The organism is Granulicella sp. L46, from assembly GCF_009765785.1.
In the GTDB taxonomy this organism is placed as follows: domain Bacteria; phylum Acidobacteriota; class Terriglobia; order Terriglobales; family Acidobacteriaceae; genus Granulicella.
Genome location: NZ_LMUT01000003.1, coordinates 528,256 through 585,926 on the forward strand (window position 1 = coordinate 528,256; position 57,671 = coordinate 585,926).

Annotated in this window: 47 protein-coding genes and 1 tRNA gene (2 of these 48 only partly in view); 30 read left to right on the plus strand and 18 right to left on the minus strand. The window is 60.6% G+C overall.

Features of this window, described 5'->3' with window-relative positions; all coding sequences use genetic code 11:
- On the minus strand, positions 1-1,339 hold the 5' portion of the coding sequence (locus GSQ80_RS03140; RefSeq protein WP_158786038.1) for a DHA2 family efflux MFS transporter permease subunit. 248 nt of this gene lie to the left of the window's left edge; 1,339 of the gene's 1,587 nt are visible here — the first part of the coding sequence; the start codon lies at positions 1,337-1,339; its stop codon lies off the left edge, out of view.
- Positions 1,340-1,374: 35 nt separating this feature from the next.
- Here GSQ80_RS03140 and GSQ80_RS03145 point away from each other — a divergent pair, with 35 nt between their 5' ends.
- A complete protein-coding gene (locus tag GSQ80_RS03145; protein ID WP_158786039.1) occupies positions 1,375-1,857 on the plus strand; it encodes a MarR family winged helix-turn-helix transcriptional regulator in 483 nt (160 codons plus the stop codon).
- 12 nt (positions 1,858-1,869) lie between these two features.
- Here the strand turns inward: GSQ80_RS03145 and GSQ80_RS03150 are convergent, their stop codons facing one another.
- Positions 1,870-3,570 (minus strand): beta-xylosidase, encoded by a 1,701-nt coding sequence (locus GSQ80_RS03150; protein ID WP_158786040.1) that lies wholly within the window; start codon positions 3,568-3,570, stop codon positions 1,870-1,872.
- Positions 3,571-3,947: 377 nt separating this feature from the next.
- On the opposite strand from GSQ80_RS03150, the gene GSQ80_RS03155 reads away from it, so the two are divergent.
- The 7 genes from GSQ80_RS03155 (at position 3,948) to GSQ80_RS03185 (ending at position 9,628) form a co-directional block, all read left to right on the plus strand.
- A complete protein-coding gene (locus tag GSQ80_RS03155) occupies positions 3,948-4,091 on the plus strand; it encodes a hypothetical protein (RefSeq protein WP_158786041.1) in 144 nt (47 codons plus the stop codon).
- The gene (locus GSQ80_RS03160) at positions 4,088-5,398 is read left to right on the plus strand and encodes an Nramp family divalent metal transporter (RefSeq protein ID WP_158786042.1); all 1,311 of its coding nucleotides are present in this window, start codon (positions 4,088-4,090) and stop codon (positions 5,396-5,398) included. Before GSQ80_RS03155 ends, GSQ80_RS03160 begins: the two co-directional genes overlap by 4 nt.
- A 17-nt stretch (positions 5,399-5,415) precedes the next feature.
- Positions 5,416-5,649, plus strand: a complete 234-nt coding sequence (locus GSQ80_RS03165; RefSeq protein ID WP_158786043.1) for a hypothetical protein — start codon at positions 5,416-5,418, stop codon at positions 5,647-5,649.
- A gap of 205 nt (positions 5,650-5,854) precedes the next feature.
- Positions 5,855-6,730: a hypothetical protein gene (locus tag GSQ80_RS03170; RefSeq protein ID WP_158786044.1), complete on the plus strand. Its 876-nt coding sequence runs from the start codon at positions 5,855-5,857 to the stop codon at positions 6,728-6,730.
- Between the two features lie 300 nt (positions 6,731-7,030).
- On the plus strand, positions 7,031-7,681 hold the full coding sequence (locus GSQ80_RS03175) for an FMN-binding negative transcriptional regulator (RefSeq protein WP_158786045.1): 651 nt from the start codon (positions 7,031-7,033) through the stop codon (positions 7,679-7,681).
- A gap of 9 nt (positions 7,682-7,690) precedes the next feature.
- Positions 7,691-8,740, plus strand: coding sequence for a YncE family protein (locus GSQ80_RS23605; protein WP_158786046.1), 1,050 nt, complete (start codon positions 7,691-7,693; stop codon positions 8,738-8,740).
- A gap of 39 nt (positions 8,741-8,779) precedes the next feature.
- Positions 8,780-9,628 (plus strand): CPBP family intramembrane glutamic endopeptidase, encoded by an 849-nt coding sequence (locus GSQ80_RS03185; RefSeq protein WP_158786047.1) that lies wholly within the window; start codon positions 8,780-8,782, stop codon positions 9,626-9,628.
- Positions 9,629-9,710: 82 nt separating this feature from the next.
- Here the strand turns inward: GSQ80_RS03185 and GSQ80_RS23610 are convergent, their stop codons facing one another.
- Positions 9,711-13,436 carry an Rne/Rng family ribonuclease gene (locus tag GSQ80_RS23610; RefSeq protein WP_158786048.1) on the minus strand — a complete coding sequence of 1,242 codons (3,726 nt, stop codon included), beginning with the start codon at positions 13,434-13,436 and terminating at the stop codon, positions 9,711-9,713.
- Between the two features lie 695 nt (positions 13,437-14,131).
- Between GSQ80_RS23610 and GSQ80_RS03195 the strand changes: the two genes are divergently transcribed.
- Complete coding sequence (locus tag GSQ80_RS03195; RefSeq protein ID WP_158786049.1) at positions 14,132-14,452, plus strand: VOC family protein; 321 nt, start codon at positions 14,132-14,134, stop codon at positions 14,450-14,452.
- A 54-nt stretch (positions 14,453-14,506) separates the two neighbouring features.
- Here GSQ80_RS03195 and rodA read toward each other — a convergent pair whose 3' ends face one another.
- The 4 genes from rodA to mreC form a co-directional block, all read right to left on the minus strand.
- Positions 14,507-15,610 carry a rod shape-determining protein RodA gene (rodA, locus tag GSQ80_RS03200; protein WP_158786050.1) on the minus strand — a complete coding sequence of 368 codons (1,104 nt, stop codon included), beginning with the start codon at positions 15,608-15,610 and terminating at the stop codon, positions 14,507-14,509.
- A 4-nt stretch (positions 15,611-15,614) separates the two neighbouring features.
- Positions 15,615-17,513: a penicillin-binding protein 2 gene (mrdA, locus tag GSQ80_RS03205; protein WP_158786051.1), complete on the minus strand. Its 1,899-nt coding sequence runs from the start codon at positions 17,511-17,513 to the stop codon at positions 15,615-15,617.
- 68 nt (positions 17,514-17,581) lie between these two features.
- Complete coding sequence (mreD, locus tag GSQ80_RS03210; protein WP_158786052.1) at positions 17,582-18,106, minus strand: rod shape-determining protein MreD; 525 nt, start codon at positions 18,104-18,106, stop codon at positions 17,582-17,584.
- Between the two features lie 15 nt (positions 18,107-18,121).
- Entirely contained in the window at positions 18,122-19,396 is a 1,275-nt protein-coding gene (gene mreC, locus GSQ80_RS03215; RefSeq protein WP_254059404.1) for a rod shape-determining protein MreC, read from the minus strand.
- 478 nt (positions 19,397-19,874) lie between these two features.
- Here mreC and GSQ80_RS23220 point away from each other — a divergent pair, with 478 nt between their 5' ends.
- Positions 19,875-22,988, plus strand: a complete 3,114-nt coding sequence (locus GSQ80_RS23220; protein ID WP_254059405.1) for an ATP-dependent DNA helicase RecG — start codon at positions 19,875-19,877, stop codon at positions 22,986-22,988.
- 370 nt (positions 22,989-23,358) lie between these two features.
- On the opposite strand, the gene GSQ80_RS03235 is transcribed toward GSQ80_RS23220, so the two are convergent.
- The gene (locus tag GSQ80_RS03235) at positions 23,359-23,799 is read right to left on the minus strand and encodes a response regulator (protein WP_158786053.1); all 441 of its coding nucleotides are present in this window, start codon (positions 23,797-23,799) and stop codon (positions 23,359-23,361) included.
- A gap of 678 nt (positions 23,800-24,477) precedes the next feature.
- Complete coding sequence (locus GSQ80_RS03240) at positions 24,478-25,386, minus strand: PhzF family phenazine biosynthesis protein (RefSeq protein ID WP_158786054.1); 909 nt, start codon at positions 25,384-25,386, stop codon at positions 24,478-24,480.
- 418 nt (positions 25,387-25,804) lie between these two features.
- Here GSQ80_RS03240 and GSQ80_RS03245 point away from each other — a divergent pair, with 418 nt between their 5' ends.
- From GSQ80_RS03245 to GSQ80_RS03265, 5 genes are all read left to right on the plus strand, one after another.
- Complete coding sequence (locus GSQ80_RS03245) at positions 25,805-26,461, plus strand: peroxiredoxin (protein ID WP_158786055.1); 657 nt, start codon at positions 25,805-25,807, stop codon at positions 26,459-26,461.
- 53 nt (positions 26,462-26,514) lie between these two features.
- Positions 26,515-26,590: transfer RNA gene (locus tag GSQ80_RS03250), tRNA-Cys, on the plus strand.
- Positions 26,591-26,809: 219 nt separating this feature from the next.
- Positions 26,810-29,989 (plus strand): efflux RND transporter permease subunit, encoded by a 3,180-nt coding sequence (locus tag GSQ80_RS03255; protein WP_158786056.1) that lies wholly within the window; start codon positions 26,810-26,812, stop codon positions 29,987-29,989.
- Positions 29,990-30,025: 36 nt separating this feature from the next.
- Positions 30,026-31,306, plus strand: coding sequence for an efflux RND transporter periplasmic adaptor subunit (locus GSQ80_RS03260; RefSeq protein WP_254059406.1), 1,281 nt, complete (start codon positions 30,026-30,028; stop codon positions 31,304-31,306).
- Positions 31,303-32,790 carry an efflux transporter outer membrane subunit gene (locus GSQ80_RS03265; protein WP_158786057.1) on the plus strand — a complete coding sequence of 496 codons (1,488 nt, stop codon included), beginning with the start codon at positions 31,303-31,305 and terminating at the stop codon, positions 32,788-32,790. Before GSQ80_RS03260 ends, GSQ80_RS03265 begins: the two co-directional genes overlap by 4 nt.
- Positions 32,791-32,879: 89 nt before the next feature.
- On the opposite strand, the gene GSQ80_RS03270 is transcribed toward GSQ80_RS03265, so the two are convergent.
- A complete protein-coding gene (locus GSQ80_RS03270; RefSeq protein WP_158786058.1) occupies positions 32,880-33,944 on the minus strand; it encodes a rod shape-determining protein in 1,065 nt (354 codons plus the stop codon).
- A gap of 192 nt (positions 33,945-34,136) precedes the next feature.
- Here GSQ80_RS03270 and ald point away from each other — a divergent pair, with 192 nt between their 5' ends.
- From ald to GSQ80_RS03290, 4 genes are all read left to right on the plus strand, one after another.
- Positions 34,137-35,252 carry an alanine dehydrogenase gene (gene ald / locus GSQ80_RS03275; protein ID WP_158786059.1) on the plus strand — a complete coding sequence of 372 codons (1,116 nt, stop codon included), beginning with the start codon at positions 34,137-34,139 and terminating at the stop codon, positions 35,250-35,252.
- A gap of 141 nt (positions 35,253-35,393) precedes the next feature.
- Positions 35,394-37,799 (plus strand): PAS domain-containing sensor histidine kinase, encoded by a 2,406-nt coding sequence (locus tag GSQ80_RS03280; RefSeq protein WP_158786060.1) that lies wholly within the window; start codon positions 35,394-35,396, stop codon positions 37,797-37,799.
- A 30-nt stretch (positions 37,800-37,829) separates the two neighbouring features.
- The gene (locus GSQ80_RS03285) at positions 37,830-39,248 is read left to right on the plus strand and encodes a sigma-54 dependent transcriptional regulator (RefSeq protein ID WP_158786061.1); all 1,419 of its coding nucleotides are present in this window, start codon (positions 37,830-37,832) and stop codon (positions 39,246-39,248) included.
- A 63-nt stretch (positions 39,249-39,311) separates the two neighbouring features.
- Entirely contained in the window at positions 39,312-40,634 is a 1,323-nt protein-coding gene (locus GSQ80_RS03290) for a M20 family metallopeptidase (RefSeq protein ID WP_158786062.1), read from the plus strand.
- Positions 40,635-40,648: 14 nt separating this feature from the next.
- On the opposite strand, the gene GSQ80_RS03295 is transcribed toward GSQ80_RS03290, so the two are convergent.
- The 7 genes from GSQ80_RS03295 to GSQ80_RS03325 form a co-directional block, all read right to left on the minus strand.
- Positions 40,649-41,224 (minus strand): GNAT family N-acetyltransferase, encoded by a 576-nt coding sequence (locus tag GSQ80_RS03295; RefSeq protein ID WP_158786063.1) that lies wholly within the window; start codon positions 41,222-41,224, stop codon positions 40,649-40,651.
- Positions 41,221-42,339, minus strand: a complete 1,119-nt coding sequence (gene era, locus GSQ80_RS03300) for a GTPase Era (RefSeq protein WP_158786064.1) — start codon at positions 42,337-42,339, stop codon at positions 41,221-41,223. The genes GSQ80_RS03295 and era overlap by 4 nt, the downstream gene beginning before the upstream one ends.
- Positions 42,340-42,452: 113 nt before the next feature.
- Positions 42,453-42,989 (minus strand): hypothetical protein, encoded by a 537-nt coding sequence (locus GSQ80_RS03305; RefSeq protein WP_158786065.1) that lies wholly within the window; start codon positions 42,987-42,989, stop codon positions 42,453-42,455.
- Between the two features lie 20 nt (positions 42,990-43,009).
- Positions 43,010-44,365: a hemolysin family protein gene (locus GSQ80_RS03310; protein WP_158786066.1), complete on the minus strand. Its 1,356-nt coding sequence runs from the start codon at positions 44,363-44,365 to the stop codon at positions 43,010-43,012.
- Positions 44,362-45,057 (minus strand): rRNA maturation RNase YbeY, encoded by a 696-nt coding sequence (gene ybeY, locus GSQ80_RS03315; RefSeq protein WP_158786067.1) that lies wholly within the window; start codon positions 45,055-45,057, stop codon positions 44,362-44,364. The genes GSQ80_RS03310 and ybeY overlap by 4 nt, the downstream gene beginning before the upstream one ends.
- 89 nt (positions 45,058-45,146) lie before the next feature.
- The gene (locus GSQ80_RS03320) at positions 45,147-45,455 is read right to left on the minus strand and encodes a hypothetical protein (RefSeq protein WP_158786068.1); all 309 of its coding nucleotides are present in this window, start codon (positions 45,453-45,455) and stop codon (positions 45,147-45,149) included.
- Between the two features lie 16 nt (positions 45,456-45,471).
- A complete protein-coding gene (locus GSQ80_RS03325; RefSeq protein WP_158786069.1) occupies positions 45,472-46,503 on the minus strand; it encodes a PhoH family protein in 1,032 nt (343 codons plus the stop codon).
- Between the two features lie 319 nt (positions 46,504-46,822).
- On the opposite strand from GSQ80_RS03325, the gene GSQ80_RS03330 reads away from it, so the two are divergent.
- From GSQ80_RS03330 to GSQ80_RS03345, 4 genes are all read left to right on the plus strand, one after another.
- Positions 46,823-47,059, plus strand: a complete 237-nt coding sequence (locus tag GSQ80_RS03330) for a hypothetical protein (protein WP_158786070.1) — start codon at positions 46,823-46,825, stop codon at positions 47,057-47,059.
- A 139-nt stretch (positions 47,060-47,198) separates the two neighbouring features.
- The gene (rpsT, locus tag GSQ80_RS03335; RefSeq protein ID WP_158786071.1) at positions 47,199-47,480 is read left to right on the plus strand and encodes a 30S ribosomal protein S20; all 282 of its coding nucleotides are present in this window, start codon (positions 47,199-47,201) and stop codon (positions 47,478-47,480) included.
- A gap of 220 nt (positions 47,481-47,700) precedes the next feature.
- Positions 47,701-49,812, plus strand: a complete 2,112-nt coding sequence (locus GSQ80_RS03340) for a M13 family metallopeptidase (protein WP_158786072.1) — start codon at positions 47,701-47,703, stop codon at positions 49,810-49,812.
- 616 nt (positions 49,813-50,428) lie between these two features.
- Positions 50,429-51,346, plus strand: coding sequence for a DMT family transporter (locus GSQ80_RS03345; protein WP_158786073.1), 918 nt, complete (start codon positions 50,429-50,431; stop codon positions 51,344-51,346).
- Here GSQ80_RS03345 and GSQ80_RS03350 read toward each other — a convergent pair whose 3' ends face one another.
- Positions 51,347-52,603, minus strand: a complete 1,257-nt coding sequence (locus GSQ80_RS03350; protein ID WP_158786074.1) for a threonine synthase — start codon at positions 52,601-52,603, stop codon at positions 51,347-51,349. It abuts the gene before it with no gap.
- A gap of 67 nt (positions 52,604-52,670) precedes the next feature.
- Here GSQ80_RS03350 and GSQ80_RS03355 point away from each other — a divergent pair, with 67 nt between their 5' ends.
- From GSQ80_RS03355 to asd, 7 genes are all read left to right on the plus strand, one after another.
- Positions 52,671-53,588, plus strand: coding sequence for an HAD-IIB family hydrolase (locus tag GSQ80_RS03355; protein WP_158786075.1), 918 nt, complete (start codon positions 52,671-52,673; stop codon positions 53,586-53,588).
- A 343-nt stretch (positions 53,589-53,931) separates the two neighbouring features.
- Entirely contained in the window at positions 53,932-54,702 is a 771-nt protein-coding gene (locus GSQ80_RS03360; RefSeq protein WP_254059407.1) for a lytic transglycosylase domain-containing protein, read from the plus strand.
- Complete coding sequence (locus tag GSQ80_RS03365) at positions 54,702-55,784, plus strand: lysylphosphatidylglycerol synthase transmembrane domain-containing protein (RefSeq protein ID WP_254059408.1); 1,083 nt, start codon at positions 54,702-54,704, stop codon at positions 55,782-55,784. The genes GSQ80_RS03360 and GSQ80_RS03365 overlap by 1 nt, the downstream gene beginning before the upstream one ends.
- A 62-nt stretch (positions 55,785-55,846) precedes the next feature.
- Entirely contained in the window at positions 55,847-56,332 is a 486-nt protein-coding gene (gene nrdR, locus GSQ80_RS03370; RefSeq protein WP_158786076.1) for a transcriptional regulator NrdR, read from the plus strand.
- Between the two features lie 30 nt (positions 56,333-56,362).
- Positions 56,363-57,136, plus strand: a complete 774-nt coding sequence (locus tag GSQ80_RS03375) for a carboxypeptidase regulatory-like domain-containing protein (protein ID WP_254059409.1) — start codon at positions 56,363-56,365, stop codon at positions 57,134-57,136.
- Positions 57,137-57,218: 82 nt separating this feature from the next.
- The gene (locus GSQ80_RS03380) at positions 57,219-57,530 is read left to right on the plus strand and encodes a hypothetical protein (protein WP_158786078.1); all 312 of its coding nucleotides are present in this window, start codon (positions 57,219-57,221) and stop codon (positions 57,528-57,530) included.
- 118 nt (positions 57,531-57,648) lie between these two features.
- Positions 57,649-57,671: the start of an aspartate-semialdehyde dehydrogenase gene (asd, locus tag GSQ80_RS03385; RefSeq protein WP_158786079.1), read on the plus strand. It continues 1,108 nt past the right edge of the window; 23 of the gene's 1,131 nt are visible here — the first part of the coding sequence; it begins with the start codon at positions 57,649-57,651; its stop codon lies off the right edge, out of view.

A 57,671-nucleotide genomic window follows, 5' to 3' on the forward strand; every position in this document is an offset into this window, starting at 1 on the left:
CGCTGCCGGCTCCGCTATGTGCGGCGAGCTGCATCTGATGCGTCTGCGCGGTACGCGCAAGGAACGTAGTCAGCAGAGCCGTACCCGCGCTGCCACCGAGATTACGCGCAAAGTTAGAGAGGCTCGAGATCTGATTCATCTTCGTCGTCGGCACCCCCACATAATTGAGCGTGCTGATAGGAATGAACACCAGCGGCAGCCCAATCACCTGGAACATGCGCCACTGCGTGATGGTCGCGAAGCTAGTGTCAAGCGACAGTCGCGTCAGGTTATAAAGCCCCACCGCAGTAATCACGTAGCCAATACAGACAAGCAATCGCGGATCCATTTTCCCAATGAGCCGGCCCGCAACAAACATCATGAACATCATTACGAATCCCGCAGGGCTCAACGCTTCGCCCGCAAGTTGCGCAGTAAACCCAAGCAGCGTCTGCAGGTATTGAGGGATCAGCACAGTGGACCCAAACAGCACCATGCCGAGCACCAACTGCAGGAAAACCGCCGTCCCGAAGTTCCGGTTCTTCAGCAGCTTGAGATCGACGATCGGATCCTCGTGGTTCCATTCCCAAAAAACAAACGTCACCAGCAACACCGCCGCAACGACAGCTGCCGTCGTAATGAGATCCGAGCCGAACCAGTCCTTTTCCTGTCCCTTATCGAGGAAGAACTCAAGCACGCCCACGCCCGACGCAACCAGCGCGAGCCCGGTGAAGTCAACCTTCCTTCCCACCGAAGCCTTGCGTCGCTCGATCAGCGCCGGCGGGTCCTCCACCATGCGCGAGCTCAGCCAGATCGAAAACAGCCCAATCGGAATGTTGATAAAAAAGATCCAGTGCCAATTGAAGTTGTCCGTGATCCATCCGCCCAGCGTAGGCCCAATAGCCGGAGCAACCACCACAGCCATGCCATACACCGCAAACGCCTGACCACGCTTCTCCACCGGAAACGTGTCCGCCAAAATTGCCTGTTCCGAAGGTGCCAGGCCGCCGCCGCCGAGTCCCTGCAGCACGCGAGCGACGATCAGAAACGGCAGCGTCGGCGCCAGCCCGCACAGCAGCGAGCATGCCGTGAACATAATCACGCACGTAATGTAAAACCGCTTGCGCCCAAACCGGTCCGACAACCACCCCGAAATGGGCAGGATCACCGCGCTCGCTACAAGGTAGCTGGTCAGCACCCACGTCGCCTCGTCCTGCGACGCGCCCAGCGAGCCGGCCATGTGCGGCAGCGCAACGTTCGCGATCGAGGTGTCCAGCACCTCCATGAACGTGGCGAGCGTCACCGTTAGGGCGATCGCCCATGGGTTGTATTTAGGTTTCCAGTTTGCGTCGTAGGCCATATCAGCTACCTGATATAGAATATCAGGTAGCTGATATGGATTCTTTAAAGACGAAAAAACAATCCGCGCGGAAGCCAGCCGAGCTATACATCAGCAAGCCGGTCCTGGAGCGCATCTCGAGGATGAAGGCCGTCCTGCAGGGATGCAGGGTGGTGCTCGACGAAGAGTTACAGCCCCTCGGCATTACGACATCCCAGCTCCGCATGCTGTGGTCCGTCGCCGAAAATCCCGGCATCTCCGGCGCAAAGATGGCGCGCCTATGCTCCGTGACGCCGCAGTCAGGTCAGGCGACGCTAGCCATGATGGAGGCCCAGGGATGGGTCCGGCGATCGCCCAGCCAAGCGACCCATCGCGTCCTGGTAGCCGAGTTAACCGGCAAGGGGCAGCAGATCCTTATCAAGGCGCGAAAGATTGCGCAAGCCCTGGACCGCAGACTCTGGAAAGGGATCGGCGAGCGCGACCTGGCCGGCCTCGATGCCGCACTTCGCAGTGCCGTCCAGACCCTGACAGTCAAGTAGGCATTCCCCGCCTCACCAACTCAACCGCATCAACTCCATCGACTCCCGCTCCAACTTCGTCTCCACCCTCACGCTCCCCGCATCCACGTCCACCCACCCCGGCGACCCCAACAACTCCAAACCACCCGCCCTCTTCAGCGCCGCCACCTGCTCCGCGCTCGGCGTCTGCGGCGACCCCATCGCCTTCCACGCGGTATACGCATTGCTATGCGTCTCATCCAGTCGATACCGCTGCACGAGCGCTCGCCGCACGCCCACCGGCAATCCCTTCACCCGCACCTCCACGGCCGCACCCCCACCACCCTCCGCCACATCGTGGTAATCCCACACCAGCACCGACGCGCTCCTCCCCTCCCGCGTAGCCAGCCCATTCACATCCGCATCGCCGCGCACGCCCGTGCTGATCATCGCCTCCATCGGCACCGCGCCCGAGCTCTCCACCGACACCCGCTCGCCCCCCATCATCCCCAGCATCCGAAACACATTCAGCACCGGCTTATCCACCCCATTTGTACTCAGATCACGAAACCCCTCAAAATAATCCCGCCCCTCAAACTCAAACGACCAGCTAAGCATCCCCAACAAATTCACCCGATGCTTCGCCGCCAGATCCAACAGCCGCGCATACGCCGCAGCCGTATACGCCGGATACAACGTTCCATTGCGATAGTTATTCGCCGGATTCACCTTCGACGAGCAAGCCGCACATCCCTCAGGATCAGCTTCACTCAACAAAATCGGCAGCTTCGCAAACTTCGAAAAGCTAGCCACCAACCCAAACCCGCGATCCACATCCTTCAGCTCGCGATCGATCCCCATCGTCACTTTGCCGCCCTCAATCACCGGCTGCCCCTTCGCATGAAAGCTGATGAAATCCAGCGGCACCACACCTCCCGTAGCCGCGCTCTTCCCCGAAGCCGCATGCTCCAAAAACTTCTGCAGGTATCCATACGCATGATCATTTCGAGGACTCGTAGTAGCAGGCCCACCCACCCGCGCACCCGGCAGCGCAGCCCGCACGCCCGCCACGGCATAGTCATACAGCTTCAGATACTCATCCTCGGTCCCATGAAAGTACTCAATGTCCGGCTCATTCCAAACCTCGAAGTACCACGACAGCACCGCCTCTTTCCCATACCTCTCCACCAAATGCGCCGTCACCACCCGCGCCAACTCCTCCCACTTTGCATAATCCTTCGGCGGATTATTCGAAGCCCCCGCCAGCGTGTCCTTCGGATACAAAATCTTGTACGGCTGGTCCGGCTTCCCCGGCAGCACCGCCGCCAAATCCTTCGGCATAAATCCCAACTCCACCACCGGTCTCACGCCCTCAGCCTTGTACGCGTCGAAGATTCCATCCATCAACCGAAAGTCATACACCGGCTTCCCACTCGCATCCTCGCTGTACACATTCGTCGAACTCCACTTCAACGCCGGCACCCCATCCCCCGACGTCAGCAAATGATGCGCCCGAATATAAACCGGCGCCGCACTCAAATCATGCAGCTGCCCCAGCAACTCCCTCCCCAGCACCGTAGTCGAGTAGTTCCCCTCGTCATACCCGAACCACGCATACGCCGGCTCCCACACCCCCACCGGCTTCGCAAGATCCACGTCCACCGTCACCGGCGCCTGCGCCCGCAACATCCCCAAGCACGCAATGCAACCGACTAACAGCGCCGCCATTCTCAACCCAAATCTCGCTCGCATCATCACAACACTCTTGTACGCGAAACTCCTGAGCGCCGCCACCACGCTTTCACAAAGGATCCCCACCTTGCATCCCGCATAAAACTCGTATACCGTAGGGGGGTATGCTTCTAATGCATACCAACCATCTTACTGGAGCACCTCATGACGAACTCAACCACAAAGGAACCTCCGAGTCCTCGGACGCCCTCCTGCGCTGCGTTCGCCAGGTGAGGTAGTACGGTAGTCTTCTTCCCAAGCTTCAAGACCTGAAGGCGTCACCCTCCCCTCCGCGCGCAGTGCCCAACCACGGCACACGCGACCCGAATCAACACGTGCCCACAAGCACGCCTTCGTCGTCGCCTCCACTCGCATGCAGCCGCATGCAGTCAGGAGGACCCATGTCCCTCAACATCACCACCTACATCGATACCCGCCGCCCCACGCTCATCCGCGTCTGGCGCACCGACGGCGCCCACCTCATCAGCACGTGGATGCCCACCCTCGCTCCCAACACCAACATCGAAGGAGGTCCGCGTCCATGACCCTCCTCCAACCTCAACTCGCACCCACCCACGCCATTCGCGTCCGTCGCCCCTGGCAGCGGACGTTGCTCAGCTTCCTCGTCGCCTTCGGCCCCGGCCTCATCGTCATGGAAGCCGACAACGACGCCGGCGCCGTCTCCACCTACATGCAGGCCGGAGGTCAATACGGCCTCCACCTGCTCTGGGTCCTCGTCCTTCTCCTCCCCATCTGCTACTTCGTGCAGGAGATGGTCGCACGCCTCGGCATCGCCACCGGCAAAGGCCACGCCGCCATGATCTACGAGCGCTTCGGCAAAGCCTGGGGCCGCTTCTCCCTGTTCGACCTACTAGCCGTCAACTTCCTCACCCTCATCACCGAATTCGCCGCGATCTCGCTCGCCATGCGCGGTCTCGGCGTAGCGCCCATCATCTCGGTGCCCATCGCGGCCCTCGCCCTCGTCGGCCTCATCGCCACCGGCAGCTACCGCCGCTGGGAGCGCATCGTCGTCATCCTCTGCCTCCTCGACATCACCTGGTTCATCGCCGCCGCACTCCTTCACCCCAACTGGTCCGCAGCCCTCCACAACACCTTCGTCCCCTCACTCCCTCACACCGGCAAAACCGGCGACCTCGTATTCCTCATCATCGCCATCGTCGGCACCACCATCGCTCCATGGCAACTCTTCTTCCAGCAGAGCTGCGTCGCTGAAAAGCGCCTCCGCTTCGCCGACCTCAAGTGGGCGCGCCTCGACACGCTCATCGGAGCCATCTTCACCGTCCTGGTAGCCGGCGCCATGATGCTCACCGGAGCCTTCGCCTACAACCACCACATCCCCTTCACCGACCCCGCACAACTAGCCCAATCCATCGCCATCATCCTCCCGCACCGCAGCGGCATCTTCATCCATCACGCGCTGCTTCTGCTCATGGTCAACGCCGCCGTCCTCGGCACAACGGCCATCTCTCTCGCCAGCGCCTGGGCCTATGGAGAAGTCGCCGGCTGGCAGCACTCCCTCCACAAAAAGCCCTCGGAAGCTCCCGGCTTCTACGCCGTCTACGCGATCTGCGTCTTCGCCGCCGCGGGCATCGTTCTCCTCCCACATCTACCGCTGCAACTGGTCATCGTCAGCGTGCAAGTCTTCGCCGGCCTCATCCTCCCCTCGGCCATCATCTTCCTCCAACTCCTCCTCAACGACCGCGCTCTGCTAGGTGATCGCTGGGTCAACCGCCCCTGGAACAACTGGATCAACTGGTCGATCATCATCGTCCTCTTCGCGCTCTCACTCATCCTCGCCGCGCAAGTCCTTCTACCCAACCTCTTCAACTAATCCCGAAAGGAGCCACCATGGCCGCCGCCGCAACCCAACCCACCCCGAATGAAACGCACCTCTACGTCATCCATCCACTCGACGACGTCCACGAGCAGAAGTGCACCTCCGAAGGCCTAGGCCTCATGCACCTCACGCCAACCGTGCGCTTCGCCCTCACCACCCTCCGTGTCTACCTCATCGCGATGACGCTCATCATCCTCTACCGCACCCTCACCCTCGCCCACTTCTTCGCCCCACACGCGCACTAACCCGCACCGCACACCCGAACCGCTTCCCCACATCGGTTCGGGCCCTCTCTCATCCCATTGATCGATAGCCAAGCCCTTCAAGTGACCGATGTTCAACCGCGCCTACATTCCCTACACTTGGCCGGTAACTCAAAACAGAAATCATCCGCATCCAGCGAGCGAACCTCATCTGCCGTATCCGAGCCCGCGTCGCGAGAAAGATTCCATGCACCAGAAAAACCGTCTCCCTTCGCTTCTTTTCTCCCTCTGCCTCATCGCGCTCAGCTCCACCGCCGCCTTCGCCCAGACCACCACCGCCCAAACCACCAACACCAACTTCTTCTCCGCCTGGGAGAGCCGCGTCCGCGCCACGCTCGCCCGGCAACCTTCCTATCCTATCCCCGTCATCGCACCCTCCGCGCAGATGGTCCAGCTCTTTCGCTTCGACTACGTCCACGAGTACACCCCCGCCCGCACCGCAACCGACATCTTCACCAACGGCAAGGGCCTCAACCTCATCCCCTGGGCCAACACCGAAATCGACATCGACCTTCCCCCCTACATCCAGCACCACAATCCCAAAGTCATCGACGGCGCCGGCGATTTCTCCTTCGTCGTCAAGTTCCGCCCCTTCGCCAGCCCCGACAAGCATCACGCCTACTCCATCGGCGGCCAGGTCGCCGTCTCCGTCCCCACCGGCAGCTATAAGAACGGCGCCCTCGTCTCCACCATCACGCCCACCGTCATGGGCGGCAAAGGCTTCGGACCATTCGCGATTCAATCCACCATCGGCGCCATCCTCCCCAAGAGCGACGCCTCCACTATCGGCCGCACCATCACCTGGAACACCACTCTCCAGGCCCGCGTCGCAAAAATCTTCTGGCCCGAAATCGAATTCAACTCGAACTACTACCATGAAGGTCCCAACAACGGAAAGAATCAGACCTTCGTCTCGCCCGGCTTCATGGTCAGCAAGATCAATTTCCGTCACACCCCCGGCAACCGCCTCGCCCTCATCTTCGGATCGGGCTTCCAGGTCGCCACCTCCACCTTCCACACCTACAACCACGCCTACGTCTTCACCTCGCGCTTCGCCTTCTAGAGTTAGTGTCCAACGAAACCACCATTTGCTTTTTGCCTACAAATTTTCGCTTCTAGGTAACCTCAAGGCTCTTGATTCCAAGCACCCAAGGCACTCGCTATAGCTATCAAGCCGCTCGCTTCTAGGTACCCCAAGGCTTCAGTCTTGGGTTTCATAGGCCCGCAAATGTGGTGGGCTTTAGCCCCCGGGTATGCCTTCTTATCCCCGGCCCCCCTTCACCAATACAATCGCAGCGTATCCCCAACCTCCGGCGGCGGCCAAGTATCATCGAGCCAACAGCCCAACCGCCGGAGCTACCTCATGTACACCCCCAAAGACTTCCTCGTCGACGACCTCCCCACCCTCCACGCCGACATGCAGCGCAACTCCTTCGCCGCACTCGTCACCCTCACCTCCTCCGGCCTCGTCGCCACGCACCTCCCCATCCTCCTCGACCCCGACCGCGGCACCTTCGGCACCATCCTCGGCCACGTCTCCCGCGCCAACCTCCAATGGCAGCACACCGACCCCGCCACCGAAGCCCTCCTCATCTTCAACGGCCCCGACACCTACGTCACCCCCAACTGGTATCCCGCCAAGCAGGAAACCCACCGCGTCGTTCCCACCTGGAACTACGCAGCCATCCACGCCTACGGCCCCATCACCTTCTTCGACGACCCCACCCGCCTCCGCGAAATCGTAACCCGCCTCACCGACCTCCACGAGTCCACCTTCCCCAGCCCGTGGAAAGTCACCGACGCCCCCGCCAACTACATCGACGGCCAGCTAAAAGCCATCGTCGGTTTCGAGCTCCCCATCTCCCGCGTCGAAGGCAAGCGCAAGTTCAATCAAAACCGTTCCGCCGCCGACCAAACCGGCGTAGTGCAAGGTCTCCGCTCCCTCAACGACCCCACCAAATCCCACGTAGCCGACTTCATGCAATCCCTCACCGAGAAATCCAAACCGGAGTAACCTCTCTCCATGCGACTCCCTCTCCGCACCGCAACCTCCCTCCTCGCCCTAACCCTCTCCACCACCGCGCTCGCGCAGACCACCCTCCTAGCCCTCTCCAAGCACGACCACACCCTCTCCGTCATCGACCCCACCACCCTCAAAGTCCTCTACACCCTCCCCGTCGGCCCCGACCCCCACGAGGTCATCGCCTCCACCGACGGCACCACCGCCTACGTCTCCAACTACGGAGGCGGCGCCTTCCACACCCTCGCCGTCCTCGACCTCATCCACCACACCGCCCTCGCCTCCATCGACCTCGGCCCCCTCAACGGCCCCCACGGCCTCACCTTCGTCGGAGGCAAACTCTACTTCACCGCCGAAGGCGCCAAGGTCATCGGCCGCTTCGATCCCGCCACTCAAAAAGTCGACTGGGTCCTCGGCACCGGCCAAAACCGCACCCACATGATCTACGTCTCGCCCGACCTCCAACACATCATCACCAGCAACGTAGCGTCCGCGACGGTCAGCCTCATCGACATGCAAACCCTCCCGCAACAAGGCCCACCCCCCGGAATGAAACCGCCCGCCGGTATGCACCCGCCGCCCGGCCCTCCACCCACCCGCAAAGACTGGAACGAAACCGTAGTCCCCGTAGGCCACGGCTCCGAAGGCTTTGACCTCTCCCCCGACAACAAAGAAATCTGGGTAGCCAACGCGCAAGACGGCACGATCTCCATCATCGACTACGCCGCCAAAAAAGTAATCGACACCCTCCACCCCGACGTCCGCAGCGCCAACCGCCTCAAATTCACCCCCGACGGCAAGCACGTTCTCGTCTCTCTCCTCGGCAATCCCGACCTGGTCATGCTCGACACCGCCACACGTAAAGCCATCAAGCGCCTCCCCATCGGCACCGGCGCAGCCGGCATCCTCATCGACCCCACCAACAACCGCGCCTTCGTAGCCAACACCCCCGACAACAAAATCACCATCATCGACCTCAACACCCTAACCATCACCGCCCACATCCCCAACATCGCCGAACCCGACGGCATGGCCTGGGCCACCCACCCCTAACCGCCCCCCTCAACCCACATCTCCGAACGAAGGAAACCCATGCGCGCTGATACCAAACACGCACTCAAACAATTCGGCCTCGGCTTCCTGAACTTCACCATCGCCATCGGGCTCCTGATTGCCTTACAGGTGCTCGCTCACGGCCACCTGCCCAATCGCATACTCAACCTCCTAGCCGTCGCGATCATGCTAGCTGCCTACCTCGGCGGAACTCGCCTCATCGAACGCGTGCACCTAACCGAGTTCGACAACACCGGAGGCTTCCGCGAATTCGCCGGCGGCCTCGTCCTCGGCTTCTGCCTCTTCTCCGCAACCATGCTTCTCCTCTGGGCCTTCTCCGTCTACCACCCAAACGGCTGGGGCTCTGCATCCAGGCTAGGCGCAGGCATTATCGCTGCTCTCTCGGCGGGCATCATCGAAGAGATCATGTTCCGAGGCTTTCTCTTTCGCCTGATCGCAGGACTAGCCGGCACCTGGTGGGCTCTCGCCATAACCTCAGCCCTCTTCGGCGCCGCTCACGCCTTCAATCCCGGCGCAACCATCGTCAGCTCCATCGCGATCGCCGTAGAAGCCGGCGTGCTTCTCGGCGCCGCCTACGCCCTCACCCGACGCCTCTGGTTTCCCATCGGTCTCCACGCTGCCTGGAACTTCACCGAAGGTAACGTATACGGCATGAGCGTCTCAGGAACCGGCGCCGCCAAAGGCTTCTTCACCGGAACCCTGCATGGCCCAAACATTCTGACCGGCGGACAATTCGGTCCCGAGGCCTCCCTAATCGCTGTCCTAGTCTGCCTCTCAGCCGCGTCCCTCATTCTCTGGCGCGTCGTTAGCCGCAACCGCGTCCAGCCCCCCATCTGGACCCGCATCCCGCCACCGACGAACTCCTGAACCCGCAAACAAAAGAGCGGCGACCGTAAGGTCGCCGCTCGTCTTTCTCTACGCTCTACACTCTACCCTCTACACCCTGCCTTTAGTGGATATCAAACTGCTCCGGATGCAGGCTAGGATCGCTCTTCACCAGGATCGTCTTGCCTGACATCTCTTCCATCTCCTGCAGCCACTTCGCTCCGCCGGTCTTCAACTGCTTCACAACTTCCGGATTCACGCGCAGCATAATGTCACCCTTCTCGATCAGCTTATGCATCTTCCGCATCTCGATATAGATGTCATTGCAAACAGTAACCGGCGACTTCACCATACCCGTGCCAGCGCAAATTCCGCAGGTCGTTGACAGTGTCCGTTCCAGCGACTGCTTCACGCGCTTCCGAGTAATCGCGACCAGTCCAAAATCATTGAACTGCAGCACCTTCGACGGAGCGCGATCCTTCTTCAGCTCGTCTTCCAGCGCAGCCATCACCTTGTTCCGATTCTTCCGCTCATCCATATCGATGAAGTCGATGATGATAATTCCACCTAAGTCGCGCAGCCGAATCTGCCGAACGATTTCAGGAATCGCATCCAAGTTCGTCTTCACGATCGTGTCCTCAAGCCGAGCCGTCTTGCCGACATACTTGCCCGTATTGATGTCGATCGCCACCAGCGCCTCCGTCTGGTTGATCACAATCGATCCGCCCGACTTCAGCCACACCTTCGACCGCAGCGCCGTATTAATCTCCTCGGTAATCCCGAACTGCTCAAACAGCGGCGTGTCCTTCGTATAAAGCTTCACGCGCCGAATCAAGCTAGGCTGGAACCTCTGCAGGAACCGCAGCACGCGCTCATATGCATCCTCTGTATCCACCCAGATCGCGGAGAAATTATCCGTAACCTGGTCACGCAGAATCCGCTCCACAAGATTCAAATCGTGATAAATCAACGCCGGGCTCTTCGATGACTCAGACCGCGTCTTGATATCCGCCCACAGGTTGAGCAGGAACCGTAGATCGCTCCGCAACTCCTCCTCGCTCGCTCCAGCCGCCGCCGTGCGCACAATAAAGCCGCCCTGCGCGTCACCCTTCTCGCTGAGCAGAATCTCCTTCAGCCGCCGCCGCTCGCCGTCCGACTCAATCTTCCGCGACACGCCCGTATGATTCACCGTCGGCATGAACACCAGGAACCGTCCCGGCAACGCAATGTGCGACGTAATGCGCGCACCCTTCTTCGCAATCGGCTCCTTGGCAATCTGCACCAGGACTTCTTGCCCCGGCTTCAGCAGGTCGCTGATCGCCGGCAGGTTCGTCGACTGCATCGACCGTCCGCCACGATCCCGTCCGCCGCCACGAGGCCGCGAGTTTGCCATGCCACGGCCATCGCGCGAACTACGCTCGCCACCGCGGTCGCTGCTGCTGCTGCGCTCGCCGCTTCCACTGCGTTCACGATCACGTCCCCCGCGACGTCCATCTCTACGCCCACGACGTCCACCCTCGCGTCCGCCTTCGCGACCACCCTCACGCTCGCCGTCACGCACTACCGGCTGACCTTCTACCGTGGCCGGGCGCGCATCGCCATTCTCATCAAAGCTCGAGGCCTCCGCAAACTCCTCTTCCTCGGCCTCGCTGATCTGGCTTCCCGAAACTTCCTCTTCGACGAAATCCTCTTCGCCATTCGACGCGAGCTCGTCTTCTTCGAAATCCTCTCCGTCGTCGTCGAAGTCCTCGTCCTCGTCGTCCTCTTCATCAATCTCAGCCGGCTCAAGACCCGTAATGTCATCGATCGTCATGTCGCGAATCATGCTGCCCAAATCGGCCGCACCCTCCAGCGTCTCTTCCTCGACGTCATCATCAAACGCGCCAGCATGCAGCGACCCAATCTCAGCGTCCTCTTCATCCAGCAGCTCTTCCTCAAGCTGCCCATCGCCCGGCGCAAATCCCTGCGCCGCGTCCTGCGCGTGCACTCGCTCGCCCTCAATCGACACCGGCGTCTCCGCCTCGGCCGCATGCACCGACTGCACTACCGCCTCATGCTCAATCGGAGCCGTAGGATCAGCATGCACAATCTCCGCATGCGCCACCTCCGAGATCAGCTCACCCGTAGGCTGCAGACTCGTAAACTCCGGCTCGTGGACAGTCTCCGCAACCGGCTCTTCCACCGTGCCGCTCTGCCGAAACTCCCGCGCACCCGCCGGGTCCACACGGAACGAAGCCGACGCATTCTCCTCCGGCTCATACTCCGCCGTCGTCTCATGAAACTCCGGCTCCGGGAGCTCAACAGCTTCCCGCAACTCGGCATCATGCACCGACGAAATCGCCTCTTCGAACTCCGCCTCATGCTCAGCCGCCGGCTCCAATGCCTCCACCGGTGCCAAATCCGTCTGCCCCGCATACTGAGGCTCATACTCACGCTCAGCCACATCATGCGCCGAGCTAACAGCCGGCATCACAGCCTCCGCCGGATCGATCCCGCGCGGCTCCGCACGATACTCCGTCCGCGGTGCGTCCTTGCGCTCGCCCCCGCGTCCCTTCTGCTCATCGCGTCCACGCCGGCGATCCCGTCCACGTCCACCACGGTCTCCACGATCATTACGATCACGATCTCCACCACGGCTCTCGCTCGACGACGACTCGCCGCGCGACTCACCACCCCGCGGCTCACGTGCCCGCAACGTCTCGCCCGGCAACACCGCTCCGCCATCCCAACCAACCAGCGGCGTAACTTCAGTTGAAGGCTTCGCAGCAATCGTTGAACCCGACGCCTTAGCAGGCTCCGCAGCCGCGCCATTCTCTCCCCGCCGATACTTCGACAGCGACTCGCCCGGCAGAATAAACGGCTCCGCCTGCGATCCCGCCGACGCACTCAGATCGACAAACTCATCGTCCGCCGAACCCGGCCGCGCACCACGCGGCGCAAACCGCTCCCGCACCGAATCCAGCCGCGAATCGCGTCCACCAGACTCACGCGCACCAGAAGCCTCACGCGCACCCTGGTCACGACCGCCACGATCACGGCCGCCGCGATCCCGTCCACCACGATCTCTACCACCACGATCACGGCCGCCGCGCTCACCACCCCGATCGCCGCCAACCTCACGCGACTCCGGCCGACGCTCAGCCGAACGCACCTCTTCTCGAGGAGCAACTTCACGAGGAGCAACCTCGCGCGGCGCAGCAGTCTCTACGCCAAACTCATCCGCCTCATTCCCAACTGGCGCCTCTGCCGAAGCCTCACCCGCAACCCCACGTCCCCGCCGCCGTCCACGACGTCCACGCCACCGGCGCTGACCATCCGCACCCGGAGCACCCTCACCAATCTCATCTTCTTCCCCAGCACGCGGCGCCGCATCCAGCACCTCATCCTCAACCGGAGCAAAACTCCGAGCCTCTTCAACCGGGCTCTCCGCGCCGCGATCCGCCGGCACCGCCTCACGGTTTCCACGATCCCGATCGCGCCCATCGCGCCGCCCGCGTCCACGGCCTTCGCCGCGACCCTCACTGCGTCCCTCCGTACGACCCTCACTCCGAGGCCGCTCACCCCGAGGCGCACGATCCCCACCACCCGACGCCGCGCCATCAAAGTCCGCAGCGTCTCCGGCCTCTTCCATAAAGTCCGTAATGTAAAGGAACGCATCGCGCTCGAGCCCAATATCCACAAAGCTCGACTGCATGCCCGGCAGAACGCGCGTCACACGCCCGTTGTAAATCGAGCCTGCAAGCGTGTACTCATTCTCGCGCTCGTAATAAATCTCTGTGAGTTCTTCTTTTTCGACAATCGCCAGCCGCGTCTCATGGGGCGTGCTGGATATATAAATTTCTTTCGACATTGCTCTGCTTTCTCCTCGCACCCGGCTCTCAAGCCGGCGTGCTCTGGCAGAACAAGCGAAGATCGCGCTGCACAAGCTCTAACGCACTGCGTTAGCTCCCTGCAGCAGCCTCCTGCGATACGGACAGAACTTGAGCCATGTAAACATGAGTCGCGGAGACTGGAGCTATTCCAAACCCGTGCGCGCCCGCTACAGCACGCCTTCCCGCACACAAAATCCTGCGCTCTTCGCGCATCCGCGTGCCGGAACCGGGAGAAAACTTTGCCAGTGTTGTACCGCCTGTCGTGGGCCCACTGTTTCTGCCCCTCGACACCATGCCGTCAACGGAGTTTGTGACCAACGCAACCTCAACCTGAGGCGGGGCCGTTAACCGTCCGTTTACGTTCATTCTCAAAACCTGTCCGGCCATCGGAAGTTGATCCGCGCCTGGCCGGCCTTCTCAAAATCTTGTTTCTAAAAGTCTTGTTGCTAAAACTTGTTAACCGCTGCAACGGGAAAAATCATCGCATCCGTGCCGCAGTCCCTGTAACCGATCAGCCCTATGGCAGATCGTCTGCTTCTAGTATGCACCAAAACTTGGCACTTTGCTTCTCCGCCCCTCAATTCCGTCTAAACCCTTGGCACCCAACAGTTCCCCATTGCTTTCCCGGTACCCCGCATCTACAGTTCTCCCATCCCCACCGGAGGCACCCTCCATGCCCGCTTCCCCCGAGATCATCCTTCAGGTCACCAACCTCCGCGCCGCCACCAGCTTCTATCAGCGCCACCTCGGCCTCACCATCTTCCTCCGCCGAGCCAACCTCATCGGCCTCGATGCCACCGCCTTCCGCCTCTACCTCGAGGAAGCCCCACCCCTCGGCCCCGTCCTCGAATTCTTCGTCGAAGACCTCGAACAATCCAAGCGCGACTTCCTCGCCGCCGGCTGCGAAATCATCGACGACAACCCCGCCATTCCCCGCTGCTACATCCGCGACCCCTACAACCTCGTCTTCAACCTGGCCGAGCGCAAACCCTAACCACGCCTCCGATTTCAATCCCTACGCTCTACACTCTACCTTCTACACTCTGCCTCAATTCACGAACCGCCGCATCCGTACATTCATCACGATCCCCAGCGCCAAAAACATATAGATAATCGACGACCCGCCATAGCTCATCAGCGGCAGCGGAATCCCCGTCACCGGCATCAGCCCCACGCACATCCCGATATTCACCGCGATCTGAAAGAGCAACACCCCCACAATCCCCATCACGATCAAACTTCCTGGCGGATCGGCCGCCGTCTGCGCATTCTGAATCAGCCGCACCAAAATCAAAAAGTAAAGCAGCAGCACCCCAATCGCCCCAATAAATCCATGCTCCTCGCAGAACGCAGCAAAAATAAAATCGGTATATGGAATCGGCAGAAAGTCTCCCTGCGTCTGCGTCCCTTTACTCTGCCCCTTGCCCCAAAGCCCACCCGACCCCACCGCAATCAGCGACTGCTTAATCTGGTATCCCGAAGCCATCGGATCGCTATCCGGATTCATAAACGCCGTCAGCCGCTGCCTCTGATACGGCTTCAGCAGCTTGCCCGACCACAGCCCCACTCCAACCACCAGCAACAACCCCAAAACCAAAATCCCGGCCTGCTTCCATTTGATCCCGCCCAGAAACAGCCCCACCACCAGCACCGGCAGATACGTCAGAGACGTCCCCAAATCCGGCTCCTTCAACACCAGCATCAGCGGCACGCCAATCAGCAGAAACGCCTTGCCAATATCCTTCCAACTCAAATCGCGCCCATTCTCCACAATGTCCCAGAAGAATCGCGCGGCCACCAATATCAACACCAGCCGCACCCACTCCGAAGGCTGAAAGTGAATCCCGCCGCCAAGATTAATCCATCGCCGAGCACCCAGCACCTTCGTCCCCACCACCTTCACCGCCAGCAGCGACACAATGCTGACCCCATACGCCCAGTATGAAATCTGAAGCAGCCGGTGATAATCCACCAGCGCAAAGACAAACATCCCCACCAGCCCCACGCCCAGAAACACAAGCTGTTTCTGCTGGAACCCATGGAACTTCGTCATCTCGGTAGCCGACCGAATCTCCAGCACACTCACCACCGACAGCACCATCACAATGCCCAGCAGCATCCAGTCGAAATCCCGAAACCGCGATCCAATCATTTCCTCACTCCGCGCTAGGCGCCGCCCCAACATCCCCCGCCGTCTTCGGCGCCTCGGTCTTCGGCACCGCCACCTCTTCCATCTTCAAATTCCCCGACCCCTTCCTCTGCTTCGTCACATACGTATCAATCACCTGCGCCGCCAGCATCGCCGAGTAATTCCCCCAATACCCGTGCTCCCACAACACCGCCACCACAATGTCAGGATTCCTCCGCGGCGTCATCCCCACAAACCACGAATGCGGCAGCGTGCTCTTGTCCGAGCTGTTCTTCTGACGCCCGGCCACGATGTCCGCCGTTCCCGTCTTTCCCGCAAGGTCAATGCCGTCCAGGTGCGCCGCCGCCGCCGTACCGATTGGGCTCAACACGTTCGCCATATCGTCCGTAATGATCTGCCAGTTCTCCGGCGTGATCGAAATATGTGCCACGCCCGAGCCCGGAAACTCCTGATCGATCGTGCTCTGTTCCTCGCTCGAAATCTGACCCGGCATCAGCACATGCGGCCTCACAAACACTCCGCCTGACGCGATCCCACTCAGCGCCCGAGCCAACTGTATCGGAGTCGCCTGGGTCGCCCCCTGTCCAATCCCCACTGAAATCGTCTCGCCCGCATACCACTTGTCATGCTGCGTCTTCAGCTTCCATTCCTGGCTTGGCACGACGCCTGCCTGCTCGTCCGGCAGATCAATCCCCGTCTTCTGTCCCAGCCCCACGCTGTGCGCATAGCTCGAAATCTTGTCGATCCCAAGCTTATTCGCCAGCGTGTAATAAAACGTGTCACACGAGTAAGGCAGCGCATTATGAATGTCCACAGACCCATGGTGCTTGTCGCATCCAAAGAAGTGCCCATAGAACGTAGCGCCGCCGTTGCACGCCACATGCAGATCCTGCGCCTCATTCTCCTGCAGCCCCGCCAGCGTCATCACCACCTTGAACGTCGACCCCGGAGGCAGCTGCGCCTGGATTGCCTTGTTCATCATCGGGTGGTTTTTGTCGTCCATAAGGCTCTTCCAATAAGCCGAAGTCAGCCGCACCGAAAACTGGTTCGGATCGAACGCCGGCCGTGACGCCATCGCCAAAATCTCTCCCGTATGCGGATCCATCGCGACAATCGAGCCGTTCTTCCCCTCCAGCGCTCGTTCCGCCGCGATTTGCAAATCCAGATCAATGGTCAAATGCAGGTCCTTGCCGGGCACCGCCAGCTCCTGCCCCATCTGCCCCACTTCTTTGCCGTGCGAGTTCACAATGATGTCGCGCGAACCATCGATCCCGCGCAGCGTCCCATCATACGTCTCTTCCACACCGAACTTACCCACCACATCGCCCGGCTGATACGCAGCGAATCGTTCATCATTTAGATCCGCTTCGCTCACCTCGCCCACATACCCAATCAAGTGCGCCGCAAACCCATCCTTCGGATAAAGTCGCCGCTCGGTATCCAGCGTCTCGAGCTCCGGCAGATCATCGCGATGCGCCGCAATAAACGCCTGCTCATCCGGCGTAATATCCTGCTTCAGCGGAATCGGCTGATACTTCGGCGCATATTGAAAGTGCCGCAGCGTCGCCTGAATCTGCTCCAGCGGAATATGCAGTCCCTCCGCAATCAACGGCAGATCCGTATCCAGCTGCTTCTGCTGTTCCCGCACCAAAAAGCAAGTCACCGACGGATAGTTATCCACCAAAATCCGTCCATACCGATCAAAGATCTTTCCCCGCGGCGCCAACACCGGAACCTTGCGCACCCGATTCTGTTCTGCCAGCACGCGATACTGGTCCGCCCCCAAAATCTGCAGCCGCCAAAGCCAGCAACCCAGCACCACCAGCACCGCCGCCACCACGTACTGCGACACATGCAGCTTCGTAGCCGACAACTTCTCCCGCCGATCGATGCCGCCCATATCCATCCGCTTCGCCGCTCCCTTTCTAAACCTTACGCTCGAACAACTGACAACTGAGAACTAACAACTGACAACTAGTCTCTTATGCGGAACCGATCCAGCACCGCAAACATCGGAATCGCCACCACACAATTCGCCGCCGCCGAAATCAGCTCCACCACCGGCAGAAACCGATACGACACATCGCCCAGCAGCCAATGCGCAATCACGTACAGCAATCCGCTCTGCGCCATACTCAGCGTAAACACCAGCCCAATGCGATTAATAATGTTGTCGACATCCACTGCAAACCCAATGCTAGCGGCCACATATCCCACAACGCCCTTAGCAATCCCATCCACCCCAAACGGATGATTCGTCAACCCATCCTGAAACAACCCAATCAGCGTGCCCGTCACCGTTCCGGCAATCGGGCTCCGTCGCGACACCGCAAAAAAAATCGTAGCAATCAGCGGCAAATCAATATGGATCAGCCAGGGAAACGTCTTAGGCAGCATAGCCTGCAGCAGAATGCAGACCAGCGGCGCCATCACAGTCACTCCCGGATGGAACCCGTACTGGTCCAGTTCTTCGCGGCTTGTATAACTACGCTCTGCCATCGCCCTCGCCCATCTCTACTGCTCTTGCGGTTTCTGCGGCGCCTGCTGCGACGCCGGAGCACCCGGCGTCAACTCCGTAGCCGGCGGCACCGTCCCCGGCGTAAATTTGTCCGGATGCACCGCAGGCTTCGGCCTCGGCAGCCCCGAATTGATATACCCCACAGCCCCGCCAACCTGGCTCTCCGGATCATCCGACACCGGCTTCCCATCAGCCCCCACAGCAGGCGTCCCCGCAGCTCCCGGTGCAGCATCCCCATCCGTATGCAAACCAGGCAGCTTCTCCGCAATCAAATCCGCAGCCCGCTGATTTGCATCCTGAGTCGCCTCCGCGGTCGCCGCATCCTGCGCAGCCGTCGGCGGCAACGTAGCCGACGTCCCTGTAATCACCAGCACCTCTTCCAGCCGATTCAAATTCGCCGCCGTCTTAATCACAATCGCGGTATACGGCTGATGCAGCGGGTCCGGCGCAATCGACTCAATCGTCCCCACCGGCAGCCCCCGCGGAAACACCAGATCTCCACCCGACGTCACCACCAACTCCCCCACCTTAATCCTTGAATCCGCCGTCAGATTATCAATCTCCACGCGCCCCGTAGCCGTGCCCTTCACAATCCCGCGTATCCGCGTCGACGCCAAAATCACCCCCGCGCCCGACGACGAATCGCTGATCAACAACAGCTGCGACGTATGCGGGAACACATCCCGAATCTTCCCCACCACACCATCCGGAGTAATCACCGCCATCTCCGGCTTCAGCCCATCCTCCGAACCTTTATCCAGATACAGCACATGCGACCGCTCCGACCCGCTAGTCCCAATCACCTGCGCCGCCACCGTGCTCGTCACATAGTGCTGTCTGAAATCCAGCAGCGTCTGCAACCTCCGCCCCTGCGCCGCGTCTTCGGCAAACGAAGCCTCTTCCACCCGCAGCCGCGCCACTTCCTGCTTCAACGCCGCATCCTGCTGCCGCGTATGCAGCAGGTCGACATAATTTCCCCACGCTCCCCGCACCTTCACACTCGACGAATGCACCGCCGTCTCCAGCGGCGTCATCGCCGTCACCGTCCACCGTCTCAGCAACGACACATGCTTTCCATCCGGAGCCGACCCTGCGTCCTCCATCGCACGCGCACTAACCGGCACATCCGCGTCCTTCCCCGGCCGCTGCACCTGCATCGCCAGCGCAATCACCTGCATCAGCACGATCGCAATCAACACCAGCGGATTTCGAAATCGGTAAAAGAATGAGTCCATCGTGACGCAGCAACCGCGCGCAGCGACTTCCCGCACGCTCCTCCATTATTTCATTAGCCGATCATTTCATCTGTGACCACCGCCCGCGCCACAACTCTGCCCCACCGTACCTCCGCAGCTACCACCCCGCCCAATCTGCTCCTGCCCTTGCACTGACCTTGCCTTGCCTTTGCCCTTGCCCTTGCCCTTGCCTTTGCATTTGCCTTTGCCTTTGCATTTGCCTTTGCCCTTGCCCTTGCCTTTGCCTTTGCCTTTCTTTGGACAATTTCTAAAAGAAATTGTCATTCCGAGCGGAGCGAGCGAACCTGCTGTCTCCCGTTCTTGCCCTTCCCCTCCTTTCTGTCATTCCCTCTGGGAATCTGCCTTTGTTTCTGCCCTTGCCTTTCTTTCTGTCATTCCCTCTGGGAATCTGCTGTTCGCTCGCTGCCCCCTCGCTGTGCCTTCTCCACGACCACCACCACCACCCGCCCACCCAACCTGTTTCGCAGAACCTCCGCTGCTACCATCAAACCCGATGCCGCTCCAGCTCTCCACGCCCGTAAAATTCGTCAAGCGCATCGGCGACCGCATCGCCGCCGGCCTAGCCGATCGAGGCATCCTCACCATCGAAGACCTCCTCTACCACCTCCCCTTCCGCTACGAAGACCGTCTCCACCCCAAGCCCCTCAGCCTCTACAACCCCGGCGACATGGCCTCCCTCATCGGCGAAGTCCGCGGCACCACCCTCCTCCGCACCCGCTCCGGCCCCATCTTCGAAATGACCGTAGGCATCACCCCGCCCGACCCCAACAGCGAAGCCGCCATGCAAGGCCTCCTCGCGCCTCCACCCTCGTTCGCCCCGGGCTCCTCCAACTCACCACAAATCGGCCAATCCCCTATCGCCTCACCACAAATCGGCCAATCCCCTATCGCCTCACCACAAATCGGGTACCCCGAGGCTTCAGCCTCGGGTCTCATATCCAGCAATAAAAATGGTGGGGCTTTAGCCCCGGGGCGGAGCCCCATCCTCGAAACCGTAAAGTGCATGTGGTTCCACGGCACCTATCTAAAAGACAAATTCCACGCCGGCCAAAAAATAGCCCTCTACGGCAAGTTAGAAGGAAGCCGCAGCGGTAACGCCCTCGGCGCCATCCCCGGCACCACCCGCTTCAAAATGATCCAGCCCACCTTCGAAATCCTGCCCGACGACAACGCCACCGGAGAAGACGCCGAATTCATCCTCCTCGAAATGGGCCGCATCGTCCCCGTCTACGAATCCCTGGGCGGCAAAACTCCCTGGGGCGCCAAACTAACCTCCCGCTGGACCCGCCGAATCCTCTGGACCATCTTCAAAGACCTGGCCGAATCCGAACCTCTCTCCCAAACCTCGTCATCTGCACCTGCACACGCCACCCAAACCTCGTCATCTAGACCCGCACCCGCTACCCAAACTTCGTCATCTCGACCGGAGGCCGCAGGCCGTAGTGGAGAGACCCCTGCATTTCGTTCGCATCACCCAAACTCTGTCATCCTGAGCGCAGCGCACAGCGCGCAGCCGAAGGACCCGCCAGCCCGCCAGCCTCAGCAGACAAGCCCGCCCCTTTCCACCACGCGAAGCCCCTCACCGTCCGCGCAGGACGAAACCCTCCCCACGTCCCTTCGCAACCGCCTAGCCTTCCCCACCCGCATGGAAGCCCTTCGCGACCTCCACTTTCCCCCCGCCGGCACCTCCATGACCGACCTCATGTCCGCCCGCACCCCCGCGCACCGCCGCCTCATCTTCGAAGAGTTCTTCTACCTCGAACTAGGCCTCGAACTAAAACGCCGCAAGCTTCACAACCGCCAGGGCACAGCCTTCGTCACCAACGATCAAGTCCGCGAAGCCCTAAAACAAATCCTCCCCTTCAAACCCACCGCCGCCCAAAAACGAGTTCTAGGCGAAATCGTCCACGACATGCGCCGCACCCAGCCCATGCGCCGCCTCCTGCAAGGAGACGTAGGCTCCGGCAAGACCATCGTCGCCTTTCAAGCAGCATTAATAGCGATCGAAAACGGCTACCAGGTAGCTCTCATGGCGCCAACAGAAATCCTGGCAACGCAACACTACCTCTCCGCGCGCAAACTGCTCAGCGAAAAAATCTCACCGCGCACAAAGCGCCCCTACCGCATCGGCCTTCTCACCGGCTCGCTCGACGACAAGACAAAGCGCGACACCCGCGCCCACATCTTCCGCGGCGAAATCGATCTAGCCATCGGCACCCACGCCCTCGTAGAAGAAAAAGTAGACTTCGCCAACCTCGGCCTCGTCATCGTCGACGAGCAACACCGCTTCGGCGTCCAACAGCGCTTCCAACTAATGCGCAAACCCAACACTGGCACCGCCACCACGCCCCTCCCAGAATCGGGTGCCCCAGGTCCCGCTCCTGGGACCCGGGTTTCCAGAGAATCCTTCGCAACCACCACTGCAAACACCACCACGCAAAGCCCCTCGCCGTCCGCGCAGGACTCTGTCATCCTGAGCGAAGCGCGCAGCGCGCAGCCGAAGGACCTGCCAGCCAGCCCGCACCAGCAAGCAAGCTCGCCCCTTTCCGCCACCCAAACCCCCGCACACGACACGTACAGCGAACCCGACGTATTAGTAATGACGGCAACCCCCATCCCTCGCACCTTGGCCCTCACGCTCTACGGCGACCTCGAAGCCTCCATCATCGACGAGCTCCCCCCGGGCCGCACCCCCATCCAAACCCGCCGCATGCCCGAAGAGCGCTCCGCCGAAGTCTGGGACTTCATCCGCAAGCAAGTAGCCGCCGGCCGCCAGGCCTACATCGTCTACCCCATCATCGAAGGCGCCACCGACGACCAACCCGAATTAGACTTCGCCAAGTTCGACGACTCCGAACCCTTAGCGCCAACGGCGCGGCCCCATACCAGCGAGGGGCAACGCTCCTCGAAATTGTCCCTCAAGAATCCCTTGAGGGCTGAAGGCCCGACCCAATCCGGATCGCCTAAACCCTCTAAATCCAAACGCGCGACCACCAAACTCCGCTCCGCCACCGACATGCACCACGACCTTCAATCCGGCCCCCTCGCCGGCCTCAAACTCGGCCTACTCCACGGCCGCATGTCCGCAGACGACAAAGAAGTCACCATGGCCCGCTTCAAGCGTGGCGAGCTAGACGTCCTCGTCTCCACCACCGTCATCGAAGTAGGCGTCGACGTCCCCAACGCCACCGTCATGGTCATCGAACACGCCGACCGCTTCGGCCTCGCGCAACTCCACCAACTCCGCGGACGAGTAGGCCGAGGCGCCGCTAAAAGCTTCTGCATCCTCATCACCGCCGCGACGGTAACCCCCGAAGCCGACCAACGCCTCAACGCCATGGTCCAAACCCAGGATGGTTTCGCGTTAGCCGAACTAGACCTCCAACAACGAGGCCCCGGAGAATTCTTCGGCACCAAGCAAGCCGGCCTCCCCGAATTCCGAGTAGCCAATCTAGCCCGCGACCGAGACCTCCTCGAACTAGCCCGCCAGGAAGCCGCCCACTTCGCAGAACAAGAAGACCCCACCATGCCCCGCCCCGAAATCGACGCAGTCTGGTCCCGCCTCAAGCAACAATGGCAACGCCGCTACGGCCTAGTCGAAGCCTAACCCCACCACGCTCAGGTACCCCGAGGGTTCAGCCTCGGGTTTCATACCTCCGCAGAGATCTGGGCTTTAGCCCTAAGGTTTGCCCTTGCTTTTCTTTCTGTCATTCCCTCCGGGAATCTGCTTCTTCTTTTGCCTTTGATCTTGCTTTTCTGGCTGTCATTCCGAACGCAGAGAGGAACCTGCTTCTCGCGCAAAGCGCGCCCGTTTTTCTCCACCCAGGCAGCAAGCGAGAGGGGGGTGGGTCAAATGACCCACCCCCACCCAAACCCACTCCCAAAACCCACAATACGTGTCCCGAAACCAGGCTAAACAAGTCGCTGCGTAACCCGAAACCGGGCTCAGTCATACACCAAATTCACAACTTCCGGGCTTAACTCGCCATCGCGACCTGCACCGGAGCCGCTTCCACACCAACCGATTGCACCTGCTTCTTCGGCCCCCGCTTCCGCGCCACCAGGATCCGAATCCTATCCAGCACTTCCGCCGGCGTGCACGCCCCCTTAGGCAGAAACGCGTCCGCCGCAGCCGCCCGGTCAAAGCTAGTCACCGTTCCCGAAACCAGCAGCGTCGGCAACGTAGGGTGAACCTGTTTCGCCTTTCGAATCAGCTCATTACCGTCCATCTGCGGCAATATCAGATCCGCCATCAAAAGGTCCACCGACCCCTGAGCCGCCCCCTGCAGATATTCCAAAGCCTCGGCCGCCGTACTCATCGCCAGCACCCGATATCCCCTCGTCTCCAGCAAAAACTTCCTCACCGAAAGCACCTGTTCGTTATCTTCCACACACAAAATCGTCTTGCGAGGTCTCATCGTTTCTCTCCATGCCGGTGGTCCCCGGCTTTTTAGTTGACTTAGTTCAAGTTAGGCGGCGCTCTTCAAATCAAATCAATGACTTACGAGGCGCAGTACTTCCGTTGCTGGGAGCCGAGCGGAATCGTTTGCGCCAAAAGGGCGCATCCATCCTCCGCTCGGATTGAGCGTTTCAATTTGCCGCGATACAGCCTTTTCCCCGCAAAAAGGCCACATCGATCGCGCCAAAGCGCTGACCGTGCGTCTGCTGTGGATAGTGTGGATTGCCGTGGAAAAGGCGCAAAAAGCCTCCCCACCGCTTCACAACCATCGTGAAAGCAGTGCCTCTTTACAGCTCAAGTTGGGATTCCCCCAAAGAACTGGTTCGTAGCTCGCAATAGCCCAGCCACCCTCAAGATTCTCTACAGCGCGCGGCCTTACGAAGGTTTCATCGCAGCGCAGAGAACGCCTGTTGGCGCTTTGCTATCACACAGATTGTCGGTAAATCAGGCGAAAAATTGCGTCTCGGAATCACTTGGTTCGTTGACGATTTGCTGAGCATACGGAGCCGCACCCCCCATGGCAACAGTGAATTTTTAGCGAAAATCCAGCTACTTTGGAGTGGCGCTTCCACCGCCGCGACGCATTGCTTGTCCCTGTTGGCGTTTGCGATTCTCCCCTTGTGGAAAACTCCCGTTTTCAGGGCAGGAAAAACCGTCCTTCTGCCACAGAAATGGTGCGTCCCGAAACTTCTACCGAGTGAACCCTCTCCCCCTCCAGCGTCGCCCGCACCCCAATCCGACTCGGCCGCTGCATCTCAATCCCCTGCTCAATCAATACTTCACGCCCAGATGAAACCAGTCCCGTCTTGACCAGCCACGCAATGCAGCAGCCCGCCGCCGATCCCGTTGCTGGATCCTCTCCTGAATAAAACTGCATGCGCGCATGCCAATCTGCCCCACCCGCCTCCTGCGCCAACGGCGCAATGCAATAGAAAAACTGCGCATCATTCCTCGCTGTCCATACCTGCGCCTCCTGTTGCACTAATTGCAATCGCTGCGAAACTTCAACCGACCGGAGCAACACAATGCAAAACGGCACACCCGTCGACACCGTCTGCGGCAGATACTCTACCGAGAGATCATCGGCATTCAATCCGATCGCGCGCGCAACCTCCGCTCGATCATGCGTCGCCCCAAACACAGGATCCTTCTGCGTCATCGTCGCGCGCACACCAACATCGCCTTCATCACATTGATCAAAGCGAACGGTAATCCTCCCCACATTCAATCGCAGCGTAATCATCTCCGCGCCACGCAGCGTCGGATGGTTCAAGTACAACCACGTAGCCGTACCCAACGTCGGATGTCCCGCGAACGGCAGCTCTTCCTGCGTGGTGAAGATGCGAACCCGCACACCTTCGCGCTGCTCCTTCTCCGCGTCACTCGGAAAAATGAACGTCGTCTCAGACAAATTCGTCTCGCGAGCGATCCGCTGCATCTCGTCATCGGACAACCCGCACGCATCATGAAACACAGCCAGTGCATTGCCCTCCAGCGGGCGCTCAGCGAAGACATCGAGGACGGAATATCCAAGCGTACGTGGCATGTTTCCATCCTATGTGACCCAGCTAAGTGCAGACGCCGCAAGCAACCACCTTTTGGAGTCCAGACCTGGGCCGGTCTTGACATCGATAACGCGCCGCCGTACCTTATCAACAACCGCAAGGGAAGCGAAACTGCTTCTACGCTGGCGCTAGGCGCCCGCGGCGGTACTAAGTTTAGAAGCACTCAACTCAATGACACTGACCGTCTCCAACTCGATGCTCTGCTGCTGTGGTTGCTGCTGTTGCTGCGGCCCCACACGGGTGAGCGGATGAGCGAATCGAGACGATAGCAAAGCGTCAAGAAACGAACATCAAGACCCACCCAAGGCTCAGCCGGGTGGGTTTTCTGCTTTTACCGACATTCCCCAAAACTGCTCTTCAAGCAAAGCTCAAACTTTATTCAGAAGGACGGAAAACACGATGTCACTCCGGATCAACGATATTGCTCCCGATTTCACCGCCGACACCACGCAGGGCACCATCCACTTCCATGAATGGATCGGCGACGGCTGGGCCGTTCTCTTCTCCCACCCCAAGGACTTCACCCCGGTCTGCACCACCGAACTCGGCGCCGTGGCTGGCCTCGAACGCCAATTCGCGCAGCGCGGCGCGAAAGTTATCGGCCTCTCCGTCGACCCCGTCGACAGCCACAGCAAGTGGACCCAGGATATCGAAGACGTCGGCGGCCACAAGGTCAACTACCCGCTCATCGGCGACCCCACCCTTACCATCGCGAAGCTCTACGACATGTTGCCCGCCGACGCCGGTGAGACCAGCGAAGGCCGCACTCCCGCCAACAACGCACCCGTTCGCACCGTCTTCGTCATTGGCCCCGACAAGCGCATCAAGCTCCAAATCGCTTACCCCATGACCACCGGCCGTAACTTCGACGAAGTCATCCGCGTGCTCGACTCCATCCAACTGACCGCGAAGCATAAAGTCGCAACGCCAGCCAACTGGAAGCAGGGTGAGGACGTCATCATCACCGGCGCCGTTTCCAACGAAGATGCCGACAAGATCTTCCCCGGCTACAAAACCGTGAAGCCTTACCTGCGTACGACAGCGCAGCCGCAGTAGTTTCTTACAGAACCTTCTGCCGTGTATCGTCAACATGCGCGGCAGAATCATGAGCACCGGTGGCGAAGTGGCTAACGCGCTGGTCTGCAAAACCAGTATTCGCGGGTTCAATTCCCGCCCGGTGCTCCATCATTCTTTCGCCTCGAGTTGTTGACCAAACCAAAGTGCGTGATCGATCGTCACTAAGCTCCAAGCGAGTAGGTCTTGGCGAGCTCCGCACCATCTCAAACATGACTGCCAGCCTTTGCGCTTTTCGCACACGCCGTGCGACTATCGGCCACTCGCCGAGTCTTTCGTTACTCCGTTACAGTCATACAAGGGGGATCCCTCACCCCTGGAGAGCGCTTCATGTGGATTGTCCGGCTTGCGCTTAACCGGCCGTATACCTTCGTCGTCCTCGCGATTCTCATCCTGATCGCAGCGCCGGTGCTCATCCTGCGGACCCCCACCGATATCTTCCCCAACATTAATATCCCCGTCGTCTCCGTTGCGTGGCAGTACACGGGCCTCAGCCCCGAAGAGGTCGAGGGTCGCATCACCGGCCCCTACGAGCGCTCCCTCACCACCCTCGTCGATAACATCCAGCACACCGAATCGACCAGCCTCAACGGCCAGGCCATCGTCAAGATCTACCTGCAGCCCGGCGCCTCCCTCGATACCGCCAATGCTCAGGTCTCTGCCGCCGCCGAGGGCCAGCTCAAGTCGCTCCCTCCCGGCATTCTCCCTCCCCAGATCATCAATTTCTCAGCCTCGAGCGTTCCCATCCTTCAGCTCGGCCTCTCCGGCAAAGGCCTCAACGAACAGCAGCTCAACGACTACGGCCTCAACATCATAAGACCGCAGTTGGTCACCATCCCCGGAGCCGTTGTCCCCGCCGTCTACGGTGGCAAGCAACGCTCCATCATGCTGAACCTCGACCCCAAGAAGATGCAGGCGGTCGGCGTCTCCCCAGGCGAGGTCCTTGCCGTCTTCGGCAATCAGAACATCGTCGAACCCGGTGGCACCGCTAAGATCGGACCCTCCGAATACGATGTCCGTTTCAACAGCACGCCCAGCACGCTCGAGGGCCTGGGAAATATCCCCCTCAAACAAGTCAATGGCGCGACCGTCTATCTCAAGGACGTCGCCACCGTCAGCGACGGCTCCATTCCCCAGACCAACATCGTTCGCCAGGACGGACACCGCGCCGTCCTCATTACCATCCTCAAATCCGGCTCCGCCTCCACACTCAGCGTCGTCGAGGGCATCAAGAATCTTCTCCCCCGCGTAGCCGCCACCGTCCCCAAAGAGCTTAAGATCCAGCCCATCGGCGACCAGTCCATCTTCGTCCGCTCCTCCATCGACGGCGTCATCCGCGAAGGCGTCATCGCCGCCACCCTCACCGGCCTGATGATCCTCCTCTTCCTCGGCTCCTGGCGCTCGACGCTCATCATCGCGGTGTCCATTCCCCTCTCTATCCTTGTCTCCATCATCGTCCTCAGTCTCATCGGTCAGACCATCAACATCATGACCCTCGGAGGCCTCGCACTCGCCGTCGGCATCCTCGTCGACGACGCCACCGTTGAAATCGAAAACACCAACCGCTACCTCGAAGAAGGCCACCAACTCCGCGAAGCCATCCTCGAAGGCGCCGCCCAGATTGCCGTTCCCGCCCTCGTCTCGACCCTCTCCATCTGCATCGTCTTTCTCCCCATGTTCTTCCTCTCCGGCGTCACCGGCTACCTCTTTCAGCCGCTCGCCGAAGCCGTCGTCTTCGCCATGCTGGCTTCGTACTTCTTGTCCAGAACCCTCGTGCCCACCATGGCCATGTATCTGCTCAAGCCCATCGACCACCACGCACCGCTCTCCCAGGGTTTCTTCTCCCGCTTCCAGCGCGCCTTCGAGCGCGGCTTCGAAAGCGTTCGCTCCGCCTACGAATCCCTTCTCACCCAGCTCGTCAAAGCCCGCGTTCTCTTCATCCCCCTCTTCCTGCTTGCCTGCCTGATCTGCATGCTGCTCATCCCCCTGCTCGGCCAGAACTTCTTCCCCAATAACGACAACGGCTCGTTCATCCTGCACGTGCGCGCCAAGACCGGTACCCGCATCGAAGAAACCGCTCGGCTCTGCGATCTCATCGAGCAGTCCATTCGCTCCACCGTGCCGCAGAATCAGATGGACAACATCCTCGACAACATCGGCCTTCCCTACTCCACCCTCAACACCCAGCACGCCACCAGCGGCCTCTTCGGAGCTGCCGACGCCGACATCATGGTCTCCCTCAAGAAGGATCACTCCCCCACCGCCGACTATGTCCGCACCCTGCGCGAGCGCCTGCCCCGCGAGTTCCCCGGTGCTACCTTCTACTTCCTTCCTTCCGACATCGTTACCCAGATCCTCAACTTCGGCCTTCCCGCACCCATCGATATCCAGATCGAAGGGGCCGACGATCCCGGCAACCGCATCGTCGCCGCCAGGATGATGCAGCAGCTCGGCCAGGTCCCCGGGCTCGTCGATCTCCGTCTCGAACAACCCAATGACGGGCCCGTGCTCAACGTCGCCGTCGACCGCACCAAGGCTCTGCAGGGCGGCTACACCCAGAGCGACATTGGCACCTCCGCAGTCAATATTCTTTCTGGCTCGGCGCAGCTCCAGCCGCAGTTCTTCCTCAACGGCAAGAACCACGTCGCGTACAGCATCATCGCGGAGACGCCGCAGTATCAGATCCAATCTCTGCGCGACCTCGAAAATATCCCCCTCGCCTCGCCCACCGCCAAGACACCGGAAATCCTCGCCGACGTAGCCGCCATCTCGCGTTCCACCGAGCCTCCCATCATCAGCCACGTCAACACCCGCCGCACCCTCGACATCTACGCCAATGTTCAGGATCGCGACCTCGGCTCTGTCGCCCGCCAAGTCAAACGCATCGTCGATAGCAATCGCCCGTCTCTCGCCCGCGGCAACTTCGTTCGCATCAGCGGCCAGGTCGACACCATGCAGACCTCCTACATCAGCCTGCTCTTCGGCCTCGTCTTCTCCATCGTTCTCGTCTACCTGCTCATCGTGGTCAACTTCCAATCCTGGCTTGACCCCTTCATCATCATCACCGCTCTACCTGCGGCCATCGCCGGCATCGTCGTCTTTCTCTTCCTCACGCACACCACGCTCTCCGTCCCCGCTCTTATGGGTTCGATCATGTGCATGGGCGTTGCCACCGCAAACTCTATCCTCGTCGTCTCCTTCGCCAAAGATCGTCTGCGCATCAGTGGCGACGCCTTGCTCGCTGCTGTCGAAGCCGGCACCACTCGCTTCCGTCCCGTCTGCATGACGGCCCTAGCCATGATCATCGGCATGGTTCCCATGGCGCTCGGTCTGGGCGACGGTGGCCAGCAGAACGCTCCGCTCGGCCGTGCCGTCATCGGTGGACTTTCGCTCGCTACGGTCGCCACCCTCATCTTTGTACCCGCGGTCTTCGCACTTCTGCATGGCCGCGAGCGACGTTCCGATACCATGCCAGCATCATCCCCACAGGAAACCGTAGCGATCGGGTAGCCCGTCCGCACCAAGCACCCACTGGAGATCAGGACCATGCCCATCCACAACACCGACGTCCAAACCGACATCAATACCGACATGACGACACCCTCTGCTGATTACGCTCCATCGGAGCACCCGATCCCAGCTCACCCCGATCCCGCCCGTGCGCTCCCCTCCCCGCAGCGGCTGCCCAGTGCTGTCATCGTCACCCTCATCGTGATCGCATTGCTCCTGCTTGCCGGCATCGTCTATCGTTTCATCGGCGGTGCAGCCGATGAGCGTCACCTCGCGAAGCAGACCAAGCTCGACGCAATCCCAACCGTGGACGTCATCTCCCCCATCGTCTCGGGCGCAACCTCTGAAATCGCGTTGCCCGGCAACACCCAGGCCTTCGACGACACGCCCATCTACGCGCGCACCAGCGGCTACCTCAAACAGTGGTTCGTCGACATCGGCCAGCACGTCAGCAAGGGTGAGCTCATGGCCACCATCGAAACACCCGAGCTCGACGAGCAGCTGCAGGTAGCCCAGGCCGATCTCAAAAGCGCGCAGGCCGATCTCAACCTCGCTATCACCACCTCCAACCGCTTTACGAATCTCCTCAAGCTCGACTCCGTCTCCCAGCAGGAGACCGACGTTGCCGTCTCAGGCGCGGCCGCCAAACGTGCTGCCGTAGAAGCTGCAGAAGCCAACGTCCGGCGCCTCTCGCAACTCCAGTCTTTCGAGAAGATCTACGCTCCCTACTCCGGCATCGTAACGCAGCGCAATACCGACATTGGCGACCTCATCAATGCAGGCTCCGCCACAACCACCAACACCGCCAAAGAGCTCTTCCATATCGCCTCGGTTAATCAGTTGCGCGTCTTCGTCGCCGTACCCGAGGTCTACGCCCCAGACATTCATAACGGAGATACGGCAACCCTTACTCTCGATGAATATCCTGACCAGGTCTTCACCGGCATCGTCACCCGCAACTCCGGTTCCATCGATCCAAGCTCTCGAACGCTCAACGTTGAGGTCGACGTAAACAACCGCAACGGCAAGCTGCTCCCCGGTGCCTACGTCTTCGTCCACTTCAAGATTCCATTCCAAAGCCGTGAACTCTCCATACCTTCCGACGCCCTCATCTTCCGCGCCCAGGGCCTGCAGGTGGGTGTTGTGCGCGACGGTCATGTGCACTTGCAGACCATCACCATCGGCAAGGACAACGGCAAGACCGTAGAGGTTGCCACCGGACTCTCTCCGACCGACAAGGTCATCCTCTCTCCCTCCGATTCGCTGGCCGAAGGTCAGCCGGTGAACATCGCCACGCAACCGGCGGTGATGCAATGAAGCCTCGATCGCCGCTTCAATACGCGTCGCTCAGCGCAGCCTCCCTGGCCACCCTCGCGCTCGCAGGATGCATGGTCGGTCCTAAATACAAGACACCCTCTGTTCCAACCGCGCCCTCCTTCAAAGAGATCAGCCCCAGCGCCGACTCCAGCGCCTTCAAAGACAACGCAGACTGGCAAACCGCCAAGCCGCAGGACACCATCCCCCGCGGCAACTGGTGGACTATCTTCCACGACGACGGGCTCAACGCACTAGAACCGCAGGTCGCCGACGCCAATCAAACCCTGAAGATCGCAGATGCCAATCTTCGTGGCGCACGCGCCAACCTTCGCGTGCAGAATGCGACCAAATATCCGACGGTTGGCCTCAATCCTTTCCTGGGCGGCGTACGCGACTCCGCCAACCAACCCTACTTCAATGTGGCATCCTCCAACAGCGGAGAAGGTGACCTCGAACTGCCCTTGCAACTGAGCTATGAAGTCGACCTTTGGGGAGCAGTCCGGCGCAACATCACCGCGGCCCGCGAGCAGTCACAAGCCACCGCAGCCGACCTCCAAACCGCCCTCCTGTCTCTCCAGGCAGAAGTAGCAATGGATTATTTCGAGCTCCGTGCAGCCGACGCGCAGCAAAAACTTCTCAACGACACCGTCTCGCAATACGCAGAAGCCGTTCGCATCACCAACGACCGCTACCTCGGCGGCGTCGCCGTAAAGTCCGACCTCACCCAGGCAAAAACCCAGCTTCAGGATGCCGAGGTGCAGGCCTCCGATGTTGCCATCGCACGCTCCCAATTCGAGCACGCCATCGCCATCCTCATCGGCAAGCCTCCCGCGTCCTTCAGCCTGCCGCCGTCCCCGCTCCCACTCTCAGATGCGCCGCCGGTCATTCCTCCCGGCCTCCCCTCGCAGCTCCTCGAGCGCCGTCCCGACATTGCTGCCGCTGAGCGCCGCACCGCCGCTGCCAACGAGCAGATCGGCATCGCACGCGCCGCCTACTTCCCTTCGCTCAACATTGGCGCGACCGCCGGGCAGGAGAGCACCAGCTTTACCTCGCTGTTTGAATCCTCCAGCTTCATCTACGCGCTCGGTCCCACCATTGGCCAAACGTTCTTCGACGGCGGCCGCCGCCGCGGCATCTCCGAAGAAGCCCTCGCCAACTACGACAGCACCACCGCCAGCTATCGCCAGACCGTCCTCACCGCCTATCAGCAGGTCGAGGACAACCTCGTCGCGCTCCGCGTTCTCTCCCACGAGCAGGATCAACAGCGTGAAGCCACCGCCTCCGCCGTCGAATCAGAACGCATCTTCAACAACCGCTACGTCGGAGGCGTCGATACCTATCTGCAAGTCATCACGGCCCAGACCTCGGCGCTCATAAACCAACGCAACGACATCGACATCCTGCGCCGCCGCATGGACGCCAGCGTTCTCCTGATAAAAGTCCTCGGCGGCGGCTGGAACCGCACCCAACTCCCCACCCATTAAACACGCACCTTACATCACGCAGAAAGGCCGCTCACCCGAGCGGCCTTTGTCTTCTCTACACTCTATCCTCTACACCCTATCCCCTGTACTTAATCGATCGAGATCTTCCGCAGCAGCCGGAAATCCGACAACATCTTTCCGGTTCCCAGCACGACGCTAGCCAGCGGATCATCCGCAATCGTCACGGGAAGTCCCGTCTCCTCGCGAATGCGCTTATCCAGATTCTTGATCAGCGCGCCGCCGCCGGTCAGCACAATCCCGCGATCCGAAATATCCGCCGACAGCTCAGGCGGTGTGCGTTCCAGCGCCACGCGAATTGCATTCAGGATCGTCGCAATGCATTCAGCCAGCGCCTCGCGAATCTCCGTGTCGTCGATCGTAATGGTCTTCGGCACGCCCTCAATCAGGTTGCGCCCCTTGATCTCCATCGACAGCGGCCGATCCAACGGATACGCCGAACCGATATCGATCTTGATCTGCTCTGCCGTGCGCTCGCCGATCAGCAAGTTGTACTTCCGCTTCAGATACGTCATCACGGCTTCGTCCATCTGGTTGCCGGCCATGCGCACCGACCGCGAGTACACAATGCCCGCCAGCGAAATCACCGCAATGTCTGTCGTCCCGCCACCGATATCGACAACCATGTTGCCGCCCGGCTCAGTGATCGGCAAGCCCGCACCAATCGCCGCCACCATCGCCTGCTCCACCAGGTGCACTTCGCTCGCCTTCGCGCGATACGCAGAGTCCATAACCGCGCGCTTCTCCACCTGCGTAATCTCGCTCGGCACGCCAATCACGATGCGCGGATGAACCATCATCTTCCGGTTGTGCGCCTTCTGGATGAAGTAGTTCAACATCTTCTCGGTCTGCTTGAAGTCGGCAATCACGCCATCCTTCATTGGCTTGATGGCAATGATGTTGCCCGGCGTTCGGCCAAGCATCTCCTTGGCCTCCTTGCCCACAGCCTCAACTTCGCCCGTCACGCGATTGACAGCAATAATCGAGGGCTCATTCACAATGATGCCCTTGCCATGAGCAAAGACAAGAGTATTAGCCGTCCCCAAATCGATCGCGAGATCGCTCGAGAACAGCGAAAAAATGGATCGCATGTTGCTCACACGCGAGGTCCGCATCTGAAAGTTTTTCGAGGACATGAGACCGATCGGTTTCCTAAGATAAAAAGATAGAAAAAGTTATGTGAAACAAACAGAAAAGTTGGGGTTTAGCTGACCCGGCACAACCATTGTACGGCCTGAGGAGCAGTCTACTGCCTCAGGGCACAGGCGACTATACTCAAGAGGTTTGCAAGTTTGGCTCACAGTACCACCTTCAGGAGAGATTCAGGCATGATCATCGGCGTCCCCAGGGAAGTAAAAGACCACGAAAGCCGCGTCGGCGTCACCCCAGCCGGTGCCAAAGCCCTTGTCGACGCCGGCCATAAAGTGCTCATCGAACGCAACGCTGGCGCCCTGTCCTCCTTCCCGGACGAAGAATATCTCGCCGTCGGCGCCGAAATCGTGCCCGACGCTGCCAGCGTCTGGAACCCAGCCAACATGGTCGTCAAGGTCAAGGAACCGGTGGAAAAGGAGTACCCCTATTTCCGCCCCGGCCTGGTGCTTTTCACGTACCTCCACCTCGCCCCGCTCCGCGCCCTCACCGACGCCCTCATCGCTCAAAAAGTCACCGGAATCGCCTACGAAACCGTTCGCGACCAAGCCGGATCCCTGCCCCTCCTCACCCCCATGTCCGAAGTCGCCGGGCGCCTTTCCGTGCAAGTCGGTGCCGCCTACCTCGAGAAGGAGCATGGCGGCCGTGGCGTTCTCCTCGGCGGCGTCCCGGGCGTTCCTCCCGGCAACGTCTGCATCATCGGCGGCGGCATCGTCGGCATCAACGCCGCCAAGGTCGCGCTCGGCATGGGCGCGCGCGTCACCCTCGTTGACCTCAACCTGAATCGCCTCCGCGAACTCGACGACATCTTCTCCGGCCGCCTCTATACCCTCTACTCAAACGCCTACAACGTCGAGCGCGCTGTCTGCGAAGCCGACCTCGTCATTGGTGGCGTCCTCATCCCAGGAGCCGCCGCCCCCAAGATCGTCACCAAATCCATGGTCTCCAAGATGCGCAAGGGCGCCGTCATCGTCGACGTCGCCATCGACCAGGGCGGCTGCATCGAAACCGCCCGCCCCACCACCCACTCCGACCCCAGCTATGTCGTCGACGGCGTGGTCCACTACTGCGTCACCAACATGCCCGCCGCAGTCCCCAATACCAGCACCCTCGCGCTCACCAATGCCACCTTCCCCTACGTGATGAAGCTTGCCAAGCTAGGCGCCAACGCCGCCATCCAGTCCGATCCTGGCATTGCCGAGGGCGTGAACACCTACAACGGCTCCCTGACCTACAAGGCCGTAGCCACGGCGCAGAGCCGCGACTTCACCCCCGTCGCCCAATTGTTGCCCTGATACCCAACTCCCATACAGAGTTCCCCATTCACGGCAGGCTCGTGTCAGGGCCGGGGTAGAGAATTCCCAAACCCGCAGAAAGTCCAACTCTCGCCGTCCGCGCAGGACCAGCGCAGGACCAAAGCGAGTAAACTTGCTCGCATGGGAGCTGGTACATTTCGCCGCAGAGCCTTCGTCATCGCGCTCGGCGTGTGCCTCTTGGTGCTCTTTCTTTCTCTCGCAGCGCTCAACGCTTTCAACCCAAAGTTCCTCAATCCAAACTCCCCCCTCCAGACCCTGGTGTTCGTCAGCCTATCCGTCATTGGATTCCTCCTCTTCGTCGGCGTCCTGGTCCTGCTCGTTCGCAACGTCCTCAAGCTCTACGCCGACCAGCGCAGCCGCGTCCTCGGCACGCAACTGCGCACCCGCATGTTGTGGGGAGCAGTCCTGGTCTCCCTCGTTCCCCTCGTTTTCATGTTTGCTTTTAGCTATTTGCTCATGAATCGCGCAGTCGATCGCTGGTTCTCCCAGCCCGTTACGCAGATGCGCGATGACGCCAACACCATGGCTCTCGAGCTCTACCAGTATGCCGATGCCAACGACCGATCCGAAGCCGACAGCATCGCCGTCGACCTTTCCAACCTGCCCCTCTCAGACACGCAGCCACTCCCCCCCGACTCCATCGCCGCAATTACTCGCATCTTCCAGCGCCACGAGGTTACCCTCCAGGGCGGCTTCGTCATCCTCTATCGCGACCGTCAAGCCATTGCCTCGCTCCATGTCCCGAGATCCCCCACCGGTAAATCAGAGCTGCGCTCCATCCAGCCCTCCGAGCCTTCCACCGACGAGAACTCCGACCCACGACCCGCCACGCTCGCAACACCGCTCGAAGGCCCCACCGAACAGGCAATTCTCCAAGCCGCTCAGCGTACCGACGAGCCCTTCTATTCCCTCTCCGGAATTGACTACACCCTCGCCGCCGCCGGCCTTCCCAACGGCGATCTGGTCGTCTCAGGCATTCCGATCCCTGCGGGAATCTCCGCTACATCGCTTCGTCTCCGTAAGTCTGCTGACAAATACTGGATGCTCTACCGCGAACGTCGAGAAGTTCGCAGCCTGTACACCGGCTTCCTGCTCCTGACCACCGCGTTGGCACTCTTCGCCTGCTGCTGGCTCGCCCTCAATCTCAGCAAGCAGGTAACGCGCCCGGTAGAGTCCCTCGCCGACGCGATGGAGGCCATCGCCGCCGGCGACTACGCCCACCGCGTCGGTCAATCCTCCACCGAAGAGCTCGGCGAACTCGTCGACAGATTCAACGTAATGGCCGCCGATCTCGAGAGCGCCCACGCCATCGCAGAGCGATCCACCGCTCAACTCTCAGACCTGAACCACGCGCTCCAGGCCCGCCGCACCGAGCTCGAAACCATCATCGAGACCATACCCTCCGGCGTCGTCACCCTCTCCGCCGATCGCCGCATCCTGCTCGCCAACCGCGCCTTCTCCGAAATGCTCGACCCCGGCGGCCAGCGCCAGTTCATCGGCCTGTCTCTCTCCTCCGTGCTTCCCGGAGACATCATCGATGCGCTGGATCATCTCCTCCGCCGAGCGCACCGCATGGGATCCGCTTCCGCCGAAATGCAGATGCAATCCAACGCGGGCATTCTTCACCTCGCCGCCACGGTCGCCCTCCTCGAAGGCCGTCTTGCCAACGGCCCCGGTTCCCTTGGCTTCGAGGACATCAGCCGTGAACATCGCGGCTATGTCCTTGTCCTCGAAGACGCAACCGAGTTGCTGCGCGCCCAGAAACAAAGTGCCTGGAAAGAGGTAGCCCGCCGCGTAGCCCACGAGATCAAGAACCCTCTCACCCCGATCTCTCTCAACGCCGAGCTCATCCAGCGACACATCGGCCGCCTCAGTTCCCTACTCAACGAGCGCAGCCTCGAATCTCCCTCCCCCGCCATCATCCAGCGCTCCGTGGAAGTCATCTCATCGTCCGTTGAGACGATGAGATCGTTGGTAGATCAGTTCTCCTCGCTTGCCGAATTCCCCAGCGCTCGCCCCCACCCCTCCGACCTCAACACCATCGTCGAAAACTCGCTCGCCCTCTTCGCCGGCCGCCTTGGCAACATTCGCGTACGCAAAAATCTGGCCCCGAACCTGCCGCTGGTCCTCGCCGATCCCGAAGCCCTCAAGCGCGCTCTCTCCAACCTCATCGATAACGCCGCCGAGGCTATGCAGCAAAGCCTCCTCTGTGAGCTTCACCTCTCCACACGCGCACTCCCCTCCGGCATGGTCGAGCTCATCATCGCCGACACCGGCCCCGGCCTTACCGACGAGATGCGTGAGAGCCTCTTCCTCCCCTACTTCTCCACCAAGCAGCGCGGCACCGGCCTCGGCCTCTCCATCGCCGCAAAAATCCTCCAGGAACACCACGGCTCCATTCGCGCCGAAAGAAATATCCCCACCGGCGCCCGCTTCATCCTCGAACTCCGTCCAGCCACCGACTCCACCGACGCCCCTGGTCCGACTACCGAAAACGCCCTCCATACCGAAGAAGAGCTCGCCTAACCACCACTCCAACCCCTATCCCCTGCCCCTATGAATCACGTTCTCATCGTCGACGACGAAGCCGACATCCGCGAATCCCTCGAAGCCATCCTCAACGAGGAAGACTACGTCATCACAACGGCAGGTACCGCCGCTGAGGCCCTCGAACTGATTCGCGATGCCGACTACCAGGCCGTCCTCCTCGACATCTGGCTACCCGACGGCGACGGCCTCGACGTCCTCGCCGCCATCCGCGGCGACGCTTCCCATACACCGCGCCCCGGCGCTCCCGAAGTCATCATGATCTCCGGCCACGGCACCATCGAAGCTGCCGTCCGCGCCACCAAGCTCGGCGCGTACGACTTCCTCGAAAAACCTCTCTCCATGGACCGCACCCTGCTCGTCCTTCGCAACGCCATCCAGGCCCATCACCTCCGCGAAGACAACCAGGAGTTCGCGCGCCAGCTCACCAAGGGCTCCATCACCGGCGAATCCATCTCCGTCAAAGCCCTTCGTCAGCAGATCAAACTCATGGCGCCCACCAACGGCCGCGTGCTCATCTACGGAGAATCCGGTGCCGGTAAAGAACTCGTCGCCCGCTCCATGCACGCCGAGTCCCTCCGCCGCGATCGCGTCTTCGTCGAGCTCAACTGCGCCGCAATCCCCGAAGACTTCATCGAGACCGAACTCTTCGGCTATCGGCACGGCGCCGGCCCCGGTGGTCCCAATCAACCCACAGAAAAACGCGGCACCTTCGAGCGCGCCGACGGTGGCACCCTCTTCCTCGACGAAGTAGGCGACATGAGCCTGAAGACTCAAGCGAAAGTCCTCCGCACTTTAGACGAGCAGCGCTTCTACCCAGTCGGCGCCAGCACTCCCGTCCACGTCGACACTCGCGTCATCGCCGCCACTAACAAGGACCTCGAAGAAGAGATCGCCCGCGGCAACTTCCGCGAAGACCTCTTCTATCGCCTCAACGTCATCCCCTTCTTCGTTCCTCCTCTGCGCGACCGCAAGGAAGACATCCCTCTCCTCGCCCGCGAATTCCTCTCCGAGTTCGGCCAGCAGTACGGCCGACCCCACGTAGAGATCTCAGACCCCGCCCTCGCCGCGCTAAAGCAATATCACTGGCCCGGAAACGTCCGCGAGCTCCGCAACGTCATCGAGCGCGTCCTCATCCTGAATCCCAAGGTCCAGCGCATCGAATCCAAGCACCTCCCCATGCTCGTGCAACGAACGGAGGGTGTATCTCAACGCACCGAAGGCAGCGTTCCCACCCGCTCCAGCAACGGCAATCGCGAAGAGTTCTCCACCCTCCTGCAAGCCCGCGAAGCCTACGAACGCGACTACATCCTGAAAGAATTAGACCGCTGCCACGGCAACGTCTCCCGCGCCGCCGAATCCCTCGGCCTGGAGCGCTCCCACCTCTATCGCAAGATGAAAGCCCTGGGCATCAGCACCCACGATTAGTCGTCCAGCAACTCCGCCAACCAAACTGATACGCTAGCCAAACATCAGCACACCGAGGTCCCTTTGCGCCTTCGCACTCTTTCGCCCGCCCTCGTCTTCATAACACTCGTCCTGGCCACCACCGCTAGCGCCCAGACCCCGCTCCCCGAGACCCCGCTTATTGCTATCTACAAAGACCTCCACACCCACCCCGAACTCTCCCACCAAGAAGAGCGCACCTCCGCCATCCTCGCCCAGGCTCTCCGCGAAGCCGGCTACACCGTCACCGATCACATCGGCCTCTACCCCGACGGCTCGCACGCCTTCGGTGTCGTAGCCATCCTCAAGAACGGCCCCGGCCCAACCCTCCTCATCCGCGCCGACATGGACGCCCTCCCCATCGTCGAAGAAACCGGCCTCCCCTATGCCAGCCACGTCACGGTCACCAACGCCGCCGGCCAGAAAGTCGGGGTCATGCATGCCTGCGGTCACGACATCCACACCACCGTCCTCATCGGCACCGCGCGCGCCATGGCCGCCAACAAATCGCAATGGCACGGAACCCTCATGCTCATCGGCCAACCCTCCGAAGAATCTATCGACGGCGCGAAAGCCCTACTCGCCGACCACCTCTACGAACGCTTCGGCCGCCCCGACAAAATCATCGGTCTCCACGACATCAACACCCTCGCCGCAGGCCAGGTAGGCATCCTCGCCGGCCCCGCAATGGCCAGCTCCACCTCCATCGACGTAGTCATCCACGGCATCGGCGGCCACGGCTCCGCACCCCAGCTAGGCCGCGATCCCATCACCCTCGCCGCCCTTTACATCATGCAAATCCAAACCATCGTCAGCCGCGAAGAAGATCCCCAGGACCCCTCCGTCGTCACCGTCGGCGACATCCACGGTGGCACCCGCCGCAACATCATCCCCGACTCCGTCAAGCTCGAGCTCACCACCCGCGCCTTCACCCCGCACGCCCGCCAGGTCATCATCACCGGTCTCCAGCAGATGGCCGCCGGCCTCACCAACTCCGCCGGCCTGCCGCCAGACAAAGCAGTAACCGTAACCGTCCTCGATGACGAATCCGCCCCCGTCCAGATCAATGACCCCACCCTCACCGCCAACGTCCAGGCCACGCTCATCAAGACCCTCGGCGCCCCCAACGTGATTACCGTGCAGAAGATGATGGGCAGCGAAGACGTCGGCGTCCTCTCCCTCAACCAGCAAATCCCGCTCGTCTATCTCCGCCTCGGTGCCATGGATCCCGCCAAACTCGCCGCCGCCGAAGCCCAGGGCAAAACCCTTCCCGGCCTCCACACCAGCCGCTTCGAGCCGCTCCCCGAACCCACCATCGCCACCGGCGTCAAAACCATGACCGCCGTAGCCACATCCCTGCTGCAATAAACACGCCGCAATAGCTAACGCGTTCTTCGGTACCGCACCGTCCCCGAATCATCACCCTCGCCCACGTAGCTCATCCCGCAGCGCTCCATCACCTTAATCGACTCCGGCAGCCGCGGATACGTCTGCGCGCTCACCGACTGCACGCCCTCCACCGTCAGCAGCCAGTCCACCAGCGTTCTCGCCGATGCCGTCGCATACCCTCTCCGCTGAAACCCCGGCAGCGTCGAATACCCAATCTCCACATCCCCCTGCGCCCGCGGAAATCCCCCAATCGCCCCCACCAACGTCCTCGCTTTCCCAAATCCCCCGTCCAGCACCACATACCGATGCCACCCGAAGCTCGCCGGCCATTCGTCATACTGCTTCTGAATAATCCGATACACATGCGGCTCCCAATCCACCGGAGGCCACTCGCTCGTAAGCTTTGCCCGCAGCAGACTCCCCAGCCCCACCGCGTCGCCACTATGTTCCGCCGTCAGCATCTCGGACGTGATCGCCACCAGGCGCAGGCTGCCAACCTTCAACTCCGGTACACGGGCAGTTCGGGGTTGCAAGCCGAGCACGGCTCCCCACTGCAAAAAATCAATCACTCAGCATCCTCCGCCGTTTTCGTTCGGCTTTCAGCAAGCTTCTGATTCCTGTGCTGCGTCTCTGCCAACTGCTCTAACTGCCTGCGCCAATCCAATTCCTCGACAAACCCGCGCGAGCTTCTCCACTCATCCTGCACCTTCACAAACAGCTCCAGGAACACCCGCGTCCCCAGCAGACCTTCAATATCCTTACGAGCCGTCGTGCCAATCTGTTTCAGCATCGCGCCCTGTTTGCCAATCAAAATCGCTTTTTGGCCCTCGCGTTCGCAAAAAATTGCCGCTGTAATTTTCGTCACCGGCAGCCGCCCTGCCTTATCTTTCTTAAGATTCTCCGGCTCCTCCCAACGCTCAATCACCACCGCCGTCGCATAAGGAACCTCTTCGCCAGTCAACAGCAAAATCTTCTCACGAATAATCTCCGCCGCCAGGAATCTTTCCGGCTGATCCGTCAATTGATTCTTCGGGAAATACCTCTGCCCCTCCGGCAGCTGCGCCACCACCTTATCCAACAGCAGCTCCAACCCTTCCTTTTTCTTCGCCGAGATCGGAATCACATCCGCAAACGTATGGAGCGACGTCCAGTGCGCAATCAAGGGCAGCAGCGCACTCTTCGGCAGCGCGTCAATTTTATTCAGCACCAGAATCACCGGACAATCCAGCTTCTTCACCAACTGCAGCGAAAAATCATCCTCCGCCTTCGACAGCAGCCGCCGATGCTGCCCCAGCGTCCGCACCCTGCGCGCCTCCGCAAACTCCTCACTCGTCCGCGGCTTCTCCGCCACCGGCAGTCGATGCGTCACGTCCACCAAAAAAATCACCGCATCCCGCGTCTCCAGCGCATCATGCACCTCCTGCATCATGCGTTTATCCAACTGCGTCTCGGGCTTATGCACTCCCGGCGTATCGACCAGCACAACCTGCGCCTGCGACCTCCCGGGATCCCCCTTCGCCTTCTTCCGCACCGGCAACTCCAGCACCCCTTGGATACGCGTCCGCGTCGTCTGCGGCTTATGCGTGACGATGGCCAGCTTCTGCCCCAGCAACGCATTCAATAGCGTAGATTTCCCTGCATTCGGGCGGCCAATAATCGAGACGAAACCAGTACGTAATGCCATCTCTATATGATGACACCGATTCAAATCTCAACCCTCAGGAATCTGCTCTCGACGTCAGCCCGCTCCCACCCGCGCGCACCCGGGAAACGCGCAAATGGATAGCTGCGGCCCTTCTAATGAGCCATTAAATGGCCAAGTACTGTGCCAACGATCACCTGCGCAAGCACGACGACGAGTATCACCGACCGGATGATCCAATGAAGTCTTCGAGCAGACTTCGACTCGGCAGTTTGGCTGGTCCACAGTACGCCGAAAAGCACCCCACGCTGATGCCACAAGAGTAAGAGCATGCACCCCAGGATGAAGGCGGAATTACACTCTGCGCCCACGCTAATGGAATAGAAGATATTGATCAGCAGAATGTTGGCCATAACAGGTGTCATCATCACGGCCGCGAGCAGGGCCGACTTGCGAAACAGCAACAGCGACGCGCCTATGACCTGGGTCAGTCCGAGAATGTCTTTATAGAGGTGCGAGTAGCTGTAGTAATACCAGGTCAGCCAGTACCCGCTCAGCGAACCAATCGGTTGCTGCGCCATTTCAGCAGGAACCGTGAGCTGATGCCCGCTAAGCTTGGCCATCCCATAGAAGTACAGCAGGCAGGCACAGATATAGCGCAGCCAGTCGAAATATCTGGGATACGGCTTCATGCGGTCACCTTCCTTGAAACTTACGCCGCGTCACCGCCAGCCGGAAATCCCATCAAGCCCACCCGCACCCGCTCCACCCGTCGATCCGTCGAAGCAATCACCTCCAGCCGCAGCGGCCCATCCTCCACCACCTCGCCCGGCAGCGGGATATGTCCCGCCATCTCGCTCACCAACCCTCCCACCGTCGACGCCTCGTACTTCCGCAGCAACTCCGCCAGGCTCTCTTCCTCATCCCCCCCATCGATCTCATCCTCCCCAAAACTCTCCCCCACATCCGCGCCCTCACCCGACTCCTCCAGCAACTCCCGCAGCCGATCCACCTCAAAGTTTCCCTGCACCACCCAAGTCCCCTCAGGCTCTGCAACCGGAGCGTCCCCATCCGCGTCCGTATCGTGCTCGTCCTCAATCTCTCCCACGATCGCCTCGATCAAATCCTCAATCGTCACCAGCCCCGCAACCCCCCCATACTCATCAATCACGATGCCCATATGCTGCTTCTGCCGCTGCATCTCCCGCAGCAGCTCATTCACCTTCTTGGTCTCCGGAATAAACAAAGCCGGCCGCTGCAACTGCGCGACCGTCCGCGTCGCAGCGTCCGTATCCTTTACCGCCAACAGATCTCGTGCAAACGCAATCCCCGTAATGTGATCCAGCGATTCTCCATACACCGGAACCCGCGAGAAATTATGCGCATTCACCTCCGCCGTGAATTTCTCCAGCGAAGTTTTTCCCGCCACCGCGAACATCTCTGGTCGTGGAGTCATCACGTCGCGCACCACCTTGTCACCGAACTCCACAACGCTCCGCACCAGCTCGCGGTCCTCCTCGTCCAGGACGCCTTCTTCTTCTCCCGCCTCCAGCAGCGCATCCATCGCCTCCCCCGGATGCTCAAGCTGCTGCGTCTCCGGCTCTGCTAATCCCGCGATGGACAGCAGTAGCCCAATCGTCAACGTGAGCGGAAGCACCAGATAAAACAGCACCCGAACTAGAAACGAGATCCGCGCAATCCACTCGCCCCTCGTCTTCGTAAAAAATATCTGCGGCAGCAGCCGATCGAATACCAGCATTGCTAACAGCAATTCAAATACGGTCCGCCCAATCTCAACCGGACTCTCTCCCACCTTCCCCTGCAGATGAATCGCCAGCAGGAAGATCAGCGCCCCCAGCGCAATCTGCCGCAACACCGAAGCAGCCATCGCGGACGACTGCCGGCTCAACCGCAACTTCGGCTCAACATGCGTCTCCCAAGCGTCGATATTCTCCGTGTACTCGCGCGAAAGAAACTTCCCCATCTCAAAATAAATCCGGTCAACATAAGCCGCCAACGCCAGCAGGCAAAGCAGCAGAGACACCGTTACGTCATAACCCGTAATCATGCCCGTACCCCGCTCCACCGCTGTACTCCGCGCCCTTCGCGTTTAAACTTCGCGCCCTTTGCGTCAAGAGTCGTTGCCTTTGCTCCAGCCTTGGCTCTAGTCTTTGCGCCCGCTTTTGCCCTTGCTGTTGCCGTTGCCCGTCTTTCGCCGTCATCCCGAGCGGAGCGAGGGACCCCCGCATTGGCCTTTGCTGTTGCCCGTCCTTCCACCCGCGCAATCAACCCACTCGACAGCCGCAGCCTCGCCCGCAACTCCCCCTCGCGCTCCGCCATCTCCCCACGATCAGCCTCGTGATCCATCCCCGAAAGATGCAGCAACCCATGCAACAGCAGCACCCTCACTTCATCCCTCAACGTATGCCCGTGCTCCTCAGCCTGCCGCTTCGCCGTATCCAACGAAATCGCCAAATCCCCACCATGCGAACCCGCAAGCTCTTCCGCCGCAGGAAAGCTCAGCACATCCGTAGCCTTGTCCTTCCCCCGATACTCTCGATTCAACCGCCGCAGCGTCCGATCTCCAGCTAGCAGCACGTCCACCTCGCCCTCAAGCCCCACCACCGCCTGCGCCACACTCAGAAAACGACTAAGCCCCGACCGCGACAATCCCCACGCACGCCAAACCTCGGCATCCGGAACCTGCCCAAGCTTCCCAGCATTCCCACTCAGCGTTCGCGGAGGTTCCATGGTCATCATGCTTGCTCTGATGCTACCGCAACCAAGCCCCATAGCAAGCGATACCCATCACAATCCAACGCGATTTCAACCTCTTAGAAACAAGTCGTTTACGACTTGCCCCCGCGTACCTTCCCGAAATGCAGCGCCAGCTGAATCGAGATCGCCAGCGCCCCCGCACCCAGCGCCACCCACCCGGCAGCACCCCACGGCCAGAAATAATGCAACAGCACGAACCCCACCACCAGGTTCCCAAATCCCCACAACACATTACTCAGCGCCGACGACTCGCCCACTCCCGGCGGCTTCGCAAACGGCGACTGGAACGGTGCCCCGCTAACTCCATGCACGAAGTGCGGGACACCATTCGCCAGAAACATTCCACTCAAAAATTCAAGCAAGTAAAAATACCAAGGCATTCAGAACTCCAGCACACTACTGCGGATGCAGCATCCGTTTCCGCGTCTCATCTTCCTGGATCGTCAGCGGAACGCCATCCACAGCCAGCGGCAGCTGCTCTGCCCGCTGATAGGTGTCATACGCCCGCACAATCCTCTGAACCAGTAGGTGCCTGACAACGTCTACATCTTCGAAATGGCAGAACTTGATGCCCTCCACGCCATCCAGCACGCGCATAGCCTCAAACAATCCACTCTTCTTCGGATTCGGCAGATCAATCTGCGTCAGATCGCCGGTAATCACCGCCTTCGACGCATTCCCCAACCGCGTCAAAAACATCTTCATTTGTTCATTGGTAGTGTTCTGCGCCTCGTCCATGATGATGAACGCGTCATTGAGCGTGCGCCCGCGCATAAACGCCAGCGGCGCAACCTCAATCACGTTCGTCTCCAGCATCTTGTCGACCTTCACCGGATCCAGCAAGTCATACAGCGCGTCATACAGCGGCCTCAGGTAAGGATCAACCTTCTCCTGCAGTGACCCCGGCAGGAATCCCAGCCGCTCTCCCGCCTCAACCGCCGGCCGCACCAAAATAATCCGCGACACCTTCTTCGCCAGCAACGCACTCACGGCCATCGCCACCGCCAGGTACGTCTTGCCCGTACCCGCCGGCCCAATCCCAAAGACCATGTCGTTGGTCTCAATCGACTCCACATACTTCCGCTGGTTCGGCGACCGTGGCTGCACCGAGCGCTTCGTCCCAACCGCCCGCTGCTTGCCACTCTCCACCAACCCGCGCAGCGTAACCGCCGGATCGGACACCACCATCTTCAACAGCGCGTTCAACTCGCCGTTGTGTGGATGTACCCCAAGTTTTCGCAGATGTTCAAAATCGGAGAAGATTCCCTCCCCCCGGGCCACCGCCGCAGCCTCGCCCATCAACTGGATACTGTCCGACCGCAAGTCGATCTGGACCGCCAGCCCATCTTCCATCAAACGAAGGTTCTCGTCGCGAGTGCCATACAACGGCTCGATTCCAGGAGTGAGATGCAGGGATTTTTTTACCAAGTAGAAGCCTGACCTCCGTCAGGAGAGTGCAAGAAGAGGTTTGACGCCACCTCTCTATTTTTAGATGCAGGGGGAATTACAGCGACTCTATACCGCCGGCTGCAGCACCGGTTCGATACAGCGGCCATGCGATCCATCGCACGCTGTACATTCACCGGATTGGCCCTAACCAGATTGAAGTTTGCCAATAGAGTATCGATGTTGAGCCAGAGCCTAACCGCCTCCGTCCTCACGCGTCAAGCCACACTGTGTAAATTCCCGACCAATCGCGAACCAAGCTCGTACCCCTCAAACACCAACCCTCTACTAAGATGGTTCCGTGAAGATTCCACTTCTGGTACTCGCAGTTTCAACGATCGCGGCGATTCTTGGATTTTGGCTGATCGGATTTCCGGGCACCTGTGGCTTCACTGGCCTGTATGGCGACGCTCTATCCAAGACTTCCATCGGCTTCTGGGTCGCTCTCCTGCTCGTGGTCCTGCCCATCCTGGGAATCGTCGTTGGCTTCTTTTGGGCTATGGCAAATAAGCTGAAGGCCTTTCCGACCGCTCGATAGGGCCCGCCTTCATTGACCCGTCCCCCTCAAATCCCGTAAAATCAAGGCTGCAGAGGACCGCTGCACTGCGCTTCAGGTTCAGCACCAGCCTCCTCCAGCATCCCCCTTTCCCAACCGGAAAAGAAAAGAGTCTCGCACCATGGCAAATCACGTATCTTCGCTCAAGCGCGCCCGTCAGACCATCACCAAGACGGCCATCAACCGTGCCAACAAGTCCAAGCTCCGCGGCGCCCTCCGCCTCATGCGCGAGGCCCTCACCGCCGGCGACAAGAAGACCCTCGTCGAGACCTACCGCTCCACCGTCTCCGTCCTCGACAAGAGCGTCCAGAAGGGCGTTCTGCACAAGAACACCGCCAGCCGCTACAAGGGCCGTCTCAACGCCCGCGTCAAGGCAATCGTCACGAAGGCCAAAGCCGCCTAAGACCTTCCCTGCTTCCCCAAAAGGCCAGCCTCGCGCTGGCCTTTTGCTTTTCCCCTTTTGCATACACAGGCAATCCCACCCGAAACTCTCCGGGAACCTGCGTCCTCACCTCCGCGTACAGTACTCTGTCAGGGACATTCTCGGCCCACGCACAGCTACGCCCAAACTCCTCCACCAACCGCCCATCAGCCTCACCCCAACCCGAACCGGAGTCCTCTAAATGATTGACCGCCTCCCGCGCCGTGCATCCTCTCTGCACCGCACCCTCGCCGCCCTCCCACTCTGCGCCCTGCTCCTTGCCACTCCGCTCGCAGCCTTCGCGCAAGCACCCGCCGCTCCGCCCCAGACCCACTACCTCCCCGCGCCCGCATTCGACACCGCCTCCATCAACAAAGCCGTCGACCCCTGCACCGACTTCTACAAGTACGCCTGCGGCAACTTCGCGGCCGCCAATCCCATCCCCTCCGACCAGTCCGGCGTCGACCAGTTCTACACCCTCTACAACGTCAATACCCAGGAGCTCAACGGCATCCTCACCAAGTACGCCGCTCCCGACGCCTCCCGCACTCCCAACCAGCAGAAGATCGGCGACTTCTACGCCGCCTGCATGAACACCTCGCTTATCAACCAGAAGGGCCTCACTCCCGTACAGCCCCTCCTCGATCAAATCAACGCCGTCTCGAAAGATGACCTCACCTCTCTCGCCGGTGAACTCCAGCGCTACAACGTCAACGTCTTCTTCGGCTTCGGCGAAGAGCAGGACTTCAAAGACTCCAGCAAGCAGGTCGCTGTCATCGATCAGGGCGGTCTCGGCCTTCCCGAGCGCGACTACTACACCCGCACCGGCGACAAGGACAAGCAGCTCCGCGCAAAATATGTAACCCACATCGCCAAGATGCTCACTCTGGCCGGCGAGTCCGCCGCCGACGCCCAGCGTGATGCCACCAACATCCTCGCCTTCGAAACCAAGCTCGCCGAAGCCTCCATGACCAACACCGAGCGCCGCGACCCCGAAGCCGTCTATCATCCCCAATCCCTCGAGACCTTCGAGCAAAGTATCGGGAATATTGACTTCACACCATTCTTCGAAGCCGCTCACGCCCCTAAAATCGATTCGCTCATCAACGCAAACCCCAAATTCTTCCCCGCGATGGTAGATGCCGTACGCGCAACAGACATCGACACTCTTCGCGCCTACATTCGCTTCCAAACCCTTACCGCCTTCGCCGGTCAGCTGCCCCAACCCTTTGACGCCGAAAACTTCGACTTCTACGGCCGTGAGCTCGAGGGCGTGCCTGCCCAGCGCCCGCGCTGGAAGCGTTGCTCCTCCGCCGTTGACGGCGCCCTCGGCGAAGCTCTCGGAGCCGTCTATGTCGACCAATACTTCGCCGGCGACAGCAAGGCCAAAACCCTCCAGATGGTCCACGACATCGAAGCCGCCATGGACAAGGACATCGACACCCTCGACTGGATGAGCCCCGCCACCCGCGTCCGCGCCAAGGAGAAACTCCACGCCGTCGCCGACAAGATCGGCTACCCCGACAAGTGGCGCGACTACAGCAAGCTCACCATCAGCCCGGACGATGCCCTCGGCAACGACCAACGCGCTATCGCCTTTGAGAACGATCGCCAGCTCAACAAAATCGGCAAGCCCGTCGACCACAACGAATGGGGCATGACACCTCCCACCGTCAACGCCTACTACAACCCCAGCATGAACGACATCAACTTCCCCGCCGGCATTCTCCAGCCCGCCTTCTACGACCCCAAGGCCGATCTCGCCGTCAACTACGGTCACATCGGCGCCGTCATCGGCCACGAGCTCACCCACGGCTTCGACGACGAAGGCAAGAAGTTCGACGGCAAAGGTAATCTGGCCGACTGGTGGACCGCCGAAGACACCACCAAGTTCGAAGCCAAGACCGGCTGTGTCGTCAACGAGTACGGCAACTTTGTAGCCGTCGCCGGCGCCACCCCCAAGGATGACGTCCACGTCAACGGCAAGCTCACCCTCGGCGAGAACACCGCCGACAACGGTGGCCTCGTCCTCGCCTACCTCGCCTACCTCGATCGCGCCAGCAAAGACGGACTCGATATTCACAAGAAGCTCGACGGCTACACCGGCCCGCAGCGCTTCTACATCGCCTTCGCTCAGAACTATTGCGAGAACTCCCGCCCCGAAGCCATCCGCGAGCAGGTCCTCACCGACCCCCACTCGCCCGACCACTTCCGCGCCAACGGAGCCATCGTCAACCAGCCCGGCTTTGCCACCGCCTTCGGTTGCAAAAAAGGCACCCCCATGGTCCCAGCCGACAGCTGCCGCGTCTGGTAATCCCCAACTCAACCGCAACAACCCAACGCCCCGGATCCTAACAAGCTCCGGGGCGTTCCTGTTGCGGTTGCTGTTGCGGTTGCTTGTTTTACGCCGTCATCCTAGAGCGCAGCGAAGGATCCCTGTATTGGCTTTTGCTCTTGCTCTTGCATTTGCCTTTGCAGTAGTCGTTGCTCGTTTCTCACCGTCATCCTGAGCGGAGCGAAGGACCCCCGTATTGGCTTTTGCCTTTGCTTGGCCTTCCTTTCTGTCATTCCCTCCGGAAATCTGCTTCTGCCTTTGCCTTCCCCCGCAAAATAAAAACCCACAAAACAGCCCAAATTTCACGTGTCAACCCCCCAACCACCCCCAAACATCACAAAACCCGCATCAACACCGGCGATTTCCATTTCCAGAACTTGGCATAGTTCCCTACGCAACTTGATACACTTTAACTAGACCCAAATCCAAAGCCGCACCCACAGCTTCACATTTGCCCCCTAACTCCAATAGAAAGAAAATGATACCCGTAACCCTTTTAGAATGAGCCGTTTGAAAGCAGCTTTCGCCTACTAACTAGCACATTCCAAACGACTTCACTAACGAAAAGTGAAAGCAGGGGGAGGGGGGTACCGTCATGCAGACACTCGGAAAACACCGCACCCTCGGCTTCCTCGCCGCGTTCCTCGCCAGCAGCTTCTGGGGTTGCGGGTTCTACTTCGGAAAGATCGCCCTCGCCGAGATGAGCGTTGGCGCAATGGTCTTCTACCGCTTCGCCTTCGCCCTCCTCGGCCTTGCACCTCTGCTCCTCACACACCGCCCAAACTTCAATGCTGCCGAATGGCGCATGCTCATCTTCGCCTCCTTCATGGGAGTTCCCCTGCAGTTCATCCTGCAGTTCAAAGGCCTCTCCCTCACCACCGTCTCGCACGCCGCGCTCATGGTCGGCACGATGCCCGTGATCCTTGCCGTCGGCGCAACCATCTTCGCCAAGGAACGCCTCAGCAAGCTAGGCTGGTCTGCTCTCGCCCTCTCCACCACCGGCGCAGCCCTCATCGCGCTCGGCGGTACGCATCATCACACCGACGGAGGCCCAACCCTTGCCGGCGATCTCCTCGTCGTCTTCTCCCTCTTCATCGCGCTCTTCTGGATCCTCTTCAACCAGCGCCTCATGAAGCGTCACAGCCACATCGTGGTCACCGCCTACGGCATCGCCATCGGCACCGCCATGCTCGCCGTCTACGTCCCCATCGTGTACGGCGCACCACCCATCCACGGAGTTTCACTCAAAGCGTGGCTCGCCCTCGCCGCCAGCGGCCTGCTCTGCACCGCCACCACCACGCTGCTCTGGAACTGGGGAATGACCCAGGTCCCCGCATCGCAAGCAGGAGTCCTGCTCAACATGGAACCCCTCATCGGCTCACTCCTAGGCGTCTTTCTCCTCAGCGAACACCTCGGCCCCGTCGCCTGGCTAGGCGGAGCCATGATCCTCATCGCCGCCATCGCCCTCACTACCCGCTCCAACACCTCACCCCAGGACCCAGCAATGGTCTAACTAGACCGGCGTAATAATCCCGCCCACCGGCAACGAGGTAGGCAGCGAACCCGGCCGCCGCAGATGCATCGCCTCCGCGATCACGTCCACATACTTCAACCCCGCGCCGGTATTGAACAGCACCACCCGTTCCCCACGTTTGATCTCGCCGGAAGCCAGCAGCGTGTCATACGCCGCGGTAGCCGCCGCGCCCTCTGGAGAAAGAAAGATCCCCTCCTCCTTCGCCCAATCCAGAATCGACGCCAGGATCGCCGCATCGTCGGACGCCACCACCTTTCCACCCGACTCCCGCACAATCTCCAGAATAATGTTGTCCCCATAAGGCTTCGGCACCCGCAACCCCGATGCAAACGTGGCCGCACCATCGAAGAACTCACTCACCGCCTTGCCCTCGTCAAACGCCCGCTCCACCGGCGCGCATCCTGCAGCCTGCAGCGCATACATCCGCGGCCGCTTGCCCGTCACCCACCCCAACTGCTCCATCTCCTCAAACGCCTTCCACATCCCAATCAGCCCAACGCCGCCGCCCGTCGGATAAAACACCGCATCCGGATACTCCCACCCCAACTGCTCCACCAGCTCATACCCCATCGTCTTCTTGCCCTCCACGCGAAACGGCTCCTTCAGCGTCGACATATCAAACCAAGCATCATCCGCCGCAACGCCTGCCTCCTTCTGTCGCTTGATCTCCTCGCCCACCATCCGCGCGCAATCCGAAATGAGCCCATCCACCATCCGCACATCCGCGCCATACACGACGCCCTCAAGGTAATTCGCGAACGGCACATCCTTCGGCATAAAGATATGCGCCTTCATCTGCGCCGCGGCAGCATACGCCGCCAGAGCCCCAGCGGCATTGCCAGCCGAAGGCGTCGCCAAATGCCGCAAGCCATACTGCTTCGCCATCGACACCGCCATCGACATTCCCCGTGCCTTGAACGTCCCCGTAGGATTCGCCCCCTCTTCCTTCACAAACAACCCCTCATACCGACGACTGCGCAGCATCGGGGTCCAACCCTCGCCCAGCGACACCGGCTCAACCTCCGGCAATACGTCCGCATAGCGCCACATCCCTAGGCTCTTGCTCGACGCGGCAGCCAACTCCGCCGGATGCTCCCGCCTCGCCGTCATCTTCAGCGACTCCATGTCGTACCGCACATACAGTACCCCTCCATCCAACGGGCAAAGCGTCTGCGGTGTATCAGCGGAAATCCTATGGTGGCAACGCGAGCATTCAAGAGCAGCAATCTTCGGCATACCCTCAATCCTATCCAATTCGCCTTGTAACCCGCCTGTCACCCGACTTCGACTACCCTAGAAGCACATGCCCCCTCGCCTCATCGCCATTGACCTCGACGGAACGCTCCTCAACTCCTCCGGCCAAGTCAGCCCCCGAAACCTCGCCGCCCTCCGCCTCGCCGAGTCATCCGGCATCGAAATCGTGATCTCCACCGGCCGCCGCCACAGCTTCGCCATGCGCGTCCTCCGCGACCTGAACCTTCAGCACTCATCCGCTGTCGTCAGCTCCAACGGCACGGTCATCCGCACCATTGGCTCCGAACTCATTCATCGCACACACTTGCCGCTCTCCACCGCGCGCTGGCTCTGCGCGCACCTCAATGACTACCGCAGCACCCTCGTCCTCACCTTCGATCTCACCGGCCCCGACGGCGAAGACTCCCGCGGTGCCCTCATCGTCGAACATCTCGACGATCTCCACACCAGCATCGGCCGCTGGATGCGCGCCAACGAGCCCTACATCCAGCATGTCCAACACATCGAGGACGCTCTCAAGTCCGGCGCCAATCCACCCATCCAGATGATGCTCTGCGGCCCCATCGATCGCATGCGCGAGGCAGAAGCCCTGCTCGACCAGCACCCCTTCGTAACCGCCGTCGGTGAGCAGGAAGACACTCAGGCCGAGGTAGCACTCCACCGCACCACCTACCCTGAAACCGATCTCACCCTCTTGGATATTCTTCCCGCGGGCTGCTCCAAGGCCTCTGCCCTCGGACACCTCTCCAACCTCCGTGGCCTCACCCCAACCGACATCCTCGCTATCGGCGACAACTGGAACGACGTCGCCATGCTCCGCCTAGCCGGCCAGGCCACCCTCATGTCCAATGCCCCCGACGACCTCAAGGCTCTCGCCTCCACGAGCGGATGGACCATCGTCCCCTCAAATGACGAGGATGGTGTCGCCGTTGCCATCGAATCCGTACTAAGCCAGGTTCCGGTCTAGCTCCAATTCATCGGTAGCCTCAACCCGAAAACTCGCTCAGCCAGTCCAGACCGGGGAGGGCTTGGTCTGCTGCTCTTCCCGCGCCCGCAACATCTTGCGACTCATGCACGCGGCACATCGCCACGGATACAGCCCAAGACGGCTATACAGCAGCCGTTCAAAGCTTGACTGCTTCGACCGAAACATCCGGCCCTTCTGGCAGCTCTGACAACGCATAACTGTTCGCTCCTGAAAGTCAATTGGAAAAAACCAGCACGAACAACATCGGCAGTTCAGGTGAAAACTTCTAGGGAGTCTCGATCTCTTTGCTACCCGGATCAACGCGATGATAGTCTCATAAACAGTGCAGATTCACCGTCTAACACGTATCTATCTAGGTTCCGCCCTTCTCCTCGCACCTTTCCTGTGCAAAAGTGCGGACGCATTTCAGCGCGTCACGCTGCGCAATGGCTTCTCCTACGATTGCGCCCGCTATGAGCCCATCGACGACTCCCACATCCGCCTCTTCCTTACCACCCAGGCCTCGGACTTCATCGATCTTTCCCGCCAATCCATCGCCACCATAGAAACCCTCCCCGACCCTCCTCAACCACCGTCCGCACCCGTGGCCTCTGCCGCAATCGCAGCCCCCAACGTTCCCGAACTCATCACCGCAGCCGGCGCCCAGCACCACATTGACGCCGACCTCCTCGCCAGCGTCATCCGCGCCGAGAGTGGCGGCCGCGCCAACGCCGTCTCCCGCACCGGGGCCCGTGGCCTCATGCAGCTCATGCCCGGCACCGCCCATCAGCTCGGCGTCAGCGACGCCTTCCGTCCCGACCAAAACATCGCCGGCGGCACCACCTACCTCGATCAGCTCCTCGATCGCTACGACCCCCACAACGACACGCACGGTCTGGCCCTCGCGCTCGCGGCCTACAACGCAGGCCCCGCCGCCGTCGACCGCTATCATGGCGTGCCCCCCTTCAGCGAAACCCGCGCCTACGTCGTTCGCGTCATGAATGAGTTCAAGCGCCGCAAGCTCGCCCTCGAACATGGAGCGACAGAGCATGCCCACCCCCAACTTTCCTCTCCCACCGCCTCCCTTGCCGTAGCGTCCCTCGGCTCTCGCTGATGCCGAACCCAGACCTCTCTCCTGGTGTCTCCAGCGTCCCTGCCCAGCCTTCCGCGAAAAAGGGTATCTTCTCCTCCCGCACCATGATTCCCGTCGTGCTGGTTCTCCTCGTCCTGATCATTTGGCTTGCCCGCGGCCACGCCTCCTTTGATTGGAAATCGCTAGGCCATCAGCTTCGTTCCGTCTCTCCAGTCCTCATTCTCATCGCCTTTGCCTCCACCTATCTCGGCTACGTGCTGCGCGCCTGGCGTTGGTCCGTGCTGCTCAAACCGCTGCATAAGACCACCACGTTCGAGATGGTTCCCTCTCAGTTCATCGGCTTCACCATCGTCGCCCTGTTTGGCCGCTTCGCCGACCTCGGCCGCCCCTACCTCATCGCACGTCGCCTCAAGACCCCGGTCGCCACGCAGCTCGCTGTTTACTCCATCGAGCGCGCCTTCGACCTCGCCTCCGCAGCCATCATCTTCTCCGTCACCCTCGCCTTCGCTCCAAAGAACATGCCGCACCACGAAGCCTTCGCTCGCGCCGGCGCCGTCTCCCTCGCGGCGACGCTCTTCCTCGCCGTCTTCGCCATCTCTCTCCGCCTCGCCGGCAACCACATCGCGAGCAGCGCCGCGAGCCTGCTTCGCCTCATGTCAGACTCCTTTGCGCAATCCGCCTCTGCCCGCATTCTCGAGTTCAGCCAGGGCCTTCGTATCATCTCCACCTTCGGAGAATTCTTCTCCGCGCTCGCCATTTCCCTCGGCATGTGGCTGCTCATCGCCTTCATGTACCTCGAAGCCGTCCACGCCTTCCGCGCCACACCATCCCTAGCCAACCTCAGCTTCGCCGGCACCATGTTGCTGCTCGCCACCGGCCTAGGCGGCTCACTGATCCAGCTTCCAATCCTCGGCTGGTTCACCCAGATCGCGGTCCTCGCCGCCGCCCTGCATGGCTTCTTCAACGTCCCCCTCGAGACCGCCACGGCCTGCGGCGTCGTCCTCCTGTTCGTCGCGAACCTCGCCATCATTCCCGGCGGCTTTATCGCCGCCCACTTCGAAGGCATCTCCCTCCGCGAAGCCGCAACAGCCCCCGCACCATAGCCGCACTCAACGCCCGCCGTCCGCGCAGGACCGCCCTGCGCGTAGCAGTAAAATGAGAGCTTATGAAATGTCCGTACTGCGGCTTCACTGAAGACAAGGTCATCGATAGCCGCGAGAGCAAAGAAGCCGACTCCATCCGTCGCCGCCGCGAGTGCGAACGCTGCAACAAGCGCTTCACCACCTACGAGCGCCTCGACGAGATCCCCTATATGGTCGTCAAGAAAGACGGCCGCCGCGAAAACTTCGACCGCCAAAAGGTCCTCGCCGGCCTGCTCCACTCCTGCCAGAAACGCAAAGTCTCCGTCACCCAGATGCAGGAGATCGTCGACGCCGTGGAAGCCTTCGTCATCGACAGCCCTGAGCGCGAGCGCTCCACCGCATCAATCGGCGAACTCATCATGCACCGCCTCAAAGACATCGACACTGTCGCCTACATCCGCTTCGCCAGCGTCTATCGCGACTTCAAAGACGTCAACGAATTCAAGATCGAACTTGAAGGCCTGCTCAGCGGCAAAGACTCCCGCAACAAACGCCCCAATCCCCGTTAAATCCACCTCAGCATCCAAAGGAGCATGGTGATGCCTCGAATCCCCGCTGTCCTCCTGTGCGCGCTCATCCTCACCGGCTGCAAGGAGCCACCCACTCCCGCCACCTCCGCGCCCGCCGCCACGCACATAACCGTGCACGCCGCGCCACCCGTCAACCGCGCCACCGCTGGCACCATCTCCGGCGTCGTCCGCTTCGATGGTCAACCCCCTGCGCGCATCCCCATCGACATGTCAGCCGACCCAGCCTGCAAGCTCCCCGACCTGCCCTATCTCACCGAGCAGACCATCGTCACCGACCAGCAGCTGGCAAACGTCTACGTTTACATCAAGTCTGGAGCGCCTGGTTACACCGCCCTCCCGAACGCTCCGCCTGTCCGTCTCAATCAGAAGGGCTGCCGCTATTCCCCGCACGTCATCGCCGTTCAGCAAGGCGGCTCCGTCACCTTCATCAACTCTGACTCGACCGTGCACAACATCCACACCATGCCCGACCAGCCGGGCACCGTCTCCATCGACATCTCCCAGCCCGCCAACAGCGCTCCCCGCACCCGGGCCTTCCCCACACCTGAAGTGATGGTCCCCGTCCGCTGCAACAACCATCCCTGGATGAGCGCGTTCATCAACGTCGCCCCCAATCCATGGTTCGCTGTCACCGGCACCGATGGCAAATTTACTATTACCGACGTCCCGCCCGGCACCTACACCCTGGCTGCGGTCCACGAAAAACTAGGCGAGCAGGACGTCCAGATCACCGTCCCTCCAAAATCGGCTGCCCAGGCGAGCTTCACTTTCTCCGCCAAATAGCATCCAACCGGGAGTATCGTTTCACTACGCAACCAGCAACTCAACTCAAGCAGCGTAAAGCGCACGCCAGGAGCCAGCACGCATGAACGTCCATCTTGACCTTGCCACCCACACCATCCCTCTCTGGTTTCTCGTTCTCTCTCTCTTCCTTCCGCGCATCTGCATCGTGGTCGCGTGGTTCCAGCACAGCATGACGCAGTACATCCCGGCCGTCGTCGGCATCATCCCCGTCATCGTCGCTCTGCTCATCCCACGCCTCTTGATCCTCTTCTGGATCTACAGCGATCAAGGTATCGGCCTCTGGTTCCTCATCCACGTCATCGGTCTGCTCGCAGCCTGGGGTGGTGGCGGTTCCCGCGTCTACTCCCGCCGCCGCGTCACCTACGTCGACTAGGCCATTCCCACCCAAAGCAGCGCAGCGGAATCTCCCTGCGCTGCTTTTCATTCACACCCGAAATACGTGACCTTTTCATAGCCTCTGAATGCTCACGCCTGCGATATCCTAGACAGATATGGAACGGCGAAACGTAGGCAT

What these genes read in the sequence shown, in the direction of transcription:
- GSQ80_RS03145 (WP_158786039.1), top strand. Translation starts at nt 1,375, where the DNA reads ATGGATTCTTTAAAGACGAAAAAACAATCCGCGCGGAAGCCAGCCGAG.
- GSQ80_RS03150 (WP_158786040.1), bottom strand. Translation starts at nt 3,570, where the DNA reads ATGATGCGAGCGAGATTTGGGTTGAGAATGGCGGCGCTGTTAGTCGGT.
- GSQ80_RS03155 (WP_158786041.1), top strand. Translation starts at nt 3,948, where the DNA reads ATGTCCCTCAACATCACCACCTACATCGATACCCGCCGCCCCACGCTC.
- GSQ80_RS03160 (WP_158786042.1), top strand. Translation starts at nt 4,088, where the DNA reads ATGACCCTCCTCCAACCTCAACTCGCACCCACCCACGCCATTCGCGTC.
- GSQ80_RS03165 (WP_158786043.1), top strand. Translation starts at nt 5,416, where the DNA reads ATGGCCGCCGCCGCAACCCAACCCACCCCGAATGAAACGCACCTCTAC.
- GSQ80_RS03170 (WP_158786044.1), top strand. Translation starts at nt 5,855, where the DNA reads ATGCACCAGAAAAACCGTCTCCCTTCGCTTCTTTTCTCCCTCTGCCTC.
- GSQ80_RS03175 (WP_158786045.1), top strand. Translation starts at nt 7,031, where the DNA reads ATGTACACCCCCAAAGACTTCCTCGTCGACGACCTCCCCACCCTCCAC.
- GSQ80_RS23605 (WP_158786046.1), top strand. Translation starts at nt 7,691, where the DNA reads ATGCGACTCCCTCTCCGCACCGCAACCTCCCTCCTCGCCCTAACCCTC.
- GSQ80_RS03185 (WP_158786047.1), top strand. Translation starts at nt 8,780, where the DNA reads ATGCGCGCTGATACCAAACACGCACTCAAACAATTCGGCCTCGGCTTC.
- GSQ80_RS23610 (WP_158786048.1), bottom strand. Translation starts at nt 13,436, where the DNA reads ATGTCGAAAGAAATTTATATATCCAGCACGCCCCATGAGACGCGGCTG.
- GSQ80_RS03195 (WP_158786049.1), top strand. Translation starts at nt 14,132, where the DNA reads ATGCCCGCTTCCCCCGAGATCATCCTTCAGGTCACCAACCTCCGCGCC.
- rodA (WP_158786050.1), bottom strand. Translation starts at nt 15,610, where the DNA reads ATGATTGGATCGCGGTTTCGGGATTTCGACTGGATGCTGCTGGGCATT.
- mrdA (WP_158786051.1), bottom strand. Translation starts at nt 17,513, where the DNA reads ATGGATATGGGCGGCATCGATCGGCGGGAGAAGTTGTCGGCTACGAAG.
- mreD (WP_158786052.1), bottom strand. Translation starts at nt 18,106, where the DNA reads ATGGCAGAGCGTAGTTATACAAGCCGCGAAGAACTGGACCAGTACGGG.
- GSQ80_RS23220 (WP_254059405.1), top strand. Translation starts at nt 19,875, where the DNA reads ATGCCGCTCCAGCTCTCCACGCCCGTAAAATTCGTCAAGCGCATCGGC.
- GSQ80_RS03235 (WP_158786053.1), bottom strand. Translation starts at nt 23,799, where the DNA reads ATGAGACCTCGCAAGACGATTTTGTGTGTGGAAGATAACGAACAGGTG.
- GSQ80_RS03240 (WP_158786054.1), bottom strand. Translation starts at nt 25,386, where the DNA reads ATGCCACGTACGCTTGGATATTCCGTCCTCGATGTCTTCGCTGAGCGC.
- GSQ80_RS03245 (WP_158786055.1), top strand. Translation starts at nt 25,805, where the DNA reads ATGTCACTCCGGATCAACGATATTGCTCCCGATTTCACCGCCGACACC.
- GSQ80_RS03255 (WP_158786056.1), top strand. Translation starts at nt 26,810, where the DNA reads ATGTGGATTGTCCGGCTTGCGCTTAACCGGCCGTATACCTTCGTCGTC.
- GSQ80_RS03260 (WP_254059406.1), top strand. Translation starts at nt 30,026, where the DNA reads ATGCCCATCCACAACACCGACGTCCAAACCGACATCAATACCGACATG.
- GSQ80_RS03265 (WP_158786057.1), top strand. Translation starts at nt 31,303, where the DNA reads ATGAAGCCTCGATCGCCGCTTCAATACGCGTCGCTCAGCGCAGCCTCC.
- GSQ80_RS03270 (WP_158786058.1), bottom strand. Translation starts at nt 33,944, where the DNA reads ATGTCCTCGAAAAACTTTCAGATGCGGACCTCGCGTGTGAGCAACATG.
- ald (WP_158786059.1), top strand. Translation starts at nt 34,137, where the DNA reads ATGATCATCGGCGTCCCCAGGGAAGTAAAAGACCACGAAAGCCGCGTC.
- GSQ80_RS03280 (WP_158786060.1), top strand. Translation starts at nt 35,394, where the DNA reads ATGGGAGCTGGTACATTTCGCCGCAGAGCCTTCGTCATCGCGCTCGGC.
- GSQ80_RS03285 (WP_158786061.1), top strand. Translation starts at nt 37,830, where the DNA reads ATGAATCACGTTCTCATCGTCGACGACGAAGCCGACATCCGCGAATCC.
- era (WP_158786064.1), bottom strand. Translation starts at nt 42,339, where the DNA reads ATGGCATTACGTACTGGTTTCGTCTCGATTATTGGCCGCCCGAATGCA.
- GSQ80_RS03305 (WP_158786065.1), bottom strand. Translation starts at nt 42,989, where the DNA reads ATGAAGCCGTATCCCAGATATTTCGACTGGCTGCGCTATATCTGTGCC.
- GSQ80_RS03310 (WP_158786066.1), bottom strand. Translation starts at nt 44,365, where the DNA reads ATGATTACGGGTTATGACGTAACGGTGTCTCTGCTGCTTTGCCTGCTG.
- ybeY (WP_158786067.1), bottom strand. Translation starts at nt 45,057, where the DNA reads ATGATGACCATGGAACCTCCGCGAACGCTGAGTGGGAATGCTGGGAAG.
- GSQ80_RS03320 (WP_158786068.1), bottom strand. Translation starts at nt 45,455, where the DNA reads ATGCCTTGGTATTTTTACTTGCTTGAATTTTTGAGTGGAATGTTTCTG.
- rpsT (WP_158786071.1), top strand. Translation starts at nt 47,199, where the DNA reads ATGGCAAATCACGTATCTTCGCTCAAGCGCGCCCGTCAGACCATCACC.
- GSQ80_RS03340 (WP_158786072.1), top strand. Translation starts at nt 47,701, where the DNA reads ATGATTGACCGCCTCCCGCGCCGTGCATCCTCTCTGCACCGCACCCTC.
- GSQ80_RS03345 (WP_158786073.1), top strand. Translation starts at nt 50,429, where the DNA reads ATGCAGACACTCGGAAAACACCGCACCCTCGGCTTCCTCGCCGCGTTC.
- GSQ80_RS03350 (WP_158786074.1), bottom strand. Translation starts at nt 52,603, where the DNA reads ATGCCGAAGATTGCTGCTCTTGAATGCTCGCGTTGCCACCATAGGATT.
- GSQ80_RS03355 (WP_158786075.1), top strand. Translation starts at nt 52,671, where the DNA reads ATGCCCCCTCGCCTCATCGCCATTGACCTCGACGGAACGCTCCTCAAC.
- GSQ80_RS03365 (WP_254059408.1), top strand. Translation starts at nt 54,702, where the DNA reads ATGCCGAACCCAGACCTCTCTCCTGGTGTCTCCAGCGTCCCTGCCCAG.
- nrdR (WP_158786076.1), top strand. Translation starts at nt 55,847, where the DNA reads ATGAAATGTCCGTACTGCGGCTTCACTGAAGACAAGGTCATCGATAGC.
- GSQ80_RS03375 (WP_254059409.1), top strand. Translation starts at nt 56,363, where the DNA reads ATGCCTCGAATCCCCGCTGTCCTCCTGTGCGCGCTCATCCTCACCGGC.
- GSQ80_RS03380 (WP_158786078.1), top strand. Translation starts at nt 57,219, where the DNA reads ATGAACGTCCATCTTGACCTTGCCACCCACACCATCCCTCTCTGGTTT.